Source organism: Bacillus halotolerans (assembly GCF_004006435.1).
GTDB classification, from domain to species: domain Bacteria; phylum Bacillota; class Bacilli; order Bacillales; family Bacillaceae; genus Bacillus; species Bacillus halotolerans.
The window spans coordinates 2,401,200-2,458,280 of record NZ_CP029364.1 but is presented as its reverse complement, the minus strand read 5'-3'; the positions used below and the strand labels follow the sequence as shown (position 1 = coordinate 2,458,280).

Below are 57,081 nucleotides of genomic sequence, written 5' to 3'. Positions count from 1 at the left end.
GGAATCTTCCTATTGAAGAATTTGAGAAGATGATCAGTGTTTATCTTATAGATTGTGTGATTGCCCATCACGAAGATGCCGAATGGATCGTAAAGCCTTATCCGTATACAGACGGGGCTTATACAATGGGCTTTAAAAAACACCGTAAATCATGGCATACCGTGAATTGCTGTGATCGTTTATACTTGCGTCAAAAAGAGAGTCAGCCGCTGCTGTCACTGTTTGATTCTCTTGTGCAGTCATAAAAAAATCCTTCTCATGAAGAGAAGGATTTTTTATTATTTCCCTGCTACATCCAATCTGTTCAAAGCCCGCTGTAATGCAAGCTCAGCCCGACGAATGTCAGTATCATCTGATTGAGAATTCAAACGCTCCTGCGCCCGCTGACGTGCAGCTTCTGCGCGCTCTTTATCGATGCCTTCCGCTGTCTCAGCAGTTTGGGCAAGGATGGTCACCTGATCAGGACGAACTTCTATAAATCCGCCGCTGACGGCAACCAATTCAGTCTGTCCGTCTTTTTTCAGACGAACAGCGCCGATTTTAAGAGGAGCCACGGTTGGAATATGACCTGGCAAAATACCGAGATCGCCGCTTTCGGCTCTCACACTCACCATTTCGATATTCGCATCGTATACTGGGCCGTCGGGAGTAACGATATTGACTTGAACGGTCTTCATGCTTTTACCCTCCTAGGACCAGTTTAAACTTCTACACCCATTTCTTTTGCTTTCTCAATAACTTCTTCGATACGGCCTACAAGACGGAACGCATCTTCAGGAAGATGGTCGTATTTGCCGGCTAAGATTTCTTTGAAACCTTGAACCGTTTCTTTTACAGGCACGTAAGAACCTTTTTGTCCAGTGAACTGTTCAGCCACGTGGAAGTTTTGAGAAAGGAAGAACTGAATGCGGCGTGCGCGTTGAACGACAAGTTTATCTTCGTCACTCAATTCATCCATACCGAGAATCGCAATGATATCTTGAAGCTCTTTGTATCGCTGAAGCGTTGATTGAACTTCACGGGCTACCGCATAATGCTCTTCTCCAACGATTTCTGGAGCAAGGGCGCGTGATGTAGAAGCCAACGGATCAACCGCAGGGTAGATACCCATCTCAGTTAACTTACGCTCAAGGTTTGTTGTCGCATCCAAGTGAGCGAACGTCGTTGCCGGCGCCGGGTCAGTGTAGTCATCGGCAGGCACGTAGATCGCCTGGATAGATGTAACGGATCCAACGTTTGTAGACGTGATACGCTCTTGAAGCTGACCCATTTCAGTTGCAAGCGTCGGCTGATAACCAACCGCAGAAGGCATACGGCCGAGAAGGGCAGAAACCTCTGAACCCGCTTGTGTGAAACGGAAGATGTTATCGATGAAGAACAGGACGTCCTGTCCTTGCTCATCACGGAAATGCTCAGCCATTGTAAGACCTGTCAGTGCAACACGCATACGTGCGCCCGGCGGCTCGTTCATTTGTCCGAATACCATGGCTGTTTTGTTGATTACGCCAGAGTCGCTCATCTCGTAGAAAAGGTCGTTCCCTTCACGAGTACGCTCTCCTACGCCGGCGAATACAGAGATACCGCCGTGCTCTTGCGCGATGTTGTTGATCAATTCCTGGATTAATACGGTTTTACCTACACCGGCACCGCCGAACAATCCAATCTTACCGCCCTTGATGTATGGAGCAAGCAAGTCAACAACTTTAATTCCTGTTTCAAGGATTTCAACTTCTGTTGAAAGCTGATCAAATGAAGGAGCCTGTCTGTGAATCGGGTCTTTCTTCGCATCCGCAGGAACCGGCTCATTTAAATCAATATTTTCTCCGAGTACGTTAAATACACGGCCGAGTGTCACATTACCAACCGGAACTGAAATCGGCGCTCCCATATCGACAGCTTCCATTCCGCGCTGAACGCCATCCGTAGATGCCATTGCGATTGTACGGACTGTGTCATCGCCTAAATGAAGAGCGACCTCAAGCGTCAAATCAATACCTACTTCGTTTTCACTTCCAGCCGGCTGTGAAATTTTAATCGCATTATATATTTCAGGTAAGTGACCGTCTTCAAAACGTACGTCGACAACTGGTCCTAATACCTGGCTAACGCGTCCTTTCTTCATCGCTATCCCTCCTGACAAAATCTTTCTATTCTAAAGCGGCTGCTCCGCCGACAATTTCCGTAATTTCTTGTGTGATCGCTGCTTGGCGAGCGCGGTTGTAAGAAAGCGAAAGTGAATCGATAAGATCCTTCGCATTGTCTGTCGCGTTTTTCATCGCCGTCATTCTTGCAGCATGTTCACTTGCTTTACTGTCAAGAAGCGCTCCGAAGATTAAGCTTTCTGCGTATTGAGGAAGCAAAACCTCCAGAACCTCCTCTTCAGACGGTTCAAATTCATAAGACGCCGTTCTTTTTCCGCCGCCGCCCAAATCAGATAGCGGCAGAAGTTTTTTCTCCGTCACTTCTTGAGAAATGGCGCTGACATAATGGTTATATACAAGGTGCAATTCATCAAATGCACCGTCTATAAACATTTGAATCGTTTGACGGGCAAGGTCCTTAATTTCTGAAAACGACACTTCGTCTCCAAGTCCTGTTAACTCAGAAATGATCGGAATGTCGCGTTTTTTAAAGAAATCACGGCCCACTCGTCCGATAACGATCACTGCATACTCATCCTTAGACTGATGACGTTCTTGAATGGCCTGATAAGCACTTCGTAAAACCGAACTGTTAAAAGCGCCAGCAAGACCGCGGTCAGATGTAATGACGAGGTATGCCGTCTTTTTCACTTCTCTGCTGAGAAGCATCGGATGTTTCGCGCTGCCGGATACTTTTCCGACATTTGATACAACCTCTTGGATCTTATCCATATATGGCACAAATGATTTTGCATTGTTTTCAGCACGATTCAGCTTAGCTGCAGATACCATCTGCATGGCTTTTGTAATCTGGCTCGTTTTTTTCGTTGACGTGATCCTTGACTTAATATCGCGTAATGAGGCCAAAGATTTCACCACCTTTTCTCTTCATTTGCGTAAAAAGAGAGAAAAAGAGAACCTTTTTCTCTCATCAGCATTCGAGTTAGTTGCTTGGTGCAAATGTGCGTTTGAAGCCTTCGATTGCAGCTGCGAAGTCTTCATCAGCAGGAAGGTTCCCTGTTTTCGCAATTCCGTCAAGCAGCTCTTTATGGTTTTGGTCAAGGTACATGTAGTACTCTTCTTCAAAACGTCTGATGTCCGCTACAGGAATATCATCAAGATATCCTTTTGTCAGCGCATAAAGAATGGCTACCTGTTTTTCAACCGGAAGCGGCTTGTTCAGATCCTGCTTCAGCACTTCAACTGTGCGCGCACCGCGGTTCAGTTTCGCCTGAGTCGCTTGGTCGAGGTCAGATCCGAATTGAGCGAATGCTTCCAGCTCACGGTATGATGCAAGATCAAGACGCAATGTTCCTGATACTTTTTTCATCGCTTTGATTTGCGCGGAACCGCCGACACGTGATACAGACAATCCGGCGTTGATCGCCGGGCGTACGCCTGAGAAGAACAAATCAGATTGCAGGAAGATCTGTCCGTCGGTGATGGAAATAACGTTTGTCGGGATATACGCTGAGATATCTCCGGCTTGAGTTTCTACGAACGGCAGAGCTGTAATTGATCCTGCGCCTTTCGCGTCGCTAAGCTTTGCTGCACGCTCAAGCAGACGGGAGTGAAGATAGAATACATCCCCCGGGAACGCTTCACGGCCTGGCGGACGGCGAAGAAGCAAGGACAGCTCACGGTAAGCAGCCGCTTGTTTAGAAAGATCATCGTATACAACAAGAACGTGCTTGCCATTGTACATAAATTCTTCTGCCATTGTAACCCCTGCATACGGAGCAAGGTACAGAAGCGGTGCCGGCTGTGACGCAGACGCCGTTACAACAATTGTATAATCAAGCGCGCCGTGCTTACGCAATGTTTCTACTACGCCGCGGACTGTAGATTCTTTTTGACCGATCGCTACATATACGCAGATCATGTCTTGGTCTTTTTGGTTTAAGATCGAATCGATCGCAACAGATGTTTTACCTGTTTGACGGTCACCGATGATCAGCTCACGCTGGCCGCGTCCGATCGGAATCAGTGCATCAATTGCTTTAATACCAGTTTGAAGCGGTTCATGAACGGATTTACGGTCCATGACACCAGGTGCCTGGCTTTCGATCGGACGTGTTTTGCTTGTGAGGATCGGGCCAAGTCCGTCCACCGGCTGACCTAACGGGTTCACAATACGGCCGATTAATTCTTCACCGACAGGAACCTCCATGATGCGGCCTGTTCTTTTTACTTCGTCCCCTTCACGGATCTCTGTGTAAGGTCCTAAGATAACGATACCTACGTTTGATTCTTCAAGGTTTTGAGCCATACCCAAAACGCCGTTTGAAAATTCAACAAGTTCACCGGCCATACAATTGTCAAGACCGTGTACACGAGCGATACCGTCACCGACTTGGATGACTGTACCTACGTCATGAACTTCAATTTCAGATTGATAATTTTGTATTTGCTGTTTTATCAGCGTGCTAATCTCTTCAGCTTTGATGCTCACTTAGGTTTCACCCCTTCTATCGATTTTCCCCGGCAAGTTGACGTTCAATGCGCTGAAGCTTTCCGCTTACGCTGCCGTCAAAAATCCGGTTTCCAATGCGGACTTTAATGCCGCCTATTAAATCCGTCTGCACTTCATTTCTGATTCTCAGAGAAGCGACTCCGGCTTTTTTTGCAAACACTTGTGATAATGATGAAATTTCCGCATCCGTCAGCGGTTTAACTGAATATACAATTGCGTCTTCTGTTTGACGGGCCTCGTTTGCGAGTTTCACAAACTCATCTGTGAGATCAGGCACAATTGATGCCCGATGACGGTCAATCAAAAGAAAAATCGTATGGAGCACGGACTGTGATAAAGATCCAAAAGCGTTTTGGATGAGTTCTTTTTTCTTTGCGCCCGGCACCTTCGGATGGTTTAACACATCATTTAGCGCTTTTTCATTTTGAAATACTTCTTTTACAACTTTTAGCTCTTCTTCTACCTGATTGAGCTGAGAGGACTCATTGGCAATATCGAAAAGAGCTGATGCATATCGTTTAGAGACAGCTGATCCACTCATCGGCTTTCTCCTACCTCTTTAAGATAGTCCTGGATCAATTTCTCTTGAGCCTGTTCATCCAGTTCTTTTTCGATCACTTTCGACGCAATCATGACAGAAAGAGACGCTACTTGCTCACGGAGAGCAGAAACCGCCTGTTCTTTTTCCTTCACGATTTCAGTTCTGGCTGCTTCTTTCAGACGTTCAGATTCTGCACGCGCAGCCTGAATAATCTCTTCTTTTTGGTTCTCTCCCAGTTTCTTCGCGTTTTCGATAAGCGTTTGGGATTCCTGTCTTGCTTCTTTTAACATAGCGCGCTGCTCATCAATAAGCTGCTGCGCTTCTTTATTTTTTTCTTCAGCAGACGTAATTTCTCCAGCGATATGATCTTCACGCTGTTTCATTATGTTTAATAGCGGCCCTAAAGCGTATTTCTTCAGAAGCGCTAATAAAATTAACATAGCTAACAGTTGGAACAGGATATCTCCGCCGTTAAACGACAGTCCTAGTTCAAGTGGTAATTGAGACATCTACTACGGCAACTCCCTTCTGCAGGTTTTTCTTTGCTGATCCAGCAGCCGCACTTGTCTCTTTTCAGCCGGCAAGGCGGGATGCTTATCAGACATAAAGCAATGGCGAAGGTTCTCTTGGAATGATCTTCGCCATTTTTAGTTCATATAAGGCTTTTATGCTTAGCCAAAGAACGCTAAGAATGCGATAACGACAGCGATAATAGGAAGGGCCTCAACTAATGCGATACCCATGAACATAAGAGTTCTAAGTTCTTTACCTGCCTCCGGCTGACGGGCAATCCCCTCTACCGTACGTGAAACAATCAAACCGTTACCAATACCTGCACCAAGTGCGCCTAAACCAATTGCAATCGCAGCTGCTATTAAATTCATGAAAAAGTTCCTCCTTTAAAATGTTATCCGTTTGGATATAATGTTTTAATGATCATTACTGATTTTATGAGACATGTACACCATCGTCAGCATCGTAAAGATAAACGCCTGGATGGCACCTATAAATAAACTGAATGCCTGCCATGCCAGCATTGGCAGAATGGCACCGATTGTACCGACAAGTCCGAGAACCACGCTTTGCGAATAGAAGCTTGTCGCTAATCCCGCAAGCAGGCCGAGAAGAATCTCACCGGCGAAGATGTTACCATAAAGCCGCAAACCGAGAGTCAGCGTATTCGCAAACTCTTCTATGATTTTCATCGGGAGCATGAACGGAACAGGTCTTAAATACTCCTTGGAATATTCCTTGAGCCCTTTCATCTTTACACCATAATAATGGGTTAAAGCGACGACCATTACGGCAAGCGTTAATGTAATGGCAGGATCGGCTGTCGGAGATTTCCACCAGAGCTCATGTCCGATTGTGACAGAGAACGGCAGCCCCAGCATATTCGACACAAATATGTACATCAGCAATGTGACACCAAGTGCCAAGAAGTTAGCCCCTGTTTTCAAATCCATTGTACTGCCGATAATATTGCGGACAAAATCAACAATCCATTCCATAAAGTTCTGGGCTTTTCCGGGACGGATCGAAAGCGTTCTTGTGGTAAGGATGGCAATCAATAACACGATCACACTCGCCACAGTAATCATCAGAATGTTTGTCAGATTAAAAGTAAGTCCTAGAAATTCAATAGTTCTGTATTCATGATTCAAAGGGTTTTCACCTCTCTTCCATTGATGAACGTTTAAGCTGGATAAAGGAATCTATCATAATGACAGGATAAATTGTCATTAATCCAATAACTGTACTTGCCATATGAAAATGCTCGGGATATTTATAGGCGACAGCCGCAGCAAGAATCGCATTGCACCACCGCGCTGCGCTCCCAAGGGATCGTATGGACTTGCCTTTCGCAACGGCCCTGTCAAAAGCATTCATTCTTCTGACGAGCAGTAAAAAATTAAACAAACTGAAAACAGTTCCCAGAATAAGGCCTAAAAAAACGGTTTTATACGCTGTTAAACCATAACCCAGTACATACGCTGCCAAAATGAACAATAGATATTTTCGTTGTCTGCTAAATTGTAGCTTGGGATCGTCCATCAACTATCTGTCTCCTGATGAAAAAATAATGTATTTCTTGGATACGGCAAAATCAGCGGTTAACCCTAGTAGAAGACCTTTTTTGTCCGGCAAAACGGGCCTGTTCGAAAAAATCATTCATCCGCAAGCCTTGCAGGGATGCTGTTTCATTCGCTTGAATAAATCCTCATAAAACGGGTTTTCTGGGAGGATTTACATTGGGGATGAGGACTATAATGAAAGCTATGAAAACCTTCTCATAATACCCTCGTTTAGCATACAATAGCCCCTAACATGTGTCAATCTGTTTAAAGTTAAAAAACTTTTTATACTGTAAGCCTCCACAGAATGTTCACATTTTCACCTATAATTGTATAGAGATTCACCGAATAGCAAATAACTGGATAATAAAAAAGAAAACCCGTTGGCGGGTTTTCTTTTTTTATTTTGTTCCGAACATACGGTCTCCTGCGTCTCCGAGACCCGGAACAATATAACCTTTTTCATTTAATTTTTCATCAAGTGCCGCTATGTAAATATCCACGTCAGAATGATGCTTCTGCAATTCTTCCACACCTTCAGGCGCAGCTACGAGACACATGAAACGGATGTTTTTCGCACCGCGTTTTTTCAGGCTGTTAATCGCTTCAACCGCGGAACCGCCTGTGGCCAGCATCGGGTCAACCACGATGAATTCACGCTCTTCCACATCAGAAGGAAGCTTCACATAGTATTCCACGGGTTTTAAGGTTTCAGGATCACGGTACAGACCGACATGTCCCACTTTTGCCGCAGGGATCAGTTTCAAGATGCCTTCAACCATTCCTAAACCTGCTCTGAGAATAGGAACAACCCCGAGTTTTTTCCCTGAGATGACTTTCGATTTCGCAGTCTGAACCGGTGTGTTGATATCCACTTCCTCTAGAGGGAGATCACGGGTAATTTCAAACGCCATAAGCGTGGCTACTTCGTCTACAAGCTCTCTAAAATCCTTCGTGCCTGTCTCTACATTCCGAATATATGTCAGCTTGTGCTGAATTAAAGGATGATCAAATACATAAACCTTTCCCATACTGTGTTTCAGCTCCTTTTTTATTGTCCCATCGACAATTTCACACTTCTATTGATTCTACAAAAAAAGACATTGAGTTTCAAGGACATCGTCAAAAAACCCGCCGGGCATAAGCCCGAGCGGGTTTTTCAAACTTAGTAATCTAATTCTTTATATAGAGGGAACTTGCCAGTCAGAGCAGCTACGCGCTGTCTTGCTTCTTCAAGTTTTCCTTCATCTTCGTGATTTTTCAATGCAAGCGCAATGATGGCACCGACTTCATCCAATGCCTCTCCGTCAAAACCGCGGCTTGTCACAGCAGCTGTTCCGAGACGGATACCGCTTGTTACGAACGGTTTTTCAGGATCGTATGGAATCGCGTTTTTGTTTGATGTAATCCCGATTTCATCAAGCACATGCTCTGCAACCTTACCTGTCAGTCCGAGAGAACGAAGATCAACCAGGATGAGGTGGTTGTCAGTTCCGCCGGAAACGAGCTGAATGCCCTCTTTTGTTAATGATTCTGCAAGACGCTTCGCGTTTGAAATCACGTTTTGTGCGTATGTTTTGAAATCATCGCGCAATACTTCGCCGAATGAAACAGCTTTTGCGGCAATTACGTGCATCAGCGGTCCGCCTTGAATGCCAGGGAAGATGGACTTATCAATTTTCTTGCCGAACTCTTCACGGCAAAGGATCATACCGCCGCGAGGTCCGCGAAGTGTTTTATGTGTCGTTGTTGTAACGAAATCAGCGTAAGGAACCGGGTTTGGATGAAGGCCTGCCGCAACAAGTCCTGCGATATGCGCCATATCCACCATAAAGTAAGCGCCGACTTCATCAGCAATTTCACGGAATTTCTTAAAGTCGATTGTACGAGGATACGCACTTGCTCCTGCCACGATTAGCTTAGGCTTGTGAGCGAGGGCTTTTTCACGCACGTCATCGTAATCAATATGTTGAGTTTCTTTATCTACGCCGTACTCAACAAAGTTATATTGAACACCGCTGAAGTTAACTGGACTTCCGTGTGTTAAATGACCGCCGTGGGAGAGGTTCATCCCAAGTACAGTATCGCCTTGTTCCAAAATCGTGAAATAGACAGCCATGTTTGCTTGTGCGCCTGAATGAGGCTGAACGTTTACATGCTCCGCTCCAAAGATTTCCTTCGCGCGGTCACGAGCGATATCTTCAACGACATCGACGTGCTCACATCCGCCATAATAGCGTTTGCCAGGATATCCTTCAGCGTATTTGTTTGTTAAAACAGAACCTTGTGCTTCCATAACCGCTTCACTTACAAAGTTTTCAGAAGCAATCAATTCGATCTTAGTCTGTTGGCGTTCACGCTCATTTTTAATGGCGTTAAACACCTGTTCGTCTTGCGCAGGTAAATGTTTCATCAGCGAGATCCTCTCCTATCCGTATCCTGTTCTTTGTTTTTACCACCACTATTGTACATGGTTTTTTAGGCCGATGTAAAAGATTATTTTCAAAAAAACGAAAATTTTATTGGCAAAAACGAATATTTATAACTTAAATTTAATTTAAAGTTCGGAATTTATTTCAGCAGCGAAAATTAAAGAAAAGACTGGCCCATGCAGTCCTTTCTCATTCACACTCATAAACTGCCCGCATTCCGCCGATCAGCTTTGGCCGTGTGCGCGCCAATGTCACATGGGCAGCACCGAGACTGTTCTGAGAAATGCGTACAGGAACAGCAACCGGCTTTAAGTGCATGCCGATAAACGTATCGCCTATATCTATTCCGGCATCTGCCTGAATGGTTTCTACCAGAACAGGAGACTTCATTTGCTTAAACGCATAAGAAGCCATCGCCCCGCCCGCTTTTGGAACAGGTACAGCGGAAACGGCCGGAAGCCTGAACAGCTCGGCCGTTTCTTCCTCCACTACAAGCGCTCTGTTTAGATGCTCGCAGCATTGAAACGCCAGATGGATTCCCGTTTTTTCCTTCAGCTCTGCAAGTCCGCTGTAGATGCTTTCCGCGATGTCTGTACTGCCCGATGTGCCGATATGGCTGCCAGCCACTTCGCTTGTGCTGCAACCAAGGACAAAGAGCTGATTTTCTTTCAATCCCGCTTTGTCCTGAAACTCTGACAGCATCGTCTTCCACGTTTGTGTGATTTCACTCATTGAGCAGCACCCCTACAGGTTTTTCTCTTCATAGTCCGAGATTTTTCCGATGCGGGTTTGATGTCTTCCGCCAGTAAATTCAGTGGTCAGCCAGATTTTCGCAATTTCACGTGCCAAACCGGGTCCAATCACCCGCTCGCCCATCGCGAGGATATTAGTATCGTTATGTTCTCTCGTCGCCTTTGCACTAAATGTATCATGTGCCAGCGCACAGCGGATGCCTTTGACTTTATTTGCGGAAATGCTCATGCCAATGCCTGTCCCGCAAATTAAAATGCCTCTGTCCACTTCACCGTTTACTACTTTCTCGGCCACCGGAAAAGCATAGTCCGGATAATCGACAGATCCGCTGCCGCAGTCACAGCCCATATCAACATATTCAATTTGCAATTCGTCCATTAGATCTTTGATTTCGTTTCGAATGTGAACGCCGCCATGATCCGATGCTATGGCTACTTTCATCAGCTTATCCTCCCAGCGTGTGTGATGCGGCCCGCCCGCTTTGTTGACCGCGCAGCCTGTCCGCTCATTGATTCACACCATATCGATGTGCTTTTCACTATATTCTACTCCTTCACGCAGGATTTGCAAATGACCTGTCTGCAGATTCTCTGACAAGTTATTTGCCGTCATTTTTCAATCGTTCTGCCAGCTGCTGAAGAAGCTCTTCAAGCTCATCTCTCGTTTTTTTGTAGATCTCAATAGAGCCGCCAAACGGGTCTATAATATCGCCCCGGCTGCCTGTCACATATTCTTTTAGCGTAAACACTTTATCACGATAACGTTCGAATTGGCTGACGATAACCTGTTTGTGCTGGTGGGTCATTGCCAGAACCAAATCTGCCGATTCCATATGTGCTTCAGTTAATGGCGAAGAAACATGATTAAGGGCAATGCGCTTTTCAAAAAGCGCTTCAACCGCGTGAGGCGACGCTTTCCCGTTAGGTGAGGCAAATACGCCTGCCGAGCGGACGCTGACATCCAGCCCTTCCGCTTCTGCAATTGATTTAAAAAGCGCCTCAGCCATTGGACTGCGGCACGTATTTCCAGTACAGACAAAAATGATGTTCATGTCAGTCACCCCTTATTTTTTCTATTATATATGAAGAAAAAAGAAACGGCGACATCGTTTCTTTTCTTGGTATATTAAATTGGCAAAAGCAGCTTAAGGCCAAATACGATTAATATGGTCCCCCCGAGCGCTTCACTGTATGAGCCGAGCCAGGACTGCACTTGCTTTCCGATCAGCAGGCCCAGCCAAGTCAAAATCATGCTGAAAAGCCCAAACAGGGTAATGGTGAGAAGCGGATGCGAGCCGTATATTCCAAGGCTCAGACCGACGGAGAAACTATCGAGGCTGACGCCGACTGCAAATAACAATAAGCCAGGCCCAGCCGGTGACATCAAACGTTCTTCTGACTGTTTAAAAGATGCGATCACCATTTGAACACCGAGAACAAACAGCAGCGAACCCCCGATATATACGGCTACCATGCCGAGGAGCCCTGACAGCATATTTCCCGCCGCCATCCCTCCGAGAGGCATGATGACGTGAAAGAGACCGATAATGAATCCAATATAGATTATCTGCTTTTTTCTGAGTTTGACCATGCCCATTCCGAGGCCGACAGAAAAAGCATCCATACCTAAAGCAAACGCCATGATGCTTAAGGTAATCAGTTCGCCTATAAACATATCCGACATCACATGCATAACCCCCTTGGACACGCCCGCTTTTTTAGCCTATGCGTGTCCAAAAGGGGTTAGAACTTCTGACTGTGTCAGCGGATCATTCTTCCTCCGGCTGCTTTCATCAGCCTGTTCATAATAGCAAGTCCGACGCCTGTGTCAGGAAACGATTCTGCAATAATAAAATCAACCTTTTCTTCATCAAAACTGCGCAATGCATCATAAAGGGCTGCCGCTACTGTTTCAAGCTGATCTCTTCTGCCGCAGCTCTTCACATAGTCAGCCGAATAAAAATCCGCATTTTCTTCTGTCGTCAGGACGCCGACCCGTTTTCCGCCCTGCTGATATTCTTGAATAAGCGTTTGAATGCGCTCAGGGCTTCCTTCAGAAATAACAAGCGGCGCTGACGGCGCGTAATGTGTATATTTCATTCCCGGAGAAATCGGCTTCTCTTTTGGATCAGCAAGCCCTTTATCCACAAGAATCGGGCCGATTTCGGCTTCTATTTGTTCTTTTGTAATGCCGCCCGGACGAAGGAGCACAGGGATTTCTCCTGCACATGAAAGTACGGTTGATTCGACACCGATCCCCGTAGATCCCCCATCCATCATTCCAGCTATGCGGCCATCCAAGTCGTGAGCCACGTGTTCAGCCTTTGTCGGACTTGGTTTGCCCGATAAATTAGCACTCGGCGCTGCAATCGGGAGACCCGCGGCACGGATGAGTGCCAGAGCCAGCGGATGATCAGGCATTCTGATGGCCACTGTATCCAGCCCAGCCGTTACACGGGGTGACAGCGCACCAGGTTTACAAGGTAAAATCAGTGTAAGCGCCCCTGGCCAAAAGCGCTTCATTAATATTTTCGCCTTGTCTGGCGCCGGGCCTGTTAAACCGTCAAGCTGGCTGATATCCGCAATGTGGACAATCAGTGGATTATCACTCGGCCGCCCTTTCGCCTCATATATTTTTTTGACAGCATCTGTGCTTTTCGCATTTGCGCCGAGACCATATACCGTTTCTGTCGGAAACGCCACAACCTCATTTTCCCGGAGCAAAGCGGCTGCTTGTGCAATTTGTGGATCATTTGTGGATAACTCGTCCATTACATCCACAAACCATCTTTTCGTTTTCATTTCTGACCAAACTCCTTATTCACAACAATAAAACGATCGTTTTACGCGTGTAATCCTTTTGAAAGTATAAAAGATGTCCTGTAATAAAACAAGCGTTATCCACAAATTGTGGACAACGCATATAAAGAAGTGGATAAGTTTGTGTATAAATCTCACTTATCCGGATGCTTTTTTCATTAAGACGGCCCCTTCCGCTTGCCTCGATTCACAGAAGTGATCCGAGGCAAACAGCTCTTCCGGCACACTCTCTGCCCGTTCAAAGCCCATGGCCCCCAGGAAATCAGCCGAAGAATGCTGATTGGCTACCAAGTATACCGTTTTAATCTCATGCTTTTCACAAAGCACCTCCATGCTTTGAAAGAGCGATACAATATGACCTTGGTGAAGCTTGTCCGATATCACAAGTGAGCGAAGCAGGGCTTGATCGCAGCTGATTTTTTCGATCCCCAGACAGCCGGCTATGTTTTTCTCGCTGTCCTCCAGCATCAGAAACTGGGTGAACCCTTCCTTTACGCCCTCATGATTCGTTTTGGCCTGTTTTAAAAATTCCTCAAGTATGTCTCCGTCCTTTTCCCTTGCCACCCGCAGTTGATAAAACATTCGTTCACCCCATTTACAGCGTTCTTTCTTCCAATCTATGAGGCAAATCTATTTTTAGACCTGGCGATTAAGAAAAAAGATCGGAAAACCATTCTACGACGAAGAATTTTACTTCTGTATTGTCTTCTTTCTCTTTCTCATCTTCTTTTTCAGCTTTTTCCGCTTTGGCTGTTAAGTCCTCAAGCGCTTTTTCCGTTTGTTTTTTTGATGCTTCTTGATCTTCTTGTTCTTTTACGGCTTCCCCATTCGAAAAATCAAGAAAGCAGAGCGGCGGGAATAACACGCACCACCAATTGGCGCCTTCACCGTTCCCAAGCGTAATCAGAATGGCTTCGTATTCTCCAGCAGGATATACCATGCTGCCATAAAGTTTTGTCGGAAATGAGATTTTGTCAAAATCAACAGATATTGATTGACTGGCGCCTTCTTTTTCCATGGTTTCTTTTGCAATTTCCTTGATCTCAGGCAGCTTTGAGCGGATCAAACGCCGCGCTTCTTCAATAGAAGTAATATCCTTGACCCATGTTGTGATTTCTTTATTGACGGCGTCTCTGATATGACGCTTTAATGCTTGGTCCTCGTCACGATCGCTGTTTGCCAATATTCTCAGGCGAATCGCCTCGTCCGGAATGACAACCGGCTCATTTTCAGATTGCTGTGCCGTCTCTTCTTTCGCCAATCCTACGAGTGCCCCAGATAATAAAAGAAACATATATATACAAATGATAACTGTTTTTTTCATCGGTCCCCACCGTTCCTCTCCGTGCTTTGTATCTAGCCCTATTATGGACAAGGAACGTATGGAGTAAACCTGCAGCGGCAAAAAAATCTAGCAAGCTTTTAATCTAATTTATGGTACGATAGTGTTTTAGGAGGTTTAAAATGAAATATAATTACACAGTGCTGCTGTCAGCGTTCACGATGTCAGTTCTTTATTCGATTATTTACATTCATTCCTTTATTATAGCTGCTCTCGTAACGATGGCCTTTTATTTCTTATTTCCTTATTTACTATTCGCGCTGCCGCTTCAGATCATGATGAATAAAAAGCCGAAACGGTTCAGCCCTTTGTACTTGCTGTATTATCTTGCCGCGGCGTTTATCGCCAACGCGATCATCTTTGGCGTGCTGCAGCCTTCCGGGCAATCTCTGCTTCAAAATACAGCTTTTTACATCTTCGCTGTATTAACAGCTGTTGTCTACTGGATATGGGATTCTGTTTTGCTGCAAAAAAAGGAAGCCTCTTAAGGGCTTCCTTTTTCATTAGATCAAAACGGTCAATAGATAACATAGAATAGAAGGTATGGCAGCAACAAAGAAAGCAGCTGATATTTTCAACCGGGCTGTCCGGCCTTCTTTGGTTTCTGAATGGTAATTCGCCCGCTGGTCGCTTCCGCTTACAGCTAAACCCGATGTCACAATGGCAAGCCCGATCAAAACAAGAGACGCAATGCCGAAAATGAATTCATAAGAAATGGCTTGCGCAAAAATAGAACCCACCATACTTTCAATGGCAATAAGTAAAATTCCTGCTGTCAGGGCCTTTTTCATCTTTTACATCCCCTTTGCTGGTGTTAAAACAGCTTGCTGGTCCCGTTCTTATCTCAACTCACCAGCAAGCTGCTTATTTATTCTTATGAATTACCGCGCATATGGTTCTGTCTTTTCCGTTAATATCCTTCAGGACTTCAACTTCCGCATCCTTAAACGCATGCTGAATCAGCTCTTTTACAGCTGCGCCCTGCTTCCACCCGATTTCAAAGACGACAAGCGCGGTATTCTTCATGACCAGCGGAATGGCTTCCATAAACCGCTTATAAAATTTCAGCCCGTCTCCGCCGTCAGTGAGGGCATGCAAAGGTTCATGGAAACGGACAATCTCAGATAAATCGGCCATTTCTTCTTCAGAAATATAAGGAGGGTTTGAGACGATAATATCTGCTTTTTTTCCAGCCTTAATAAAGGGCTCAAGCAGGTCGCCTTGAAGAAAATGCACCTCCGCTCCGAGCTTTTCCGCATTGGCTGAAGCAACGTCCAGCGCCTCTTTGGAGATATCAATCGCTGAAACAGAAAAGTTTTTGTTTTCCAGTGCAAGCGTGACGGCTATTGCGCCGCTGCCGGTGCCGACATCTACCACTTCGAGCTGTTCTCCTTCAGAAAAGACACTTCTATATTTCTCAAGAAGATGGCAGACAACCTCTTCCGTTTCCGGACGCGGGATCAGCACATCATCATTCACCATAAATTCCCGCCCGTAAAAAAACTCTATTCCGATAATGTACTGAACCGGTACGCCTTCTTTGTGCATATCGACGTGGCGTTTAAAGCGATACAGCTCATCTTCACCGATCGGTTCCTGCAGGCTGGCGAGCAGCTTGCTTCTATCCATTCCGGTATCATAAAGCAAAAGCAGCTCAGCCGCATTTTCTTCTCTTCCCGCTTCCGTTAAATAAGAAGAAGCCCATTTCAGGGCTTCAAATATCGTCTTCATCTTAACTATCCGCCTGCTGAAGCTTGCTTGACTGATCTTCTACAATCAGTGTTTCAACCACTTCGTCAAGTTTTCCTTCAAGAATCTGATCAAGCTTTTGAATGGTCAGGCCGATTCTGTGATCCGTCACACGGTTTTGCGGGAAGTTGTATGTGCGGATACGCTCAGAGCGGTCACCTGATCCGACAGCCGATTTCCGTGTTTGATCATATTCAGCCTGTGCTTCCTGCTGAAATTTATCGTAGATTCTGGCACGGAGAACCTTCATTGCTTTTTCTTTGTTTTTGATTTGAGATTTTTCATCCTGACATGATACGACAACGCCTGTCGGCAAATGCGTCAGACGAACGGCAGACATTGTCGTGTTCACGCTTTGTCCGCCCGGTCCGCTTGATGCAAACGTATCAACACGGATATCCTTCTCATGAATGTCAACCTCTACCTCTTCGGCCTCAGGAAGACATGCTACTGTTGCAGTAGAAGTATGGATACGGCCGCCTGATTCTGTTTCCGGAACACGCTGAACACGGTGAGCGCCGTTTTCATATTTGAGTTTAGAATATGCGCCGCTGCCCGTAATCATAAAGATGATCTCTTTGTAGCCGCCCGTTCCGGTTACACTTGCTTCCATGACCTCGGTTTTCCAGCCTTGAAGCTCGGCATAGCGGGAATACATTCTGTACAGGTTGCCTGCAAATAAAGCGGCTTCCTCTCCGCCTGCAGCTCCGCGGATCTCCATGATAACGTTTTTATCATCATTAGGATCTTTCGGGATCAGGAGCACCTTCAGACGTTCTGACAGTGTTTCCGTTTCCTTCTGGAGTTCAGAAATCTCTTCCTTCACCATGTCGCGCATCTCAGCATCAAGCTTATCCTCAAGCATCGCTTTTGCATCAGCCAGCTGTTCTGACGCATCTCTGTATTGTCTATATACGTCAACTGTTTCTTGTATATCAGATTGCTCTTTCGAATATTCTCTAAGCTTTTTCGGATCGTTGACAACTTCTGGATCGCTTAAAAGCTCATTTAATTTTTCATATCGTTCTTCGATTGACTTTAAACGGTCTAACACGGTCTTCACCTCTGTTTTCCTGTGCGTAACATTCTCATTATAGTATAGGGACTATCGCCAGTCAAAAGCATTTCAATCCCAGTTAAAAAAGCCTCCTCTGCTATACTGAAAAAGAGGAGGGATCGTATTGCTTACATCCATACATCATATTGCAATCATATGCTCAGATTATGAAAAGTCGAAAGCTTTCTACGTACATAAGCTCGGTTTTCAGGTGATACAAGAAACATACCGAGAAGAGCGCGATTCCTACAAGCTTGATTTGTCGCTTAACGGCTCGTACGTCATTGAGCTGTTTTCGTTCCCTGATCCGCCCGCACGTCAAACCCGTCCTGAAGGTGCAGGGCTCCGTCATCTTGCCTTTACGGTCAGCAGCTTAGAACAGGCTGTTCAGGAGCTTTACGAAAAAGGAATCGAGACAGAGCCGATCAGGACAGATCCGCTGACAGGCAAGCGGTTCACCTTCTTTTTTGATCCCGATCAGCTTCCGTTAGAGCTGTATGAGCAATAACGGTTTTTGAAGAAAAAAGGGAGATGCCCACTTTCTTTGCCGAATCTTTTCTTGTTTTGTCTAATAGGAAGGGAACCGCTCCCCATGGTCGAATACCTAGCTAAAAAGGAGGTATGGGATCATGAATACAAATATGGTAGCAAGTGAACTCGGCGTCTCCGCAAAAACAGTGCAGCGGTGGGTGAAGCAGCTGAACCTTCCGGCTGAACGTAACGAGCTCGGACACTATTCGTTTACGGCTGAAGATGTGCAAGTCCTGAAATCTGTTCAAAAACAAATTTCTGAAGGCACGGCGCTTCAGGATATCAATGTGCCGCAAAGCAATAAGAAGCGCACAGGCTTCCTTGTCCAAAAAACAAACAGTGACACAGAGAAAAGAATCGAACAGCTCGAACAAAAACTTGACACCTTATTACAGCAAAAACAGGACGAAAACGGGCTGCTGGCAAGAATTGAGGAACTGGAACGCCAGCTTAAACAAAAAGCCGATGAAGGCGTATCCTATCAGCTTCTGCAGCACAGAAGAGAAATTGATGACATTCTTGCTGATCTGCAATCACTGACCTCACAAATGAAAGAATTCACCGCTCAGCCGACCCCTGAGACTGCTGCTTCTTCCGAAAAAATAAAAACAAGAAAAAAACCGCTGCTGTCACTGTTTAAATTTCAAACGTAAAGTAAAAAAGCTCCCCTTAAAGGGAGCTTTTTTGATTACGCAGTAAGCGCAATAATAATTGGAAGTGAAATCAATGACAGAATCGCACTGATCACAAACGCAGTCGCAGTTTCTTCCTCTTGTTTCTCGAAACGAGTCGCAATCATGGCTGCAACGGCAGAACCAGGGAATGCAACAAGAAGGATCGCTTTTGTTGTTTGATCAGCTGGAAGTCCGACTGCAAGAGCAATCAGGAACATTAACGCAGGCTGAACTGCAACTTTTAGTAACGCAATACCGATAGCCGGCAGACTGAGTTTAATTTTACGAATACCAACGGTAACACCGACAGCAAAGAGAGCAACACCCGATGTTGTGCTTCCAAGCTGATCAAGCATTTTAACACCCAGCTCAGGAAGAGTGAAATTGAAAACCAGCACTAAGATCATACTGATTAACGGAGCAGCTGCAAGCGGCTCACAAAGACCATGCAGGATTGATTTCCCTGTCATCTTCCAGAAACTGTCGCCGCTCTCTTCGTTTTTCTTAGAAGACTCACCCACTGTAGCAACAATGATCGCAAGCGGATCAAGAATCGCATTAACAACGATACCTGTTACAGCGATCGGAATCGCAACCTCTTGCGCACCGAACAAGCTTCCCAATACAGGAATACCCATAAATGCGAATGTCGGCTGTGCAGAGTTCAAAGAAAATACGGATGAGTTCGTTAAATCATACTTAAAGACAAATCTGCAAACCAATAGAATGATGATATAGAAACCAACAATCCCGATAAGTAAAGAAACCATTAATGGAACTTGTGATAAAAATTCACTTCTGGAAGTTGTCAAAATACCAGCGATAAAGTGAGCTGGAAGTGCGTATTTCGTTACTAACGTACTTACCCCTTTTGCTGACTTGGCATCATAACTTCCGAAATGTCCTGCAAACCAACCCAGCACGATAACAAAGAAGATCGGTGCCAGGAGGATTAAGATATCTAAGATGCTCAAAATATTCTCCTCCAAATCCTATGTCCGTATACTTTAGCTTTATTCAAAGCTTTCCCTCGGACAGAAAAATTACACGCTCAATTATTTTGCGATGACTTTTTTGTATTCAGGTGTCCACATTGCATCAAGAACAGCTTGTTTTACATCTTCAGGCTGACGATTTGCTACGCCGTCTTTGATCGCTGCTTCAGCTACAGCAATGGCAACTTGAATAGATACTTCTTGAAGCTTGTCGATGCTTGGAAGCAATCCAGCTCCAGGTGTTTCAAAATCAACCATTTCAGCAATCGCATCAGCTGTTGCAGCAAACATAGCAGGCGTAATAACACGCGCTTCAGCTACGATTGAACCAAGGCCAAGACCAGGGAATGCGAATGCGTTGTTAGATTGTCCGATTTCATAAGAAACGCCATTGTACTCGACATTGTCAAATGGGCTTCCTGTTGCTACAAGCACTTTTCCGTCAGTCCATTTGAACAGATCTTCAGGAACAGCTTCTGCAAGGTGAGTCGGGTTAGACATCGGCATGATCACCGGACGGTCTACGTGAGATGCCATCTCTTTCACAATTTCCTCTGTGAACGCTCCTGAAACCCCTGAAGTACCGATTAAGATCGTTGGTTTTGCTTGGCGAACCACTTCATCGAATGAAATTTGGCCTTTTTCATCACGTTTCCAGTCTTTCACTTCTGCTGCACTGCGAAGGTAAGGTTTTTGGAAATCAAGGATGCCTTCCATATCGTCTGTTAACAGGCCTCTGTAATCAAGTGTGAAGAACGCTTTGTTTGCTTCTTCTTCAGATAATCCAGCAAGCACCATTGTGTCACGGATTTGGTCAGCAATACCGATACCAGCTGAACCTGCACCGAAGACAACTACACGCTGATCTTTAATAGATGCGCCTGTTTTCTTCATAGCAGCAAGCACACCAGCAAGTGTAATTGCGCCTGTACCTTGAATATCATCGTTGAATGTCAGGATTTCGTTGTTGTATTTTTTCATGATATTGCGCGCGTTTTTGTTACCAAAGTCTTCCCAGTGAAGAAGCGCTTTAGGGAAGAATTTAAGCGCAGCTTTTACATACGCATCAACGAATTCTTCGTAACGTTCATCAGAGATACGTTCATGGTGGTTACCAATGTATAAAGGATCATTTAAAAGTTTTTCGTTGTTTGTACCGACATCAAGCACTACAGGAATAACACGGCTAGGGTCAATACCAGCTGCAGCAGTGTAAACAGCCAATTTACCGATAGCGATGTTAATACCGCCTACACCCCAGTCACCGATACCAAGGATACTTTCAGAGTCAGTTGCAACGATAAGATCAATATCGCCTGCTGTCGCATGAAGGTTTTCAAAAGCCTTTTCAATACCGTCAATGTTGTCGATTGACAAGTAGATACCTTGAGGTCTTCTGTATTCATGGCTGTATTCTTGAATTGCTTCACCAACTGTTGGTGTGTACACAACAGGAAGCATTTCACGAAGGTGATTTTGCAGCAATTTATAGAAAAGAACTTCATTGCGGTTAGCAAGATCATTTAAGTAAACATTTTGACGAAGGCGGTCTGGCTGAGCTTTAAATTGCTCGTATGCGCGTTTTGCTTGTTGATCAAGAGAAAGTACAGTTGGCGGAAGAAGTCCTTCTAAGCCAAGTTCTTGTCTTTCTTCTAATGTAAAAGCAACACCTTTATTTAAAGTAGGAATAGATAAAACTTCTTTTCCTCTTAATGTTGTTTCTAAATGGCCTTCCTTAGTTTTTTTAATGTTATTCAAGCAAATCTCCTTCTTTCTTGAAATAGTTAACCAAGTTAAGTAATAACTCATCTAAAAATAACCGATCATGATCTTTATGCGACTTTGTGACAATTATTCGAACAATGTCTCAAAACTATTTACATTACGTTAGTTATTTTATGCCTGTCAAAATCAAAATTCAAGGGAAGAAAATTACTTAATTTTTTAATACACTTAATTAAATTTTTTAATTGATTGTTATCAGAATATATAAAAAACACCAGCTTTTCGGCCGGTGCTTTCTATCTTTTTACCCATGTTTTGTATTAGTTTTTAGATTTTCCCGGGACTTCGTGATGATGTCTGCATCTTGCTTCATAGGATTCGGACGCACCCACCAGAATGACCGGATCATCATAAGAAGCCGGCTTTCCGTCAATGAGCCGCTGTGTTCTGCTTGCCGGTGATCCGCAGACGGAACAGACGGCCTGCAGCTTCGTCACACTTTCAGCGATGGCCATAATATCCGGCACAACGCCGAACGGCTCTCCTCTGAAATCCATATCAAGGCCCGCCGCGATCACACGGTAGCCTTTATCGGCAAGAGACGATAAAACACCAATGATTGACCGATCGAAGAATTGAACCTCGTCCACTGCAATCACATCCGTGCTCTCACTGATATGATTCCAAATGTCCTCAGCCGAAGAAATGGCATAGCTCGTCATAGATGTTCCATTATGGGAAACAACAGCATCCTCGCTGTATCGATTGTCAATCACAGGTTTAAAGACCCTGACCTCCTGCTTGGCATAAGTTGCTCTCTTTACTCTTCTGATCAGCTCTTCAGATTTTCCCGAGAACATGCTGCCGCAAATCAGCTCCAGCCACCCGCTTTGCTTCATTATGTACATTGGCTCTGCTCCCCTCTCTCTGCCAGCTGTGTTTTTGACAATATAAAAAACAGGCAAGAAGTGCTTCTTGCCTGTTGAGAAATCTATTATTACTTAAGACCGTATTTTTTATTAAAGCGATCAACACGACCATCAGCAGAAGCGAATTTTTGACGGCCAGTGTAGAATGGGTGGCATTCAGAGCAAATCTCAACGCGTACCTCTTCTTTTACTGAGCCTGTTTCAAATTCATTTCCGCAAGCGCATTTAACTGTTGCTTTTTTGAAATTAGGATGAATTCCTGCTTTCATTGTATCCATCTCCTTCCGCCCTGAATCCCGTGTGGAAACAGAGTTATTATTTCGGAGCATTGTCCGAAACGCATATGAGAAAATTATATCAGTGATTTACTTCTTTTGCAAATAGATTTTATCGTCTGGCTGATGATAGATTTGCCTGTTTCCATTCTTGATTGAGAATATCGAAAAATTCCTGGTTTGTTTTGGTCTTTTTCATTTTTCTCATGAATTTTTCCGCGAAATCAGGCGAATCTGACATCGTTTTGCGGATAGACCATAAACGGTCAAGATGCTCTTTAGGCACAAGCAGCTCTTCCTTACGCGTTCCAGAACGGCGAATATCGATGGCAGGGAAGATGCGGCGTTCTGCCAGAGAGCGGTCAAGATGAAGCTCCATGTTGCCCGTTCCTTTGAATTCTTCATAGATTACATCATCCATACGGGATCCTGTATCAACAAGAGCAGTGGCGAGGATCGTTAAGCTTCCGCCCTCTTCGATATTTCTCGCCGCCCCGAAGAAACGCTTCGGACGGTGGAACGCTGCCGGGTCAATCCCTCCGGAAAGTGTTCTTCCGCTCGGCGGAATCACTAAGTTGTAGGCGCGGGCCAGACGTGTGATACTGTCCATCAGGATAATGACGTCTTTCTTATGTTCAACGAGGCGCATAGCGCGTTCAAGCACAAGCTCGGCTACTTTGATATGGTTTTCCGGCACTTCATCAAACGTTGAGCTGACGACATCCCCAGCAACAGAACGCTCAATGTCTGTAACCTCTTCCGGTCTTTCGTCGATCAACAGCACAATCAGCTCTGCTTCAGGCTGGTTCGCTGTAATGCTGTTGGCGATTTCCTTCAGCAGCATCGTTTTCCCGGCTTTCGGCGGCGCAACAATCAAACCGCGCTGGCCAAAGCCTACCGGCGCCATCATGTCCATAATTCTTGTAGACAAGAAATTCGGTTTTGTCTCGAGCACCATATGGCGGTCTGGATAAAGCGGAGTAAGGGCTGGGAAGTGAACACGCTCTTTTGCCGATTCCGGATCATCTCCATTTACCGCTTCAACGTGCAAAAGTCCATAATAGCGCTCGTTTTCTTTTGGCGGGCGAACCTTGCCTGATACTTTGTCTCCGTTCCGTAAATCGAAACGGCGGATTTGTGAAGCTGAGATGTAAATGTCTTCAGAGCTTGGAGAATAGTTGATCGGTCTCAGGAAGCCAAATCCCTCTGATTGGATGATCTCAAGAACACCTTCCATAAACAGAAGATCTTCCTGCTCTGCATTCGCTTTCAGAATGGCGAAAATCAGCTCTTTTTTTGTCAGTTTGCTGTAGTAGGAGATTTTATAATGTCTTGCAAGTTCATATAGCTCTTTCAATTTCATATTTTCCAAAGAGGAAATAGATACGTCTTTCATAAAAAACACCACGCTTTTCATAGTCAATATCTTACTTTACACATGTAATCTGCTGCTTTTGCACAACATCCGCCAAAGCACATTCTTTTTTTAACATAAAGGAACTTCTATCGGTAACACTTCCACCCATGATCGGCGCTTTTGTTAAAAGGATTGTCTTAATGAGTTTTGAAGGAAGCGAGGACAAAAACATGAGAAGATCAATACTTATATCGTCTGTATGCGGTAGAAATTGAAACTTTCCTAGTGCTTAAAAGAAGGAATTACGCAGTTAAAAATCGCAGCACTCTTTATTTTTACCTTATTTCAAACAATTATTCAACTGAAATAAGGTTTTGACACGCAATTGATAGGGTTGTCTCTTTTTTGCAAAAGAAAAGCGGGTCAACACCCGCTTTTTCTCTTTGTTATGGACGGATTACGAGATTTGGTTTTTTCTTCAGGCTGTGTCTGCCGTCAACGAAACGGACAGTTCCTGACTTCGCACGGATGACCAAGCTTTCAGTCGTGCCGACAGACCCTTTGAATTGAACGCCTTTTAACAGCTCGCCGTCAGTTACGCCGGTAGCCGCAAAAATCGCGTCATCGCCTCTCACAAGGTCTTCCATACGCAGCACTTTGCTTAAATCAAGGCCCATTTTGTTGCAGCGTATGATTTCTTCCTCGCTTTGCGGAAGAAGTTTACCGATAATTTCTCCGCCCAGCGCTTTTAACGCTACAGCAGATAGGACGCCTTCAGGAGCTCCGCCTGATCCGAACAGGATGTCTACGCCTGTGTGGTCGAAAGCCGTGTTGATGGCGCCTGCGACATCCCCGTCATTGATCAGTTTGATTCTGGCGCCGGCCTCGCGAAGCTCGGAAATGATTTTTTCGTGTCTATCACGGTTTAAAATGGTGGCAACGACGTCCTCGACGTCTTTGTTTTTCGCTTTTGCTACAGCTTTAAGGTTATCAATGACTGGAGCTTCAATATCAATGCAGCCCACCGCTTCCGGACCGACTGCGATTTTCTGCATATACATATCTGGAGCGTTTAAAAGCGTGCCGTGGTCCGCAACTGCAATAACCGTCAGCGCATTCCAGCCGCCGCTTGCCAAAATGTTTGTGCCTTCGAGAGGATCAACGGCGACATCGACACGCGGACCGTACCCGTTTCCGAGTTTTTCCCCGATATAAAGCATCGGCGCTTCGTCCATTTCACCTTCTCCGATCACAACAGTTCCTTTCATCGGAACTGTATCAAAAACGTCTCTCATTGCGCTTGTTGCTGCTTCATCAGCCTCGTCTTTTTTTCCCCGGCCCATCCATCTTGCAGATGCTAATGCCGCAGCTTCAGTCACACGAACCAATTCCATTGATAAACTTCTTTCCATCTCAACACGATCTCCTCTCGCAAATAACCAATTAAGAATTTTGCAGCTGTTCTATCTCTTCATCAGTCATTCTCTCGCGCCAGATTGTGGCTCCCAGACCCTCGAGTTTTTTCTCAAGGCTGCTGTATCCGCGATCAATATGCTCCAGACCTGTAATTTCCGTGACGCCGTCGGCCATCAGCCCGGCAACCACTAAACAGGCTCCGGCCCGCAGATCGCTCGCCTTGACCTTAGCGCCTTGAAGGTCGACAGGTCCCGTTATGATTGCAGATCTGCCCTCTACCTTCATATTAGCGCCCATTCGTCTCAGCTCATCAATATGCTTGAATCTCGCCGAATAGATGGTGTCAGTCACGACGCTTGTCCCTTTTGCTCTCGTCAAAAGCGCTGTCATCGGCTGCTGCAAATCAGTCGGAAAGCCCGGGTATACTAGGGTTTTTACATCAACCGGCTTTAGGTTTTTCTGCCCGCCGACAATAAGCAGCTGGTCGTCGCTCGTCTCAATGTGAAAGCCCATTTCTCTCAGCTTTGCTGTTAAGGACTCAAGGTGTGTCGGGATTACATTATCGATGATGACCTCTTTGCCCATCGCAGCACCGGCAATCATAAATGTTCCGGCCTCAATTCTGTCCGGGATGATCGTATGTTTGCAGCCGTGCAGTTCCTTTACGCCATCGATTCGGATTACGTTGGTTCCAGCGCCTTTGATTTTTGCGCCCATGCTTGTGAGCAGTGTCGCGACATCAATAATCTCCGGCTCTTTCGCAGCGTTTTCGATGATGGTTTTCCCTTCTGCCAAAACAGCCGCAAGCATAATGTTAATCGTTGCCCCGACGCTTACGACATCTAAATAAATACGTGCGCCTCTCAGCCTTTCAGCGCGCAAATAAATCGCGCCCTGTTCATTGGTCACTTCAGCTCCGAGCGCTTCGAAGCCCTTGATGTGCTGGTCAATCGGACGGGGGCCCAAGTGGCAGCCGCCAGGCAATCCGATGACGGCCTGTTTAAAGCGGCCGAGCATCGCCCCCATTAAATAATACGACGCGCGCAGTTTTTTCACTTTTCCGTTAGGAAGCGGCATGCTGATCATTGATGTGGGGTCTACAATCATATCCCCATTCTCAAAATGCACATTACCGCCGATTTCCTGTAACAGGTCACGCAGCGTTTCAATATCTGAAATCTCAGGAAGCCCTTCTATTGTCACCTCGGAATTTGCCAAAATGGTTGCTGGTATTAATGCAACAGCACTGTTTTTAGCGCCGCTGATGTGTACTGTACCGTTTAACGAGTCACCGCCGGCAATATTCAACTTTTCCATGATAGTCTCCTTCCATAAGAAGATAGCTGCGGAGCTAAATAAAATGGCATTTTATTCTGTCTCTGCAAATAAAGCTCATGTCCAAAATCTAGCCAATTCGAAGAGAAAGAATACAACACATTGTAAAATATCAGGAAGAAAATAGCGAAGCTTTGCGGGGGCATAGGTTTCAAAAAATCGACAGAGACCCGCCGGCTAAAGAGACATCTTCGTCATCCGGCAAAAGCAGCACGCAACCCTCATTCCGATATCAGCTTCTGCAGCCCAATGATTCCTTCTCTGTAAGCGGCGTGCATCTGAAGGTCCGCTGGATCAGGACGGTGAAAAGCAAAGGCCGCGGCAAACAGACACTACACTCTGTTTGCCGCCGCTTGAATTACTTGTTCCAGTCTGCCAGGAATTGTTCGATTCCTTTGTCTGTTAACGGGTGCTTTGTCAGCTGATAAATGACTTTAAGCGGCATTGTGCCGATATGAGCCCCTCTTAATGCAGCTTCAGTTACATGCTGAGGATGGCGGATTGACGCCGCAATGATTTGCGTATCAAGCCCGTGGATATCAAAAATCTGCTTGACTTCTGAAATCAGGTCAAGCCCGTTATGGCCGATATCATCTAAGCGGCCTAAGAATGGAGATACATATGTAGCGCCCGCTCTTGCAGCAAGAAGCGCTTGGTTTGCATTGAAGATCAATGTGACATTTGTTTTGATGTTTAAGTCAGTAAGTGCTTTTACGGCTTTTAAACCGTCAGCCGTCATCGGGATTTTCACCGTGATGTTCGGAGCGATTTTCGCCAGTTCTTTTCCTTCCTCGATCATTTCCTCAGCTTTCAGAGAAATAACCTCCGCGCTTACAGAGCCCGGAACGACTTCTGTGATTTCACGAAGGCGGTCATGGAATGATACGTTAGCTTCTTTTGCTACTAAACTAGGATTCGTTGTTACACCGGCAAGAACTCCTAATTCATACGCTTCTTTAATCTCATCGATATTGGCTGTATCAATAAAAAATAACATTTACAAAAGCCTCCCTGAGTAAGAATTTTCAGAACTGTGAATATGATTGCGCTTTCTAAAGATAGACGGAAAACCGCCTGTCAAGCTGTCAGGCGGCTATAAAAAGTTCCAATTGAATTAAGCTTGGTTTGAAGAACCAAATTCACGCATTTTACCGATAACAGTTTCTTTAATCGCTTCGCGAGCAGGTCCAAGGTATTTACGAGGATCGTACTCGTCAGGCTTAGCTGCCAACGTTTCGCGAACAGCTTTTGCAGAAGAAATTTGGTTTTCAGTATTTACGTTGATTTTAGCTGTACCAAGTGAGATTGATTTTTTGATGTCAGCAGTCGGAATTCCAGTACCGCCGTGAAGAACGAGCGGAAGACCAGTTGAATTTCCGATCTCTTCCATTTCTTTGAAGCCAAGGTTTGGCTCACCTTTGTAAGGGCCGTGAACAGAACCTAATGCAGGTGCAAGGCAGTCGATGCCAGTGCGCTCAACAAGCTCTTGGCACTCTTTAGGATCAGCGTAGATTACGCCTTCAGCGATAACGTCGTCCTCTTGTCCGCCGACTGTTCCTAGCTCAGCTTCTACAGATACACCGTGGAAATGAGCAAGCTCAACAACTTTAGAAGTTGTTGCTACGTTTTCTTCAAATGGATGGTGAGAAGCGTCGATCATTACAGATGTGAAACCTGCATGAATCGCTTTCGCACAAGATTCAAAGCTTGAACCGTGGTCTAAGTGGATCGCAACAGGAACTGTCACTTTGTACTCTTCCATTAGTGCTTTTACCATAGCTACGACTGTTTTGAAGCCGCCCATGTAGCGTCCCGCACCTTCGGAAACACCAAGGATCACTGGAGATTTTTCTTCTTCAGCTGCTTGTAAAATCGCTTGAGTAAACTCAAGGTTGTTTAAGTTAAATTGTCCTACAGCATAACCTTTTTCTTTAGCTGTATTCAACATTTCCGTCATTGAAACTAAAGGCATGTCGAATGTCCTCCTTATGTAGCCTGATTGTCTTCTAGCGAAAAAAGCTTTCCACCCTAGCATGACCCATAATTTGCTGTCATATGTAAATACTCAGATCGCTTTTTCTCCATAACTAGAATACCAACTTTTCGACAAATCGGCAACACAATGAGCTCATTCAATTGTTTCTTCTTTTTGTCAGTTAGACTTCAGGGGCAGATATTTTTTGACGGCGTCTCTGATTTCGTCGATGTCAAACGGCTTCGCAAAGTGTGTCAATGCGCCCAGTTCCTTTGATTCCTGGATCATATCGAGTTCTCCGTAAGCCGTCATGATGATCACGCGGATGTTTTCATCAATGACTTTCATCCGTTTTAAGATTTCGATTCCGTCCATGCCGGGAATTTTCATATCCAGAAGGACAAGGTCCGGACGTTCTTTTGTCACAATATCAAGCGCTTGAAGGCCGTTCGCAGCCTGAAATGTCTGATAGCCCTCTTTATTGAACACTTCGTTAAGCAAAATACGTATTCCGTATTGATCATCAACGATTAAAATTTTTTCATTCATCATTTTACACCCCAATATTATGATTTTCGTCAAAAGTAAGCAGTAGTTTATGTATTCTGTTTGATTTTCCTATTTCCTTTAATTATAATAGTCTACTTTACGACATTTTCTGAGCATTTTCTCTTTTGTTGTATACTGTTATTGTACGTTATAAAGGAGGATTCACTTATGTTGAAAATATTTACGACACAGTTAACAGGTATTTTTTCCCGCATTCAGGATAAGGAATCTGACGCGATTGAAGATGGGGCGCGATTGCTTGCTCAAGCGGTGGTCAGCGGGCATTCCATATATATATACGGGGCAAATGAGCTTCAGGGCGTCTTATATGAGGCTACCGAAAGCAAAGAGCCGCTTCCTTCCGTCAAAGCGTTTCCCGCCAACGCGGATGAAGTGACAGAAAGCGACAGGGTGCTGATGTTTTGCTCAGGGACAGGTACAGATGAAGAACAGGCGCTCGCGAAAGAGCTTTATGAAAAAGGCGCGGGAGTCGTTTGCGTATCGCCGGCAGCCAAAGACAGCGCCGGAATCGAACAATATTGCGATGTGCATATTGATTCGAAGCTGAAAATGCCGCTCGTTCCCGATGAAGACGGCACCCGTTACGGCTTCCCTTCATTAATGACAGCATTGTATGTCTACCATGCTCTATCATTTACATTAAAAGAAATTCTGCAAGAGTATGCATAATCACTTATTGTACATGCTGTATCTTGCCGGAAACAAATAAAAAAGACTTGTCCGCTTTTGACAAACGGCAAGTCTTTTTTTATTACTTCTGATTTGCAGCTTCAACAGACGCTCCGATAAAGCCTTTAAATAATGGCTGAGGTCTTGTCGGTCTTGACTTGAACTCTGGGTGGAACTGAGAAGCCACGAACCAAGGATGGTCTTTCAGCTCGATAATTTCAACAAGGCGTCCGTCCGGGCTGGTGCCTGAGAATACGAAGCCTTGGTCTTCCATTTGCTGTCTGAATTCGTTGTTGAATTCATAACGGTGGCGGTGACGCTCGTACACCACTTCATCCTGATACACTTCAAATGCTTTCGTGCCCTCTTCAAGCTTACAAGGGTAAAGGCCGAGACGAAGTGTTCCTCCAAGATCTTCAACATCCTTCTGTTCAGGAAGAAGGTCGATGATCGGGTATTGAGTTGACGGATCAATTTCCGCAGAGTGAGCGCCTTTTAAGCCTAATACGTTTCGGGCATACTCAATAGATGCAACCTGCATGCCTAAGCAAATGCCCAAGAACGGAATGTTGTTTTCGCGCGCATGTTTTGTCGCAATGATTTTACCTTCAACACCGCGGTCACCGAAGCCGCCCGGTACGATAATACCGTCTGTGCCGCTAGTAAGCTCTCCGATGTTGCTTTCTGTTACTTCCTCAGCGTTAATCCACTTCACTTTTACATCTGTGTCAAACGCGTAGCCCGCGTGGCGAAGTGATTCAACGACAGAGATGTAAGCGTCAGGAAGCTCAACATATTTTCCGACAAGTCCGATTGTGGTCGTTTGAGACAGGTTGCTGACCTTGTTCACAAGCTCTTTCCACTCGGACATTTCCGCTTCTTTGCATTCCAGCTGCATGTGCTGGCAAACAAGCTTATCAAGTCCTTGTTTTTGAAGCTCAAGCGGAATGGAATAGAGGTTGTCCGCATCTTCACATTCAATAACCGCTTTTGTATCGATGTCGCAGAATAATGCGATTTTGTCCTTCATATCTTGAGAAATCGGCATTTCTGTACGAACAACGATAATGTTTGGCTGAATGCCCAGGCTTCTTAATTCTTTTACGCTGTGCTGTGTCGGTTTTGTTTTCAGTTCGCCGGCAGCTTTAATGTAAGGCACAAGTGTACAGTGGATGTACATCACGTTTTCACGGCCGATGTCACTCTTCATTTGGCGGATCGCTTCAAGGAATGGCAGGGATTCGATGTCTCCGACAGTACCGCCGATTTCTGTAATCACGACATCCGCGTTTGTTTCTTTACCCGCGCGGTATACGCGGTCTTTCAATTCATTTGTGATGTGCGGAATAACCTGCACTGTTCCGCCGAGGTAATCGCCGCGTCGTTCTTTTTTAAGAACTGTTGAATAGATTTTACCTGTTGTTACGTTGCTGAATTTATTCAGGTTGATGTCGATAAAACGCTCATAGTGGCCCAGGTCTAAGTCTGTTTCAGCGCCGTCATCTGTTACGAATACTTCACCGTGCTGGTAAGGGCTCATTGTTCCCGGATCGACGTTGATGTATGGATCGAATTTTTGAATTGTGACGTTCAGTCCGCGGTTTTTCAGCAAACGCCCTAATGAAGCTGCTACAATACCCTTTCCAAGTGAGGATACGACTCCCCCGGTTACAAAAATATATTTCGTCATTTCGTTTGCTCCTCTCTTCGCTCTAAGCTACATTTCTTAAAATGTACCGTTTTATAGGAAATCATTTAGCCTTTTAAATGATTTATAAGAAAAATGAGGGGTGAAAATAAGAAAGCTCCCTTTCAATTTCTTGAAAGGGAGCATAACGTTCTATGTTCTCTCTTCGTTTTTGAAGAGCCCAAAATACATACTACATAGTTCGACTATGAAAGTCAAGATCGATTTGAGGATGAAATTCTTTTACTATTTTTTATCCTCATCGCCTTCATCATAGTCATCTTCGTCATCTTCATCTTCTTCTTCATCGTCATCAATGAGATCATCATCAATTTCGAGTTCGTCTTCGTCGTCATCTTCATCGATATCGTCAAACTCATCAGCATCGAGATCAAGCTCTTCCTCAACCTCAGCCAAATCGAGCTCGTCTTCGTCAACCTCTTCAAATTCATCAAGATCAAGATCTTCTTCAACAGCTTTTTTCGCTTTTTTCTTTTTCGCCTTAACTGTCGGCTGTGTTTCTTCATCAAGCTGATCGTACGGATACCAGCTGCGAAGGCCCCAAGTCTGGTCAGAGAGCGCCAAGAAACGGCCGTCAATATTTAAATCTGTATAAAATTGTGCGATGCGGTCTCCAAGCTCTTCTTTTTTCACGCCGAGCAATGATGCAATTTCATTTAAAAGCTCCTGAAAAGGAACTGGTTTTTTATGATCTTCAAATAATTCGTGAGCGATTTCAACTAAAGCCATTTCCTTTAGCTGTTCCTGTGAATATTGTTTGATACCCAAGGTCGGACACTCCCTTTCTATTACTTATATGTATCTGTTTTATCAATAATGAAAGCGATATTGTATCGTTCTTATACAAACCATACCTCTCATTATAAACAAAATAAAACAGAATATGCTACCCTTAACAGCGTTAATTTAAATAATTTTACAAGAGTGATCCGACTGATAGATGTTTTGCCTTATTCTGCGAGCATTCTGGAGATAACCAGCCTTTGAATTTCTTGGGTACCTTCGTAGATTTGCGTAATTTTCGCGTCGCGCATATAGCGTTCAACCGGATAATCCTTCGTATAGCCGTAGCCGCCGAAAATCTGCACAGCTTCGGTCGTCACCTTCATCGCCGTATCCCCTGCCAGCAGTTTGGACATAGCGGAGGCTTTTCCATACGGAAGGCCTGACGACTCCAGCCATGCCGCCTGGTAGGTCAGTAGCCTTGAAGCTTCTATCATTGTCGCCATATCTGCAAGTTTAAAAGCTATGCCCTGCTGCTCGGCAATCGATTTGCCGAACTGTTTTCTTTCTTTTGCGTATTGAAGCGCCGCATCAAGCGCTCCCTGAGCGATGCCAACAGCCTGTGCCGCAATGCCGTTTCTTCCTCCGTCAAGCGTCTTCATCGCGATTTTGAAGCCTTCTCCTTCTTCACCGAGACGATTTTCTGCGGGAACGACACAGTCTTCAAAGATGATCTCTGTTGTCGGAGAAGAACGGATGCCTAGTTTCTTTTCTTTCTTGCCTGTCAAAAATCCTTCGAAATCCTTTTCTACAATAAAAGCGGAAATGCCTTTTTTCTTTTTCTCAGCGTTAGTGACTGCAAACACAATATAAATATCAGCGGCGCCACCATTTGTGATAAACACTTTTGATCCGTTTAATACATAGTCATCACCGATTCGCTCAGCGGTTGTTTTCATCCCGCCGGCGTCTGAACCGGAGCCTGCTTCAGTCAAAGCGAAAGCCCCGATTTTCTGCCCAAGGGCCAGCTGTGTTAAGTACGCTGCCTTTTGTTCTTCTGTGCCAAATGCAAACAGCGGCCAGCCGCAAAGCGAGATATGCGCCGAAAGCGTCACGCCGGTGGAGGCGCAGACTTTTGACAGTTCCTCCACCGCTATGACATAAGCCAGGTAGTCACTTCCGATTCCGCCGTAAGCTTCAGGCCACGGAATCCCTGTTAATCCTAAATCCGCCATTTCCCGAAACAGGTCACGATCGAATCGTTCTTGTTCGTCACGTTCTGCCGCTGTCGGTGCAACCTCATGCTTGGCAAAATCACGAACCAATTTCCGAATCATTTCGTGTTCTTCTGTTAATGAAAAATTCATCGCTTTTCCCCCATTGTCATATCAGCGCCCAAGACAGATTGAGCCAGAAGCTCCGCGACGTCATACGTTTTGACACGATCTTCCGCTTCTTTTGCCTTTGTGCCGTCCCCAAGCATCGTGAGGCAGTACGGACAGCCGGAGCTGATTACCGACGGATTGACTGCCAGCGCTTGCTCTGTTCTGGCGACATTAATCCTGTTGCCTGACTCTTCCTCCATCCACATCAAGCCTCCGCCAGCTCCGCAGCACATGCCGGTTTCCCGGTTTCTCTCCATTTCAATAAGCCGCACACCCGGAATGGCTTTTAAAATCTCTCTCGGCGGATCATAGACTTCGTTGTACCGTCCCAAGTAGCACGAGTCGTGGAAGGTGATCGTTTCATGAACTGGGTGCTGCGGTTTTAATTTCCCGCTCTTCACAAGATCGGCCAGCACTTCCGTATGATGATACACTTCGCCTTCAAAGCCGAAATCAGGATATTCGTTTTTAAATAAATTGTATGCGTGCGGATCAATCGTAACGATTTTTTTCACATTATTTTTTTCAAATTCCGAAATATTCTTTTCGGCCAGTTCTTGAAATAAAAACTCATTTCCGAGGCGGCGCGGGGTGTCCCCTGAATTTTTTTCTTTGTTGCCGAGGATCCCAAAGGTCACACCTGCTTGGTTCAGCAGTCTTGCAAAGGAGATGGCGATCTTTTGGCTTCTGTTGTCGTATGAACCCATGGAACCGACCCAGAAAAGATATTCGAATTCTTTTTCCTCTTTTTTTAATTCTTTTACTGTCGGAATATCGGCATCTGGGGCTGCGTCGCGCCAATTTTCACGTTCCTTGCGGTTGAGGCCCCACGGATTTCCCTGCCGCTCAATACTCGTCATCGCCCGCTGTGCGTCACTGTCCATTTTTCCTTCAGTCAGCACGAGATAGCGGCGAAGGTCAATGATTTTATCAACATGCTCGTTCATGACGGGGCACTGATCTTCACAGTTCCGGCAAGTGGTGCAGGCCCAAATTTCTTCTTCGGTAATGACATCGCCGATTAAGCTCGGACTGTAATCTAGCGCGGCGGCGGCTTCCTGTGATCCGCTCCCTGAGGCTGCCGCAGCCAGCTGGTTCCCTTTCGTATGCCGGAAAGCTGCAGCCGGCACCCATGGCGAGCGAGAAGTGACGGCAGCGCCTTTTTCTGTGAGGTGGTCCCTTAGGCGTAAAATTAAATCCATCGGCGACAGCATTTTTCCGGTGCCTGTCGCAGGGCACATATTGGTGCAGCGGCCGCACTCGACACACGCATACAGATCAATCAACTGGGACTGCCTGAAATCCTCAATTTTTCCCGCTCCGTAGCTTTCTTTCGTTTCGTCTGTGAAATCAATTTTTTCGAGCTTTCCGGACGCTTCAAGCCTGTTGAAAAAGATATTGGCAGGACCGGCAATTAAATGAGCGTGCTTTGACTGCGGCACATACACTAAAAAGCTCAGTAAAAACAGCAGATGCACCCACCATGCGATATAGAAAATCACCGCGGCGCCCGTCTCCCCGACGCCGCCAAGCAAAAACGCGATGCCTGAAGCGATCGGCTCGCTCCAAGAAAGCCCGTGATCATGCCAGATCAGATTCATTGCGTTCCCCAGTAAAACCGTCAGCATTAAACCGCCGATAAAAATGAGAACAAGTCCAGATTTAAAGCCTCGTTTCAGCCTGACGAGCTTTTCGATATAGCGTCTGTAAAATGCCCAGCCAACCGCAATTAAGATCAGAAACGTAACGATTTCCTGAAAAAAAGTGAAGGCGGGATAGATCGGGCCAAGCGGCAGATTTCGATCCGGGACCAGCCCTTTGATGATAAAGTCAATCGCTCCAAACTGAACCAATATAAAGCCGTAGAAAAACATGACGTGAATGATGCCGCTTTTCTTATCCTTGAGCAGTTTTTTCTGCCCGAATACATTCACCCATATGGCCTGAAGCCGTTCCTTGATCCGTTTATCGAACTGTTCCTTTTGGCCGAGCCTGATGTAAGCAAGCCTTGTTTTGACCAAATAGACAAACAAATAAACAGCGTAAGCGGTTACAATCAGAAATAATAATGCATTGACAATGAGAAAGCCGCTCATTCCAATTCCCCCTTTTTACTGATGAAGACCGTGATCCCCTGCCCCAAAATCTGTATAAGATTATCTTTATGATAAATAATGAATGAGTGTTCAGTCAATAATTAAATTCCTGCTGTTCGGGCACACTACTTACAACTACGGAAAGGAGTGCCGGGATGAAGGTATTTTTCGTGATTCTCATCATTGTCATCATACTATTAGCTTTAATCCTGCTGGATATCTTTATGGGCCGCGCCGCATACAGAAAGAAAGCGTACGAGCCTGTTTTTTCAAAAAAGAAAAGTGATATCGAATTGATTCACTGCGGCGCTGATCTTGTTGAACGAATGCTGGAAGATATACGCGATGCCGTCTCTTCCGTTCACGTGATGTTTTTCATTATGAAAAACGATGAGGTCAGCCACAATATGTTCACACTGCTGAAAACAAAAGCCCAGGCCGGCGTATCGGTTTATTTGCTTCTGGATTGGTCGGGCAGCCAAAAAATTAAAAAACCGGCGCTGGAGACAATGAAAAACGCCGGCGTTCACGTTCATTTTCTGAATCGGCCCCGTTTCCCTTATTTCTTTTTTCATATACAAAAACGAAATCACCGGAAAATTGCTGTGATGGATGGAAAAGTCGGCTATGTCGGCGGGTTTAACATTGGTGAGGAATACCTTGGGAAGAAGGCGAAGTTCGGCAATTGGGAGGATTATCATCTGCGTATGACGGGAGAAGGTGTCCAAGATCTTCAAACACTTTTTACAGCCGACCTGAAACGAAATACCGGATCAGCCGAACTGGGTCCGGATGTTTGGCCTGAGCTTCCCCAAGGGAATATCCCTCATAAGATTTATGCGACTGACGGCTATTCTCTTGAAAAAACGTATTTGGCAAATATCTCACAGGCGAAAGAGCGCATTACGATTTGCACGCCATATTATATTCCGACTAAACCGCTTCAGCAGGCCTTGGTCAAAGCAAGAAAAAACGGTGTAGACGTTACATTGATTGTGCCGATGAAATCAGATCACCCGCTGGTCAGAGAAGCTGCTTTTACATATTATTCGGACCTGCTGGATGCCGGCTGTCTCATCTACCGTTTTTACCAAGGGTTTTATCATGTGAAAGCCTTGATCATTGACGATCACTTCAGCATCATCGGCACAGCCAATTTTGATCAGCGCAGCCTGTTTTTAAATGAAGAGGTAAACGTTGAAATTGATGATGTTGCATTTACAAAAAAAGTCTATGCCACGATTGAAGAGGATATTAAAAAGTCGGAGCTGCTGACAAAAGAAAATTTCAAAAAGCGCACGTTCAGGCAGCGACCAGCGGAATGGCTCGGTAAAGCATTATCTTATTTTTTATAAAGGAGAGTTCCTATGATTTTCAGATTCGGGTTCGTCTCAAATGCGATGAGCCTTTGGGATGCGTCTCCCGCCAAAACACTGACATTCGCCCGTTATTCAAAGCTGCCCGAGGATGAGAGAAAAGAAGCCCTTTTGGCTGTGACGAAAGCCAACTTGCTCAATACCATGAGAACCCTTCACTATATCATCGGCCACGATATTCCATTGTACCGTTTTTCCAGCTCAATTGTGCCGCTGGCCACTCATCCTGACGTGATGTGGGACTTTGTGACGCCGTTTCGCAAGGAGTTCCGTGAGATTGGAGAGCTCGTGAAAAAATACAATCTGCGCACAAGCTTTCATCCTAACCAGTTTACCCTGTTTACTAGCCCTAAAGAATCCATTACAGCAAATGCAGTAACCGATATGGCTTATCACTACCGCATGCTTGAAGCGATGGGGATTGCAGACCGCTCAGTTATCAACATCCATATCGGCGGCGTTTACGGAAACAAAGAAAACGCTCTGAAACAATTTCATCAAAACATGAAAATGCTTCCGAAAGAGATCAAACAGCGGATGACGCTGGAAAATGACGATAAAACGTACACCACGGAAGAGACGCTTCAGGTCTGTGAACAAGAGAATGTTCCGTTTGTCTTTGATTTTCATCATTTTTACGCAAACTCGGATGATCATGCAGACCTGAATGAAGCACTGCCCCGGATGATCAACACATGGCAGCGGATCGGATTGCAGCCGAAGGTCCATCTTTCCTCTCCAAAATCGGAGCAAGCGGTGCGCAGCCATGCGGAATATGTAGACGCCAACTTCTTGCTGCCGCTTTTGGAGCGCTTCAGGCAATGGGGAACCAATATTGATTTTATGATCGAGGCGAAACAGAAGGACAAGGCGCTTCTCCGGCTGATGGATGAATTGAGCTCAATCCGCGGCGTGAAACGGATTGGCGGCGGCACTCTGCAATGGAAATCATAAGTGTGCAAAAACAGGTTTACAGTTTGTACACATTGGGAACATACGCTATATAAGACAAGAATCAATGGAGGAGAAAGAACATGAAAAACATCAAGTCTCTAAAAGTAGCCGCACAGGCATTTACTTTAAGAAATTTGATTCACCTATATAAAATGTGCCATTCCGGAAGCCACGAGGTTTATATTTACTCAAAGAAAACGATGTGCAAAATCAAAAGCTTAATCGAGCTGGAAACGTTCCGTATGGCTCATAACGAAAAAGAATATCTGATTGTGGTTGAAGGAACAAAAGCGTCTCAGCTGGTTGAAAAGTTTCAGAATATGATTGAGCCCGCTGAGAGAGAAGCGCTCTAACTTACATAAAAAAGGATAGACAGTGATGTCTATCCTTTTTCTTATGCTCGTTTATAATGCAGCTGCGCCGCCTGTCCAAATCGTTTCATATCGGTTAAACGCAGCTTTGTTTCGGTATTTTGTTCATGAAACAGCGGAATGCCGCTCCCCAATACAACCGGGATGACAGTGATGATGTATTCGTCGATGGCGTCCTCTTTCATAAAAGTATTCACCAGCTCTGCCCCGCCCGCGATCCAGATATTTAAGCCTTTTTGCTGTTTTAAGCGGCCGGTGAACGCTTTGATGTCTTCATCGATAAACATCACGTGTTTATCATGATAGCTGTCGGGCGTTTCTGTAAACACGTAGCATGTTTTATCCTGATACGGAAAATCGGGTGTGAGAATTTTGATGTGTTCGTATGTGCTCCGCCCTAAAATGACGGTATCAACAGTCTGATAAAATTCACTGTACCCGTTATCACCCTCGCCTTCAAATTCATCCAGCCAGTCGACGCTCCCATCCTCTCTCGCGATCATCCCGTCTAACGAAACAGCTATGTACAGCACATTTTTTCTATCCATACTCTCCTCCTATTGCTGCACCATCTCTCCGAACTGTGCATGATGCAGTCTGCTGTAAATACCGCCGGCTTCGATCAGTTCCTGATGCCGCCCTTGTTCCTCGATACCGTTTTTTGTCACGACGACAATTCTGTCCGCGTGTTTGATCGTCGCCAGTCTGTGGGCGATCACCAGCGTCGTGCGCCCCTCCGACAATTCTTGAAGCGCCTTTTGGATCGCCGCTTCTGTTTCTGTATCAAGGGCAGAAGTTGCCTCGTCCAAAATCAGGATAGATGGATTTTTCAAGAACATCCTCGCAATTGAAAGGCGCTGCTTTTGCCCGCCGGAAAGTTTTACGCCGCGTTCTCCGATGACAGTGTCCAATCCATCCGGCATGTTATTGACGAGTTCTTCTAAGTGAGCCTGCTTCACAGCCTGCCAGATTTCCTCTTCTGATGCGTCCAAACGGCCATATGCAATATTCTCTCTCAGTGTGCCCGAGAATAAGAAAACGTCCTGCTGCACAACGCCAATCTGCCCGCGCAAGGAAGACAGCGTCATGTCTTTAGTGCTGATGCCGTCAATGGTAATGTCGCCTTCTGACGCTTCATAAAAGCGCGGAAGCAGACTGCAAAGTGTTGATTTCCCCGCTCCGGACGGACCGACAAACGCTACCGTTTCCCCCGCCCGAATGGTCAGGTTAATGTCATGAAGGACATGTTGATTCTCATCATAGCCAAACGAAACATGCTGATAGCGGATATCGCCTTTCAGTCCGGAAACGTCTCTCGCCTCAGGAGAATCCTGAATATCCGGCTCCGTCTCCATCAGTTCCATGTAGCTTTTAAAGCCGGCAATTCCCCGCGGATACATTTCAATAATGGCGTTAATTTTGTCAATCGGCCGAAACAGGACATTCGTTAATAGCACAAACGCCACAAATTCTCCGTATGACAAGGAGCCTCGGATGACAAACCACGTACCGCACAAGAGGACAAACAGCGTAACAAACCGTGTCAGCATATAGCTGATGGAGCCGTTTTTCGCCATGATTTTATATGATGACAGCTTAGTGATGCGGAATCGCTGATTGTTGACAGCAAAGCGCTCTTTTTCAAACGATTCATTGCCGAACGCCTGAACGAGCCGGATGCCGCCGATATTATTTTCTACCCGCGCACTGAAGTCTCCGATATCCTTGTTCAGCGTCGTAAACGCTTTGGTCATTTTTTTGTTGAAGTAAAGCGCAAGCCAAATGACAATCGGCATGATAATAAACGTCAGCAATGCCAGCTGCCAGTTGATAAACAGCATAACCCCGAACGCCCCGAGAATCGTCATAATGGCGATGAACAAATCTTCTGGACCGTGATGGGCGACTTCGCCGATGTACATTAAGTCGTTCGTCAGCTTCGACATTAACGTTCCCGTCTTGTTGTTGTCGTAAAATTTGAAGGACAGCTTTTGCAGATGGTCAAATAGCGACTTTCTCATATCGGTTTCAATATTGATTCCGAGCATATGCCCCCAATACGTGACGACATATTGAAGAGCCGAGCTGAGCGCGTAAACCGCGAACAATCCGATTGAGGTCGCGATGATCAGGCCCCAGTCTCTCCCCGGAAGCAAGGTATCAATAAAATAATTGACGATTAAAGGAAAACTCAGCTCCATTAAGCCTCCTGCGATCGCCGAGAAAAAGTCGAGAAAGAACAATGTTTTATATGGTTTATAATACGCAAAAAATTGCCGCAGCACCCTATCTTCCCCCAATGCATTAATAACTGATAAGATTTCTCAATTATACTATACACTGGCTGTTTTGAAAGACAGTATTTCTTTTTTCTTACAGAACACTTGAAAAGAGACGGGCAACTGATTCCTTTGTCCGGTCGGCCATTCCTCTTTTATAAAAGCCGACAGGGCTAAGCTTCTCACTTTCCAGCATATCCTCTTCGAAATGGTCTTCCAAGGTGCGGATCGCTTCGGCATCCGTGAAAAAAACGTTCACTTCAAAATTGAGCTGAAAGCTGCGCATATCCATGTTTGCGGTTCCGACTGAGGCGAGATCGCCGTCAATGATTATCACTTTTTGGTGCATGAAGCCTTTTTGATAGGAATACACCTCAATCCCTTCTAGAAGCAGCTCAGGGAAATACGATCTCGACGCGTATTGCGTTAAAAAGCTGTCATTCGTCTCCGGCACCATAATCCGCACCTGAACCCCTTTTGTCGCGGCGGCTTTCAAAGCCGTGCGGATGGATTCATTCGGGACAAAATAAGGCGTGGCGATCCACACAGATTTCTGCGCTGTAGAAATCATTTCATAGTAGAGGTCACTCATGCTTTCCTTCATGTCAGGCCCTGTCGCGACAATTTGATAAATGCCTCCTCCCTCCACGGGGACTGGCGTATTGTATTCTTTTTGATCAATTAACACTTCATTAGAGACATATTCCCAATCCAGCATAAAGATGGCGTGAAGCGTTTGCACAATTTCTCCTTCCAGCCGCAGATGAGTGTCTCTCCAAAAACCGATAATCGGGTCTCGGCTGATATATTCCTTCCCGACATTCAATCCGCCGACAAAACCGACTTTCCCGTCTATGATCACGATTTTACGGTGATTTCGAAAATTCAATTTCTGATTGAAGAACCCGTATTTCAGCGGAGAAAAAGGAACGATGTCCACGCCCGCTTTTTTCATTTTCATAATATCTCTTCCTGCCAATTTGATGCTGCCCGCAGCGTCATATAAAAACCGCACCTCGACACCCTGACGCGCCTTTTCCATCATAATCTCCATCATGCCGCGCCCAAGCATGTCCGATTTGAACATGTAGTATTCGATATGCAGATAAGATTCCGCTTTCCGCATTGCTTTGAAAATATCAGGAAAGGTTTCTTCCCCGTTTTTCAAAACCTTCACCCTGCTTTTCGTGTTGATATTCATATGTGAAGCCCTGATGGAATAGGTAAAAAACCTTTCTTGATTGTCCTTCAATCCGGTCACTTCAGGCGTTTCCTCCATGTCAAACTGCTTTCGAAGCTTCTCCCTGTTGTACATTCGTTTTGTTTTAAACAGCTTTCCTTTTACATACAGCTGTCCGGAAAACAGATAAAACATGTAGCCCGCGATCGGAAAAAAGACTAGAATATGTATCCATAACAGCGTGTGCTGTGACGTTCGATTTTCAAGGATTAACGAATAAATGCTGAACAAAATAATGCCGGCATAGCAAAGCAATCCTCCGTAAAACTCAAGCCTGGAAACCGGAAAAACCCATATGACGTATGCCCCGATGAGCATGATATATAAAAAGAAAAACTCCAGTCTCCTTTTCAGCATTTGTCTCCTCTCCAATCCGATCCGATTACCTTCGTATTTCCTCTTATTTCTAACCTTTAAACCTTTCTATGAAAAAAGCCTCTCCGCGCACGGGGCGGAAAGGCTTACGAGGAGGCTTCCTGTGATTGGCCGGAAGTAAAGTTCTTGAGCAAATCTGGCTTCAGCGAGTAGCTGCTTTTGATTTTATGCTTAAAGAAGCCGACAGCCAATCCCGTGATGGCAATGGACAGGATGGAGCAGAGGCCTTTTTGCAAACCGACGGAAAAAATGCCGGCCAGCACAACGGCGAAATCGAAGGCGAAATTAACCGTTCCCGGATTCCACCCGTATCGCTTTTGCATAAATAAAGCGAGAATATTGGCGCCGCCAAGGGATGCCTGATGATAAAACATGAGCGACAGGCCGAACCCGATCAATGCTCCGCCGCAAATCGCGCCGGCAAACGGGGAAAAAGAGACGGGCGGAAGCCAGTGATCAGCGCTTGTAAAAAGAGTCAGTGCTGTTACTGCAAATAACGTGGATAAAGTGAAGCTGGCACCCATTCTGATAAAAGAAAAGACATAAAACGGGATATTAATCAGAAAGAAGATAATAGCAAACGAGGAATGAAACACGTACGTCAGGCTTAGAGAAAGGCCGGCTGTGCCGCCGGTTAATACATGAGAATGTCTGAGAGTCAGAACCCCGGCGCTAGTGATGAGGCAGGCAGTTAAAATGAGGAACATCCGTTTCATTCTTCACTCTCCTTTTTCGAACATATTGTTATTTCCAAATACAAAAATATCAGTATTCCTTGCCGCCAAGCAATTGTCTTGTAAGAAAATATCTTAGGTTTTTATTTTTTCCTATAATGTGAAGAGAAGATGAGAAATCCCCCTTTTTGGCAAAGGGGGATGTTTTTACGGATGCTGTATGTGTCGTTTCGAACGCTTGCGATATACGACATAGCTGCGGGTCAGGTATTTGAGCGGCAGGCTGAACACGTGAACCAATCTCGTAAATGGCCACATGATAAAAATGACGTATCCCATGAGAATATGAAGCTTAAACCATAGCGGAACACTCTCCATTAAAGAAGCGTCCGGCCTCAACAAAAAGATCTGCCTGAACCACGGCCCGACTGTTGTCCGGTAATCGAATCCTTTCGAATCAACGTTGAGAAATGTGGCTGCAACGCCCGAGACCATCACAAACAGCAGCAAAAACAGCGTGAGAAAATCGGAGGGCGAGCTGGTTTTGCGGATCCTTTTGTCAAACAGCCTTCTGTATGTCAGGATGAAAAGTCCAATTACTGCAGCAATTCCCGCCGGCAAGCCGACGCCAATCGCCATTTTGTGATAAACGTGTTCTGTGATGCCGATTGCACGATACACACCTTCGGGGATGAGAATGCCCATAACGTGTCCGCCGATAACAAACAGCATCCCCCAATGAAAGAGCGTGCTGCCCGCCGCAAGCTTTTTCTTTTCTAACAGTTCGCTTGATTTGGCGGTCCAGCCAAACTGGTCGTGCTGATAGCGGTAAATATGCCCGCCGATAAATATCGTCCATACCATATACGGCATGATGACCCACAGGATCTGCCCGCTCATGTCCGAACAGCTCCTTCGCTGCTTTCACACAAGCCGATTTCCTCAAGCGCGGTAAGCAGTGCATCCAGCAGTACGGCATATAAACTTTGGTTTTGATCTAAACGGGATGTCAGCTCCCGCAAATTAGACAGATACTTCTCAAATATGCTCTTGGCTTCCTTCATCTCCGCAATGGCGGCGAATTCCAGCATAAGCGGCAGGTAATCGGGAAGCTCTTTGTCTGTCGGGAGGAAGCCGGATTGCTCATATGTGTTCTTTAACTGCAGCAATTCAATGCCGCGTTCCCTTTGCTCGCCTGAGTTAAAGTAGGTGACATACATATTCGTTTTTTTCCCGAAGTCAAAAGTGTATACATAATGTTCAATCAGGGCCTGCTGGGAAAAACATGCTGATGACTTTACAAAGTGAAGCAGTTTCTCCCGGATATGCTGATTTTCGATTTCATTGATCAGATCTTCCCATTCGGGATGTTCCGCTCTCCACTCTTCATCCGGATACGAAAGAAGATAAGAAAGAGCCGAGAATGTGATTTGCCGGTCTGTGGTGTTCATCGTGTTACACCTCATTTTTCTTTGGTTATATACAAGAGCCGGGACCGCCTGAAAATGATAAGCCGCAGCTCCCTTGTTCAGCGTATAAATCAGAAATGTCTTCACGGTGGCTGCTCGGAATCACAAATCGGTCATCGTATTTGGCGATCGCAAGCAGCCGATACATGTCTTCAATTTGCTGTTCTGTTAAGCCGACACTGGAGATCAGTGCCGGGTCGATGGATTTATTCGTCTGGACCGCCCTCATATACTGGCGCATGACAGACATTTTCTTTAATGTGGACCGAATATGATCTGTATCACCGGCCGTTAATAGCTGCGCCAAATAGTCAATCGGAATCCTCATTTGGTCGATAGCCGGAAAAATGTCTTCCGCTGTTTGCCGGCTTCCCTCTCCTTCAAAGAGATTCATGATCGGACTCAAAGGAGGAATGTACCAAACCATCGGCAATGTCCGATACTCCGGATGAAGCGGCAGGGCAATTTTCCAGTCGATGATCATCTTATAAATGGGCGATTGCTGTGCAGCCTCTATCCATTCTGTCGGGATGCCCTGTTCTTTTGCTTGTTTAGCAACCTCGGGATCATTCGGATCAAGAAACACTTCTAATTGAGAATGATAGAGATCCTTTTCATTTTCTGCAGATGCCGCTTCCTCCACCTTATCCGCGTCATACAGCATGACGCCCAAATAACGGATTCTCCCTACACATGTTTCAGAGCAAATGGTCGGCAGTCCCGCCTCCAAACGCGGAAAGCAGAGTGTGCATTTTTCCGCTTTGTTCGTTTGCCAGTTAAAATAGACTTTTTTATAAGGACAGGATGAAACACAGTATCTCCATGAACGGCAGGCATTTTGATCCACGAGCACAATGCCGTCTTCCTCGCGTTTATACATGGCGCCGGACGGGCAGGACGAGACACATGCCGGGTTGATGCAGTGTTCACAGATGCGCGGAAGATACATCATAAAAACTTCATCGAATTCTGTTTTGATAGACTCCTCCATCTTTTGAACATTCGGATCTTCAAGTCCCGTAATATGTCCGCCCGCCAGATCATCCTCCCAGTTTGGCCCCCACTCAATATTCATAAAATCTCCTGTCAGCGACGATTTTGGCCGCGCTACGGGCTGATGTTTTTTCTGCGGACTGTTAGTCAGCGTTTCATAATCATAGTTCCAAGGCTCGTAGTAATCATCAATGGTTGGCTGATTCGGATTATAGAAAAGATTTGCAAGACGGTTGGTTTTCGGGCCTGATTTCAGCTCGAGCTTTCCTTTTTTTAAGGTCCAGCCGCCTTTATATTTGTCCTGATCCTCCCATTGCTTCGGATAGCCGATACCTGGCTTTGTTTCTACATTATTGAAATACATATATTCGGCACCGGAACGGTTTGTCCATGTGTTTTTGCAGGTCACGCTGCACGTGTGGCAGCCGATGCATTTATCTAAGTTCATGACCATTCCGATTTGCGCTTTAATCTTCAAGCCAATCGACCTCCTTCAGCTTGCGGATGACCACATTCAGATCGCGCTGATTCCCCGTAGGGCCATAGTAGTTAAAGCCGTAGCTGAGCTGGGCATAGCCGCCGATCATCTGTGTCGGCTTAACGTGAATCCTTGTCGGACTGTTATGGGTGCCTCCGCGGTTATTGGTCAGTTTTGTGCCGGGCACGTTGATGTGGCGGTCTTGGGCATGGTGCATAAACGCCATTCCTTTTGGTATCCGGTGAGACAGAACCGCTCTGGCTACGACAACACCATTTCGGTTAAAGCATTCAATCCAATCGTTGTCTTTGATATCCGTATCTGCCGCATCATCTTTATTCATCCATACTGTCGGCCCGCCGCGGAATAGCGTAAGCATCGGCAGGGAATCAAAATACATGCTGTGCACGGACCATTTATTATGCGGCGTTAAATAATTGAGAACGATTTCTTTGCCCTCTTGATCTGGCCGTTTGCTTAAGAAAGGGCGATGCTGGAGGATCGGTTTAAAGGTCGCCATCGTTTCCCCGAACTCCATCATCAGCTCATGATCGACATAATAGGATTGTCTGCCTGTCAGCGTACGCCAAGGGATTAATTTTTCCACATTTGTCGTAAACGGCGAATACCTGCGCCCGCCTTTTTCCGAGCCTGTAAATGCCGGAGATGTGATCACCGTTTTGGGCTGAGCCGTGATTTGTTCGAACGTAAAGCATTCTTCCTCCCGCTCTTCAGCCAGATCTTTCAGCTTCAGATTCGTGATGTCTTCAAGCGATTCCCATGCTTTTACGGCAACTTTTCCATTCGACGTGGACGAAAGGGTTAAAACGGCTTCTGCCGCCTGCTTGGCCTCGCTTATATTCGGACATCCCTTTGCGACACTGTCTGTGGTGACTTCTCCCAGCCTTTTTTTGAGTGATTCGTATTCATCGGCAATCGACCAGCTCATGCCTTTTGTTCCGCTTGGTTTTAAGGCGGCGTTTGGGCCGAGCGCGGTCATTTTATGAAAGATTTGTTTGTAGTCCCTTTCAACGACTTGAATGTTCGGCATTGTTTTCCCCGGGACGGCTTCGCATTCGCCTTTGCTCCAGTCCTTGATTTTTCCGAGAGGCTGCGCCATTTCCTGCATCGTGTCATGGAGGAGCGGTGCGGCGACAGCTTCTTTTACCGGCTTCATATCAACTTCTTCCGCGAGATTGGAGACGGCTTTTGATAAAGCCTTGAAAATATCCCAGTCCGACTTCGATTCCCAAGGAGCCGAAATAGCCGGGGCAAAGGGGTGGATAAACGGATGCATATCAGTGCTGCTGAGATCGTGTTTTTCATACCATGTCGCCGCCGGAAGCACGATATCGGAATACAAGGCGGTACCGGCCATTCGGAAATCGAGATTGATTAACAAATCGAGCTTTCCTTCCGGTGCCTGCTCGCGCCACTTGATTTCTTCAGGACGGATACTGTCGCTGTCGTCATTCATCAAGCCGTTCGTCGTTCCCAAGAGATGCTTGAGAAAATATTCATGCCCTTTTCCCGAACTGGAGATCAGATTCGCCCTCCACACGAACAGGTTTCTCGGAAAATTCGCTTCATTGTCAGGATCTTCAATGGCAAATTTCAGTTTTTTCTCTTGAAGCTGGCGGGCCACATAGTCAGCAACGTCTTTTGTTGTCTTCGCTCCCGCTTTTTCAGCTTCTTTGTACAGGTCAATTCCGTTTTTATCAAATGTCGGATAAGACGGAAGCCACCCGAGTCTTGCCGCCAGCACATTGTAGTCGGCGTGATGCTTGTAGCGGGAGGATGCCGCGATCGGAGATGCTAAGTCACTGACCGGCTGATCCTCGTAGCGCCACTGGTCAGTCGCAAAATAGAAAAAGGAAGTGCCGTTTTGCAGCTTTGGCGCCCCCTCCCAATCCTTAGCGTTGGCGATCGTCTGCCAGCCTTCAGCAGGACGGAGTTTTTCCTGTCCCACATAATGAGCCCAGCCTCCGCCGTTTACGCCTTGGGCGCCTACCAGTAAAACAAGATTTAACACCGCCCGGTAGATCGTGTCTGAGTTGAACCAGTGGTTGATCCCCGCTCCTACGATAATCATGGACCGGCCCTCTGTATCGATCGCATTTTGAGCAAATTCCCTGGCAATGTTAATGACCATCTCTTTTTTGATCCCTGTCACCTGCTCCTGCCAGGCTGGCGTAAACGGCTCAGGATCGTCATACGAGCAGGCTGATTTTGCCCCGATCCCCCGATTCACGCCGTAGTTAGCCAAAATCAAGTCAAATACGGTTGTGACATACACATCCTCATTGTCCAGCGCCAGTTTTTTTATAGGCAGATCTCGCTCAAGCACTCTGTTCCCCTCATTTGAGAAATAAGGGATTCGAACCGTGCCGATTTCGTCCTCTATGCCGAGCACCGAAAGCCGGGGTTCAATCGATTCGCCTGTTTCTTCATCTATCATGTGCAGGTTCCATTTCTTTTGGCCGTCCCAGCGGGAGCCTATTGTTCCTTGCGGGATCGCGAATGCGCTTGTACGTTCATTCCACACCGCAGGCTTCCACTGATCATGCTCCGTCTGCCGCCCGATGTCCTTTGCATGAAGAAAACGCCCGGCCGTATACACGCCATCCTCTTTAGTTAGAGTGACAAAGAACGGGAAATCCGTATATTGCTTTGCATACTCTATGAAACGCTCTGTCTTCTGATTAACGTAAAACTCCTGCAGGATCACATGACCCATCGCCATCGCAAGCGCGCCGTCTGTTCCTTGGCGGATGCTCAGCCAGTCATCTGCAAATTTAGAGGATTCCGCGAAATCCGGGCTGATTGAGATGACCTTAGCGCCTTTATAGCGGGCTTCTGCCAAAAAATGCGCATCCGGCGTCCTCGTTAACGGCACATTGGAGCCCCATGTGATGATATAGCCTGAGTTGTACCAATCACTGCTTTCCGGGACGTCTGTCTGGTCGCCCCAGATTTGCGGGGATGCCGGGGGAAGATCCGCATACCAATCATAGAAACTGAGCATAGGGCCGCCAATCAAAGACATAAACCGCGAGCCTGACGCATGGCTGATCATAGACATAGCCGGAATCGGAGAAAACCCGATATTCCGGTCAGGGCCGTATGTTATAACCGTATACAGCAAAGAAGCAGAAATCAGCTTCAGCACCTCCGGCCATTCAGCGCGCACAAAGCCGCCCTTTCCCCGCGCCTGTTTATAGGACTTCGCTTTATCCGGATTTTCAACGATCGATTTCCATGCTTCCAAAGGGTTTTGATGAGCCTGCAATGCTTCCCGCCACAAATTGATCAGCACACTGCGCACGTACGGATATTTCACACGGAGCGGGCTGTAAATATACCATGAAAAACTGGCCCCCCGCGGACAGCCTCTCGGTTCGAAATCAGGCATATCCGGGCCGGTTGACGGATAATTCAAGTTTTGACCCTCCCACGTGACGATGCCGTTTTTCACGTATATATTCCAGCTGCAGGACCCTGTGCAGTTGACACCGTGGGTAGAGCGGACGACCTTATCGTACTGCCATCTGTTTCTGTATACATTCTCCCAATCACGATCTTCATAGGTTGTTTGGCTATGTTTATTTGATTGATGCTCAATAGGAGAGAAATAGTTTAATCTCCTAAACAACGGACTCATTTTCTTTTTTTTCATGAATATTTCACTCCTTCCGAGTCAGGTATTCTAAATTCACTATATACAGAGGCAGGATGTTTCCTTGTGAACTATGTCACACACTCCCCTTTTTTCACAGAAAGTTCACATGAGGAAGAAGGAATGGAAATACCGAACAAAAAACCCGGTTCCTTTTAGGAATCGGGCTCAGCGTTTTCGTCCTGAGATCTATGCATGTATCGCAAAAACAGCTCATAAGAGAAAAAGACATTTTGCTGGAGCATCACCAGAAAATTCATCTGCAGCTGCGGATAATAGGACATGATTTTCTTTAATATGTAAAAAGGGATATTGAGCATAAGAATGTCATCGGATGTTCGGACTGAAATGAATGGAGATAAAAACATCCCGCCTTTTTGATCGATGGGAAACACATCGCCTTTTTCCCACAGCGCAACGGTTTGCGACCCTTCAGGCAGCCTGCTGTCAATAAAACGAATACTGCCTTTTAATACAATATAAATGGATTGAGAATGGAGAAAAGATGGATCCTGATCACATGAACCGCGGATAAACGTCCCGTTATTCAGCAATGTTTCGACAATGGATAGAGGCACTTCATTAAACATAGGAAGTTGTTTCAAAAAAAATAAATAGTCACACTGATTCATAGGGAAGCCTCCTGTGCTAAGGATAGCTTTAGTGTAGCCCGGCCGATCCATGACAGCAGTGATGTATTTCACAGATGATATGATGAATGTCACTTATTGGCGGTATTTTTGCTTTTATAATGAAACAAGAAAGGAGTGTTTCGATGAAGGCGCTTATTCCGAAGCAGCACGGCGCTTGGGCCATGCTGCTGATTCCGTTTTGCCTCGGTATGGTGAAGGGAGGAGCGGTTCTTTGGCATATACCCCTATTTTTAGGCTGGCTTTTTCTTTATTTGGCTGTTTATCCTGTTACGCTGGCATTAAAAAAGAAACAAATCAAACCCTATCAAAAGTGGATAATTTCTTACAGTTTTCCAGCCTGCAGCTTTTTGCTTGCCGCTGTCATCCATAAGCCGTCTTTTATCTGGCTTGCCTTTTCTTTGCTGCCGCTGTTTCTCATTCATGTGTATTATGCCCGGCTAAAAAATGAACGAGCGCTGCTGAATGATTTTGCGGGCGTCTTATTCTTTTGTACAGGCGGACTCGCCAGCTGCTGGCTGGGGACGGAGACTCTTGACGGCTGGGCATGGTTTATTTTCGCACAATCTGCTTTGTTTTTTATCGGAAGTTCATTTTATGTGAAGTCGGTGATCCGGGAGAAGAATAATAGAGTATTTGCTTACTGGTCGTGGGGCTATCACCTGATCCTCCCCTTACTTTCCGCAGCTCTCGGAGGTGGATGGGCCGTTCTCGCCTTTATCCCCAGCAGTTTGCGTGCATGGTTTTTTCACGGAAAGAAGTGGCCTGTTCAAACGATCGGCATACTTGAAATCGTCAATGCGTGCTTCTTTTTCGCCATCATGTGTATTTGGCTAACAAGATAAAAACAAGGACATATTGCTGTCCTTGTTTCCTCTTAATCAATATTACAAATCTCTAACGGGCAATTTTCGCACTCAATCTCACACCGTAAATAGTCCCGCTGATGCAGTACAATCTTTCCGGAATCCTCTATTGAAATAACCCCTTGTTTGCGGAGATCCCCCAGCATGCGGTTGACGCTCTCTCTTGCAGCCGCGCAAAATTTTGCCAAATCCTGGTTTGTCAGGGCAATGTTAATGAGAATACCGTCACTCCGGTTCACCCCATAGCTGTTTGACAAGCGGATGAGGGTGGAGTAGAGCGCCCCTTTTTTGCCATGAAGAAGAAGGTCTCTGATTTTGGATTGAATTTTGCGCAAATGGGTGCTCATCCATTTCATAAATTCAAATGTCAAAGCACCGTTGTGGATAAGTTCCTTTTCAAGTCTGCTCTTATTGATGACGAGCACTTCGCCATCCTCCAGTACTTTTGCACTGAGCATATATCTCGGTTCTTCTGTGAAAAGTGTTAATTCACCGACAATATCATTTTTTTGGCAGATTCTAAGCGTCAGGTCTTTGCCGTCAGCCGTAAGCTTCCCGATTTCAATGAGTCCTGACTGAATCAGATAAAGCTCTTCTGCATCCATTCCTTCTCGAAACAGGTATGTGTGTTTTTCGATTTTTCTTTTTGTGCTGATGGATTCCAGCAATTGATGAAGATCACTGGAAATAAGATCCTTATCAGATGTTCGAACAGAGAGAAAGTTCATGAGCTCACCTCGAAGAAAAGTCACGTTGTGTATCTATTGTAACGTGAAATCATTTGCGCTTTTCAGAAAAAACTTACAATCTCGTGAATTCCCCAATCGCCGGCGGCCCGTCAGTTTACGCTGTGCCCGCTTCTCTCTGTGTGTGTTTTCATTCTTTCCTGCCAATACATCCATATGACAATGACAAAGCTTGCTAACGCGACTTCCGAAAGCGCCATAAATCCGATGGCGTATTGTCCCGTCGCCTGAAATACACTCGCCAGGATCAGCGGAGGGAAAAAGCCGCCTAATCCGCCCATGGCAGACACAACTCCGTTGGCGATTCCCGCCTGCTTAGAAAAATAGAAAGGAACCAGTTTAAAAACCGTCCCGTTTCCAATCCCGGAGCACACCGCAACCGTTAACGCCCCAAAGGCATAAATGCCGATCGTCGGCGAAAACGACAGGATGACGCCCGATAATGTCAGGCCGGCAAAGACAAACATCAGGATGCGGAGCGGACTCACTTTATCAGCCAGCCACCCGCCCGCCGGCCTGAGCAGCGTGGATACAGCAATAAAACCTGCCGTCCGCAGCCCGGCATCCGCAGGACTCAGATCAAACTGCTCAACAAGAAAGTTTGGCAGATAGATTGTAAAAGCGACAAAGGCGCCAAACGTAATAAAATAAAAGAGACTCAGAAACCACAGCACATGATTTCGGTAAACGGCTTTGATTTGAGTCTTTACGGACACCTTCACTTTCTTCTCATGCCGGTCACCGAAGAAAAAGTGCAGCAAAGCAAATAAAGCCAACAGAGCCATATACATTTGCACCGTACTTTTCCACCCCGCCGCTTGAGCAATCACGGGAGCTGCAAATGTAGTGATCGCGGTTCCGATATTCCCGGCACCGTAAATACCGTTTACAACGCCATGTTTTTCTTTAGGATAGTACTTCGGAAGAGATGTAACCCCAATGGAAAAAACGGCTCCCCCAATCCCTAAGAAAAAACCGCCCGCGATTAAATCAAACAGGGAATCTGCAATACTGATCCAAAATACAGGGAATAAAAGCAATATAAAGCTGATCATAAAAATGATCCGCGCGCCAAACCTGTTGGTCAAATACCCCAGCGGAATGCGGAGAAGCGATCCTAATATAACGGGTATGGCCGTTACCAAGGAAATTTCGCCTTTGCTCAAATGAATATCTAATGTGATTTGGGAAATAAGTGACGAAATCAGCACCCAAACCATAAACCCTGCCACCAAGCTTAATGACTGCAGCGATAATTGAAAGTGTTGACGGTTAATCATTCGGCTTGCCCCTTTCACTGATTCAATAATCAGCCTTATCATACAAAAACTCGGCGAAGAAGATTGTGAACTATATCACACGATTTTTTAACAAAAAAAGGACAAAGCCCTCTGGCTTTGTCCTTTCAGCTTGGTTACATTTTTTCAGGAGCCGATACGCCGATCAATTGAAGCGCGTTGTTCAGCGTGATTTGCGTTGCTTTCATTAAAGCTAAGCGCGCGCGGCTTTTCTCTTCGTTTTCAGGGTCGATGACTTTCTCCGCATTGTAGAAGCTGTGCAGAGCTGAAGCCAAGTCATAAATATAATTCGTCACACGGTGCGGAATTCGTTTTTCCGCCGCTTCCGCCACTGCCTCTGGGAAACCGCCGATTGTTTTCAGCAGATCATATTCTTTTTCTGATTGAATAGGGCTGAAATCAAGGTCTGCCGCCGGCTTAAGTCCTTGCTCTTCCCCTTGGCGAAGCATGCTGCAAATGCGGGCATGTGCGTATTGCGCATAATACACAGGGTTTTCGTTAGATGTTGATACAGCAAGATCCAAGTCAAAATCCATATGCGTGTCAGCGCTGCGCATCGCGAAGAAATAACGCACGGCATCCAGGCCAACTTCGTCAATCAGGTCGCGCATCGTTACCGCTTTCCCCGTCCGTTTGCTCATTTTCATTTTCTCGCCGTTTTTGTAAAGGTGCACGAGCTGAATGATTTCTACTTCCAACGTTCCTTTTTCATAGCCAAGCGCTTCGATTGCCGCTTTCATACGCGGGATGTAGCCGTGGTGGTCGGCGCCCCATACGTTGACCAGCTTATCAAAGCCGCGGTCAAGCTTGTCCTTATGGTAGGCGATATCAGGAAGCAGGTATGTGTATGTGCCGTCCTTTTTGATCAGTACGCGGTCTTTGTCATCTCCGAACGTTGTGGAACGGAACCAAGTCGCACCGTCTTCCTCATAGACATGGCCTTTCTCACGCAGCGCGTCCAGCGCCTTATCGATTTTTCCGTTTTGGTACAGTGATGTTTCAGAATACCACACGTCAAACGGCACGCGGAAGTTTTCCAAGTCTACGCGAAGCTTCTCCAGCTCGTATTTCAAACCGTACTCACGGAAAAATGCGAGGCGTTCGCTTTCTTCTTCGTTGACGAAACGGTCGCCGTATTCCTCAGCGAGACGCTTTCCGATTGAAATGATATCCTCACCTCGGTAGCCGTCCTCCGGCATCGGTTTTTCCAGTCCAAGCGCTTCAAAGTAACGGACTTCTACAGAAAGCGCCAGGTTGTTAATCTGGTTTCCGGCATCGTTAATGTAGTATTCGCGGCTCACATCGTAACCCGCTTTTGCAAGCACATTGCACAAGGAATCGCCGACAGCCGCACCGCGCGCGTGGCCTAAGTGAAGGTCCCCCGTCGGATTTGCAGATACGAATTCCACTTGAACGCGTTCGCCGTTTCCGATGTTTGTTTCTCCATACGCGTCTCCCGCTTCCAATACAGACGGGATCAGCTTCGTTAAATATTGATTGTTCATATAGAAATTGATAAAACCAGGACCGGCGATATCAAGCTTTTCAATAGAAGCCTTTCCTTTATCAAAAGAAGCGACAATTTCCTCAGCGATTTGGCGCGGCGCTTTTTTCGCGATTCTCGCGAGCTGCATCGCCATATTTGTTGAATAATCGCCGTGTGTTTTATCCTTCGGTGTTTCTAAAATGACATTTGGAATCTGGCTTTCTTCAGCCAGTCCCGCTTTCAGAACGGCTGCTCTGATTTCTTCTTTCAGCACGTCCTTCATTTGTTCCGCAATGTTCATGCGTGAGTTCCTCCCTCATACGTGATCGTCATATTATGTAAATGCTGCTGCTCGTCTCCGACATGCATATCATATGCGATACTGATACGGCCTTGTTCTTCGCCGAGATCAGATTGAATCGATTTTGTGCTCGTTTTCAGCTCAAGCTCACCAAATGACATTTTATATTTGGCGATTGTGGAAGCTCCAGTTACGAAACGCTGGTTCATTTTGACAGCGCCTGATCTCATGACAAGCACTTCGCCTTCGCTTACTTTTACAATCGTTTTCACTTTGCCTAAGTCGTGTTCTTCATAATAAGATAGATACACTTTATTCTGTTTCACATAGTAAAATCCGGTAGTGCGGAATTCGATCACTTCTTCGTTTCCGTCATCCTCGATCACAGATTTCACATGGATTGTTATCGGTGTCTCTTGCTTCATTCTGACACGTCCTTTTCATCTTTCCACTTTGACTTGAATAGTATAATCATTCGGTTTGTAAACTTCAACTGCTTCTATCTTACCATCATTGCTCATCAGATTTGAAGATAAACCTCAGAAAAAGCAATTCCTTTATAGAAGAGAAAATCATACCACTGATTACCTTTAGGAAATATTACATTTTTCCGAATTCTACCGTTTACAATTCACATTTTCTTCAAAATATATGTATTGAAATGGTAATTTGATAGTTTTAATATAAAAGTACATCAAAGATCTGCTAGAAAAACAAAAAAAGGGAGGATTCAATTATGAAAAAAGCTGTCATTGTAGAAAACAAAGGTTGCGCGACATGTTCAATCGGAGCCGCTTGTTTAGTGGACGGACCTATCCCTGATTTTGAAATTGCCGGTGCAACAGGTCTATTCGGTCTCTGGGGATAAGGTTCTCCGGAAAAGGGCATAGTAAATTACTATGCCCTTTTTAACTAAAATACAAATTTTAACTAAAATCTACATCTTGGTTATACATACACAGTGATTTTTATATTTGAATCATATGTATAGGGGATGGTATTTTGTTTATAGAGCAGATGTTTCCATTTATTAATGAAAGTGTAAGAGTCCACCAGTTGCCCGAGGGCGGTGTGCTGGAAATTGACTACATGCGTGATAACGTCTCGATCTCTGATTTTGAATACTTAGATCTCAACAAAACGGCTTACGAGCTTTGTATGCTGATGGACGGTCAAAGAACGGCTGAACAGATTTTAGAAGAGCAATGCGCAAAGTATGATGAGTCGCCGGAAGACCATAAGGACTGGTACTATGACATGCTCAGCATGCTTTTGAACAAGCAGGTCATTCAGCTTGAAAACCGGGCCCGCTTTCACAAAATCGCCACCAGCGGAAGCAATGAATTTCCGATGCCGCTGCATGCCACCTTTGAGCTGACGCACCGCTGCAATTTAAAGTGCGCCCACTGCTATTTAGAAAGCTCGCCGGAAGCGCTCGGCACCGTATCCATTGATCAATTTAAGAAAACGGCTGATATGCTGTATGATAACGGCGTTTTAACGTGTGAAATCACAGGCGGCGAAATTTTCGTCCATCCAAACGCCAATGAGATTCTTGAATATGTGTTAAAGAAATTCAAAAAAGTCGCCGTCTTAACCAACGGAACGCTGATGCGAAAAGAAAGCCTGGAGATGTTAAAAGCCTATAAGCAAAAAATCATCGTCGGCATATCACTGGATAGCGTACAGTCCGAAGTGCATGATTCATTTAGAGGGAGAAAAGGCTCTTTTGCCCAAACCTGTAAAACGATAAAATTGTTGAGTGATCATGGTATTTTTGTCAGAGTCGCCATGTCGGTTTTCGAAAAAAATATGTGGGAAATCCACGACATGGCCCAAAAGGTGCGCGATCTCGGGGCGAAAGCGTTCTCTTACAATTGGGTTGATGATTTCGGAAGAGGCAGAGATATTGTCCATCCGACGAAAGATGCCGAACAGCACCGCAAATTTATGGAGTACGAGCAAAATGTCATTGATGAATTTAAAGATTTGATCCCGATCATTCCGTATGAAAGAAAACGTGCGGCGAACTGCGGCGCCGGCTGGAAATCAATTGTGATCAGCCCGTTCGGAGAAGTACGACCGTGCGCACTCTTCCCGAAGG

Annotated in this window: 60 protein-coding genes and 1 pseudogene (2 of these 61 running past the window's edge); 12 read left to right on the top strand and 49 right to left on the bottom strand. The window is 45.6% G+C overall.

Features of this window, described 5'->3' with window-relative positions; all coding sequences use genetic code 11:
• Positions 1-245 carry the 3' portion of a hypothetical protein gene (locus DIC78_RS12565; RefSeq protein ID WP_127696391.1) on the top strand. The gene continues 229 nt to the left of window position 1, outside the view, so 245 of the gene's 474 nt are visible here — the last part of the coding sequence; its start codon lies off the left edge, out of view; it ends in the stop codon at positions 243-245.
• Between the two features lie 33 nt (positions 246-278).
• On the opposite strand, the gene DIC78_RS12560 is transcribed toward DIC78_RS12565, so the two are convergent.
• From DIC78_RS12560 to spoIIR, 18 genes are all read right to left on the bottom strand, one after another.
• A complete protein-coding gene (locus tag DIC78_RS12560; protein ID WP_010332228.1) occupies positions 279-677 on the bottom strand; it encodes a F0F1 ATP synthase subunit epsilon in 399 nt (132 codons plus the stop codon).
• Positions 678-700: 23 nt separating this feature from the next.
• Complete coding sequence (gene atpD / locus DIC78_RS12555) at positions 701-2,122, bottom strand: F0F1 ATP synthase subunit beta (protein ID WP_024123162.1); 1,422 nt, start codon at positions 2,120-2,122, stop codon at positions 701-703.
• A 25-nt stretch (positions 2,123-2,147) separates the two neighbouring features.
• On the bottom strand, positions 2,148-3,008 hold the full coding sequence (gene atpG / locus DIC78_RS12550; RefSeq protein ID WP_010332230.1) for an ATP synthase F1 subunit gamma: 861 nt from the start codon (positions 3,006-3,008) through the stop codon (positions 2,148-2,150).
• Positions 3,009-3,084: 76 nt separating this feature from the next.
• Positions 3,085-4,593 carry a F0F1 ATP synthase subunit alpha gene (gene atpA, locus DIC78_RS12545; RefSeq protein ID WP_044159727.1) on the bottom strand — a complete coding sequence of 503 codons (1,509 nt, stop codon included), beginning with the start codon at positions 4,591-4,593 and terminating at the stop codon, positions 3,085-3,087.
• A gap of 16 nt (positions 4,594-4,609) precedes the next feature.
• Entirely contained in the window at positions 4,610-5,155 is a 546-nt protein-coding gene (locus DIC78_RS12540) for a F0F1 ATP synthase subunit delta (RefSeq protein WP_024123165.1), read from the bottom strand.
• Entirely contained in the window at positions 5,152-5,664 is a 513-nt protein-coding gene (gene atpF, locus DIC78_RS12535) for a F0F1 ATP synthase subunit B (protein WP_024123166.1), read from the bottom strand. The genes DIC78_RS12540 and atpF overlap by 4 nt, the downstream gene beginning before the upstream one ends.
• A gap of 162 nt (positions 5,665-5,826) precedes the next feature.
• The gene (gene atpE / locus DIC78_RS12530; protein WP_003151167.1) at positions 5,827-6,039 is read right to left on the bottom strand and encodes a F0F1 ATP synthase subunit C; all 213 of its coding nucleotides are present in this window, start codon (positions 6,037-6,039) and stop codon (positions 5,827-5,829) included.
• A 45-nt stretch (positions 6,040-6,084) separates the two neighbouring features.
• Positions 6,085-6,819 carry a F0F1 ATP synthase subunit A gene (gene atpB, locus DIC78_RS12525; RefSeq protein WP_024123167.1) on the bottom strand — a complete coding sequence of 245 codons (735 nt, stop codon included), beginning with the start codon at positions 6,817-6,819 and terminating at the stop codon, positions 6,085-6,087.
• A gap of 7 nt (positions 6,820-6,826) precedes the next feature.
• Entirely contained in the window at positions 6,827-7,210 is a 384-nt protein-coding gene (atpI, locus tag DIC78_RS12520) for an ATP synthase subunit I (RefSeq protein WP_010332235.1), read from the bottom strand.
• Between the two features lie 421 nt (positions 7,211-7,631).
• Complete coding sequence (upp, locus tag DIC78_RS12515) at positions 7,632-8,261, bottom strand: uracil phosphoribosyltransferase (protein ID WP_003235778.1); 630 nt, start codon at positions 8,259-8,261, stop codon at positions 7,632-7,634.
• Between the two features lie 134 nt (positions 8,262-8,395).
• Entirely contained in the window at positions 8,396-9,643 is a 1,248-nt protein-coding gene (gene glyA / locus DIC78_RS12510; protein WP_044159736.1) for a serine hydroxymethyltransferase, read from the bottom strand.
• A gap of 208 nt (positions 9,644-9,851) precedes the next feature.
• On the bottom strand, positions 9,852-10,394 hold the full coding sequence (locus DIC78_RS12505; RefSeq protein ID WP_024123168.1) for a TIGR01440 family protein: 543 nt from the start codon (positions 10,392-10,394) through the stop codon (positions 9,852-9,854).
• A gap of 12 nt (positions 10,395-10,406) precedes the next feature.
• The gene (rpiB, locus tag DIC78_RS12500; RefSeq protein ID WP_024123169.1) at positions 10,407-10,856 is read right to left on the bottom strand and encodes a ribose 5-phosphate isomerase B; all 450 of its coding nucleotides are present in this window, start codon (positions 10,854-10,856) and stop codon (positions 10,407-10,409) included.
• A 157-nt stretch (positions 10,857-11,013) separates the two neighbouring features.
• Positions 11,014-11,466 carry a low molecular weight protein arginine phosphatase gene (locus DIC78_RS12495; RefSeq protein ID WP_024123170.1) on the bottom strand — a complete coding sequence of 151 codons (453 nt, stop codon included), beginning with the start codon at positions 11,464-11,466 and terminating at the stop codon, positions 11,014-11,016.
• Between the two features lie 74 nt (positions 11,467-11,540).
• On the bottom strand, positions 11,541-12,098 hold the full coding sequence (locus tag DIC78_RS12490; protein ID WP_101864878.1) for a manganese efflux pump MntP: 558 nt from the start codon (positions 12,096-12,098) through the stop codon (positions 11,541-11,543).
• A gap of 77 nt (positions 12,099-12,175) precedes the next feature.
• Positions 12,176-13,216 carry an L-threonylcarbamoyladenylate synthase gene (locus DIC78_RS12485; protein WP_127696390.1) on the bottom strand — a complete coding sequence of 347 codons (1,041 nt, stop codon included), beginning with the start codon at positions 13,214-13,216 and terminating at the stop codon, positions 12,176-12,178.
• A 156-nt stretch (positions 13,217-13,372) separates the two neighbouring features.
• Entirely contained in the window at positions 13,373-13,816 is a 444-nt protein-coding gene (locus tag DIC78_RS12480) for a GNAT family N-acetyltransferase (RefSeq protein ID WP_024123174.1), read from the bottom strand.
• A 67-nt stretch (positions 13,817-13,883) separates the two neighbouring features.
• Positions 13,884-14,558 carry a stage II sporulation protein R gene (gene spoIIR, locus DIC78_RS12475; RefSeq protein WP_024123175.1) on the bottom strand — a complete coding sequence of 225 codons (675 nt, stop codon included), beginning with the start codon at positions 14,556-14,558 and terminating at the stop codon, positions 13,884-13,886.
• Positions 14,559-14,698: 140 nt separating this feature from the next.
• Here spoIIR and DIC78_RS12470 point away from each other — a divergent pair, with 140 nt between their 5' ends.
• Positions 14,699-15,064, top strand: a complete 366-nt coding sequence (locus tag DIC78_RS12470) for a UPF0715 family protein (RefSeq protein WP_044159746.1) — start codon at positions 14,699-14,701, stop codon at positions 15,062-15,064.
• 15 nt (positions 15,065-15,079) lie between these two features.
• Here DIC78_RS12470 and DIC78_RS12465 read toward each other — a convergent pair whose 3' ends face one another.
• The 3 genes from DIC78_RS12465 to prfA all read right to left on the bottom strand — a co-directional run bounded on the left by DIC78_RS12465 (position 15,080) and on the right by prfA (position 17,379).
• On the bottom strand, positions 15,080-15,367 hold the full coding sequence (locus DIC78_RS12465) for a DUF5316 family protein (RefSeq protein ID WP_024123177.1): 288 nt from the start codon (positions 15,365-15,367) through the stop codon (positions 15,080-15,082).
• A gap of 73 nt (positions 15,368-15,440) precedes the next feature.
• Complete coding sequence (gene prmC / locus DIC78_RS12460) at positions 15,441-16,307, bottom strand: peptide chain release factor N(5)-glutamine methyltransferase (protein ID WP_127696389.1); 867 nt, start codon at positions 16,305-16,307, stop codon at positions 15,441-15,443.
• A gap of 1 nt (position 16,308) precedes the next feature.
• Complete coding sequence (prfA, locus tag DIC78_RS12455) at positions 16,309-17,379, bottom strand: peptide chain release factor 1 (RefSeq protein ID WP_127696930.1); 1,071 nt, start codon at positions 17,377-17,379, stop codon at positions 16,309-16,311.
• Positions 17,380-17,500: 121 nt separating this feature from the next.
• Here prfA and gloA2 point away from each other — a divergent pair, with 121 nt between their 5' ends.
• Both gloA2 and racA read left to right on the top strand, forming a co-directional pair.
• Positions 17,501-17,890 (top strand): SMU1112c/YaeR family gloxylase I-like metalloprotein, encoded by a 390-nt coding sequence (gene gloA2 / locus DIC78_RS12450; protein ID WP_206197106.1) that lies wholly within the window; start codon positions 17,501-17,503, stop codon positions 17,888-17,890.
• 121 nt (positions 17,891-18,011) lie between these two features.
• Positions 18,012-18,566 carry a chromosome-anchoring protein RacA gene (racA, locus tag DIC78_RS12445; protein WP_024123181.1) on the top strand — a complete coding sequence of 185 codons (555 nt, stop codon included), beginning with the start codon at positions 18,012-18,014 and terminating at the stop codon, positions 18,564-18,566.
• Between the two features lie 35 nt (positions 18,567-18,601).
• Here racA and DIC78_RS12440 read toward each other — a convergent pair whose 3' ends face one another.
• The 11 genes from DIC78_RS12440 to spo0F form a co-directional block, all read right to left on the bottom strand.
• Positions 18,602-19,561 carry an AEC family transporter gene (locus tag DIC78_RS12440; protein ID WP_024123182.1) on the bottom strand — a complete coding sequence of 320 codons (960 nt, stop codon included), beginning with the start codon at positions 19,559-19,561 and terminating at the stop codon, positions 18,602-18,604.
• A gap of 81 nt (positions 19,562-19,642) precedes the next feature.
• A complete protein-coding gene (gene malS, locus DIC78_RS12435) occupies positions 19,643-21,340 on the bottom strand; it encodes an oxaloacetate-decarboxylating malate dehydrogenase (protein WP_024123183.1) in 1,698 nt (565 codons plus the stop codon).
• A gap of 287 nt (positions 21,341-21,627) precedes the next feature.
• A complete protein-coding gene (locus tag DIC78_RS12430) occupies positions 21,628-22,215 on the bottom strand; it encodes a thymidine kinase (protein WP_024123184.1) in 588 nt (195 codons plus the stop codon).
• Between the two features lie 89 nt (positions 22,216-22,304).
• Positions 22,305-22,505, bottom strand: coding sequence for a 50S ribosomal protein L31 (gene rpmE, locus DIC78_RS12425; RefSeq protein ID WP_003151132.1), 201 nt, complete (start codon positions 22,503-22,505; stop codon positions 22,305-22,307).
• A 118-nt stretch (positions 22,506-22,623) separates the two neighbouring features.
• Positions 22,624-23,907 carry a transcription termination factor Rho gene (gene rho, locus DIC78_RS12420; protein ID WP_010332253.1) on the bottom strand — a complete coding sequence of 428 codons (1,284 nt, stop codon included), beginning with the start codon at positions 23,905-23,907 and terminating at the stop codon, positions 22,624-22,626.
• A 31-nt stretch (positions 23,908-23,938) separates the two neighbouring features.
• The gene (locus DIC78_RS12415; RefSeq protein WP_032731180.1) at positions 23,939-24,100 is read right to left on the bottom strand and encodes a hypothetical protein; all 162 of its coding nucleotides are present in this window, start codon (positions 24,098-24,100) and stop codon (positions 23,939-23,941) included.
• A 214-nt stretch (positions 24,101-24,314) separates the two neighbouring features.
• A complete protein-coding gene (glpX, locus tag DIC78_RS12410) occupies positions 24,315-25,280 on the bottom strand; it encodes a class II fructose-bisphosphatase (protein ID WP_044159762.1) in 966 nt (321 codons plus the stop codon).
• A 31-nt stretch (positions 25,281-25,311) separates the two neighbouring features.
• Complete coding sequence (locus DIC78_RS12405) at positions 25,312-26,601, bottom strand: UDP-N-acetylglucosamine 1-carboxyvinyltransferase (RefSeq protein WP_024123187.1); 1,290 nt, start codon at positions 26,599-26,601, stop codon at positions 25,312-25,314.
• 376 nt (positions 26,602-26,977) lie between these two features.
• Positions 26,978-27,616: a fructose-6-phosphate aldolase gene (gene fsa, locus DIC78_RS12400; protein WP_024123188.1), complete on the bottom strand. Its 639-nt coding sequence runs from the start codon at positions 27,614-27,616 to the stop codon at positions 26,978-26,980.
• A 117-nt stretch (positions 27,617-27,733) separates the two neighbouring features.
• A complete protein-coding gene (locus DIC78_RS12395) occupies positions 27,734-28,591 on the bottom strand; it encodes a class II fructose-bisphosphate aldolase (RefSeq protein ID WP_024123189.1) in 858 nt (285 codons plus the stop codon).
• 180 nt (positions 28,592-28,771) lie between these two features.
• Positions 28,772-29,146, bottom strand: coding sequence for a sporulation initiation phosphotransferase Spo0F (gene spo0F, locus DIC78_RS12390; RefSeq protein ID WP_003227621.1), 375 nt, complete (start codon positions 29,144-29,146; stop codon positions 28,772-28,774).
• Between the two features lie 165 nt (positions 29,147-29,311).
• Here spo0F and DIC78_RS12385 point away from each other — a divergent pair, with 165 nt between their 5' ends.
• Positions 29,312-29,833 carry a DUF2529 domain-containing protein gene (locus tag DIC78_RS12385; RefSeq protein WP_024123190.1) on the top strand — a complete coding sequence of 174 codons (522 nt, stop codon included), beginning with the start codon at positions 29,312-29,314 and terminating at the stop codon, positions 29,831-29,833.
• An 82-nt stretch (positions 29,834-29,915) separates the two neighbouring features.
• Here the strand turns inward: DIC78_RS12385 and pyrG are convergent, their stop codons facing one another.
• The 4 genes from pyrG to DIC78_RS12365 all read right to left on the bottom strand — a co-directional run bounded on the left by pyrG (position 29,916) and on the right by DIC78_RS12365 (position 35,745).
• A complete protein-coding gene (pyrG, locus tag DIC78_RS12380; RefSeq protein WP_024123191.1) occupies positions 29,916-31,523 on the bottom strand; it encodes a glutamine hydrolyzing CTP synthase in 1,608 nt (535 codons plus the stop codon).
• Positions 31,524-31,766: 243 nt separating this feature from the next.
• Positions 31,767-32,309: a DNA-directed RNA polymerase subunit delta gene (gene rpoE, locus DIC78_RS12375; protein ID WP_106019720.1), complete on the bottom strand. Its 543-nt coding sequence runs from the start codon at positions 32,307-32,309 to the stop codon at positions 31,767-31,769.
• A gap of 182 nt (positions 32,310-32,491) precedes the next feature.
• Positions 32,492-33,631: an acyl-CoA dehydrogenase AcdA gene (gene acdA, locus DIC78_RS12370; RefSeq protein ID WP_106019721.1), complete on the bottom strand. Its 1,140-nt coding sequence runs from the start codon at positions 33,629-33,631 to the stop codon at positions 32,492-32,494.
• Complete coding sequence (locus DIC78_RS12365) at positions 33,628-35,745, bottom strand: heterodisulfide reductase-related iron-sulfur binding cluster (protein WP_127696387.1); 2,118 nt, start codon at positions 35,743-35,745, stop codon at positions 33,628-33,630. The genes acdA and DIC78_RS12365 overlap by 4 nt, the downstream gene beginning before the upstream one ends.
• Before the next feature lie 155 nt (positions 35,746-35,900).
• On the opposite strand from DIC78_RS12365, the gene cls (DIC78_RS12360) reads away from it, so the two are divergent.
• From cls (DIC78_RS12360) to DIC78_RS12350, 3 genes are all read left to right on the top strand, one after another.
• Complete coding sequence (cls, locus tag DIC78_RS12360) at positions 35,901-37,100, top strand: cardiolipin synthase (RefSeq protein ID WP_127696386.1); 1,200 nt, start codon at positions 35,901-35,903, stop codon at positions 37,098-37,100.
• Positions 37,101-37,112: 12 nt separating this feature from the next.
• Entirely contained in the window at positions 37,113-38,075 is a 963-nt protein-coding gene (uvsE, locus tag DIC78_RS12355) for a UV DNA damage repair endonuclease UvsE (protein ID WP_127696385.1), read from the top strand.
• An 80-nt stretch (positions 38,076-38,155) separates the two neighbouring features.
• Entirely contained in the window at positions 38,156-38,428 is a 273-nt protein-coding gene (locus tag DIC78_RS12350) for a hypothetical protein (RefSeq protein WP_010332264.1), read from the top strand.
• Positions 38,429-38,469: 41 nt separating this feature from the next.
• On the opposite strand, the gene DIC78_RS12345 is transcribed toward DIC78_RS12350, so the two are convergent.
• The 9 genes from DIC78_RS12345 to DIC78_RS12305 all read right to left on the bottom strand — a co-directional run bounded on the left by DIC78_RS12345 (position 38,470) and on the right by DIC78_RS12305 (position 50,262).
• Positions 38,470-38,994 (bottom strand): dihydrofolate reductase family protein, encoded by a 525-nt coding sequence (locus DIC78_RS12345; RefSeq protein ID WP_106019724.1) that lies wholly within the window; start codon positions 38,992-38,994, stop codon positions 38,470-38,472.
• A 9-nt stretch (positions 38,995-39,003) separates the two neighbouring features.
• Positions 39,004-40,731, bottom strand: coding sequence for an ABC transporter ATP-binding protein (locus DIC78_RS12340; RefSeq protein ID WP_095712801.1), 1,728 nt, complete (start codon positions 40,729-40,731; stop codon positions 39,004-39,006).
• 88 nt (positions 40,732-40,819) lie between these two features.
• Positions 40,820-42,322, bottom strand: coding sequence for a cardiolipin synthase (cls, locus tag DIC78_RS12335; protein WP_101859811.1), 1,503 nt, complete (start codon positions 42,320-42,322; stop codon positions 40,820-40,822).
• A gap of 104 nt (positions 42,323-42,426) precedes the next feature.
• Entirely contained in the window at positions 42,427-43,056 is a 630-nt protein-coding gene (locus tag DIC78_RS12330) for a YitT family protein (RefSeq protein ID WP_101864896.1), read from the bottom strand.
• A gap of 165 nt (positions 43,057-43,221) precedes the next feature.
• Entirely contained in the window at positions 43,222-43,914 is a 693-nt protein-coding gene (gene narI / locus DIC78_RS12325) for a respiratory nitrate reductase subunit gamma (protein ID WP_106021908.1), read from the bottom strand.
• Positions 43,911-44,465 carry a nitrate reductase molybdenum cofactor assembly chaperone gene (narJ, locus tag DIC78_RS12320; RefSeq protein WP_127696384.1) on the bottom strand — a complete coding sequence of 185 codons (555 nt, stop codon included), beginning with the start codon at positions 44,463-44,465 and terminating at the stop codon, positions 43,911-43,913. The genes narI and narJ overlap by 4 nt, the downstream gene beginning before the upstream one ends.
• Positions 44,466-44,490: 25 nt before the next feature.
• Entirely contained in the window at positions 44,491-45,954 is a 1,464-nt protein-coding gene (gene narH / locus DIC78_RS12315) for a nitrate reductase subunit beta (protein ID WP_127696383.1), read from the bottom strand.
• Positions 45,944-49,630 (bottom strand): nitrate reductase subunit alpha, encoded by a 3,687-nt coding sequence (locus DIC78_RS12310; RefSeq protein WP_127696382.1) that lies wholly within the window; start codon positions 49,628-49,630, stop codon positions 45,944-45,946. Before DIC78_RS12310 ends, narH begins: the two co-directional genes overlap by 11 nt.
• Before the next feature lie 155 nt (positions 49,631-49,785).
• The gene (locus tag DIC78_RS12305) at positions 49,786-50,262 is read right to left on the bottom strand and encodes a cyclic nucleotide-binding domain-containing protein (RefSeq protein ID WP_101864899.1); all 477 of its coding nucleotides are present in this window, start codon (positions 50,260-50,262) and stop codon (positions 49,786-49,788) included.
• A 143-nt stretch (positions 50,263-50,405) separates the two neighbouring features.
• Here DIC78_RS12305 and DIC78_RS12300 point away from each other — a divergent pair, with 143 nt between their 5' ends.
• A complete protein-coding gene (locus DIC78_RS12300) occupies positions 50,406-51,125 on the top strand; it encodes a YwiC-like family protein (RefSeq protein ID WP_106019729.1) in 720 nt (239 codons plus the stop codon).
• A gap of 32 nt (positions 51,126-51,157) precedes the next feature.
• Here DIC78_RS12300 and DIC78_RS12295 read toward each other — a convergent pair whose 3' ends face one another.
• The 4 genes from DIC78_RS12295 to DIC78_RS12280 form a co-directional block, all read right to left on the bottom strand.
• On the bottom strand, positions 51,158-51,874 hold the full coding sequence (locus DIC78_RS12295) for a fumarate/nitrate reduction transcriptional regulator Fnr (RefSeq protein ID WP_101864901.1): 717 nt from the start codon (positions 51,872-51,874) through the stop codon (positions 51,158-51,160).
• 110 nt (positions 51,875-51,984) lie between these two features.
• Complete coding sequence (locus DIC78_RS12290) at positions 51,985-53,172, bottom strand: nitrate/nitrite transporter (RefSeq protein ID WP_024123209.1); 1,188 nt, start codon at positions 53,170-53,172, stop codon at positions 51,985-51,987.
• A 134-nt stretch (positions 53,173-53,306) separates the two neighbouring features.
• Positions 53,307-54,977, bottom strand: a complete 1,671-nt coding sequence (gene argS / locus DIC78_RS12285; protein WP_024123210.1) for an arginine--tRNA ligase — start codon at positions 54,975-54,977, stop codon at positions 53,307-53,309.
• Positions 54,974-55,402, bottom strand: a complete 429-nt coding sequence (locus DIC78_RS12280; protein ID WP_024123211.1) for a YwiB family protein — start codon at positions 55,400-55,402, stop codon at positions 54,974-54,976. Before DIC78_RS12280 ends, argS begins: the two co-directional genes overlap by 4 nt.
• Before the next feature lie 311 nt (positions 55,403-55,713).
• On the opposite strand from DIC78_RS12280, the gene sboA reads away from it, so the two are divergent.
• The 3 genes and pseudogenes from sboA to albA form a co-directional block, all read left to right on the top strand.
• Positions 55,714-55,845 carry a subtilosin A gene (gene sboA, locus DIC78_RS12275; protein WP_003222002.1) on the top strand — a complete coding sequence of 44 codons (132 nt, stop codon included), beginning with the start codon at positions 55,714-55,716 and terminating at the stop codon, positions 55,843-55,845.
• A pseudogene (locus tag DIC78_RS22180) lies at positions 55,802-55,942 on the top strand (bacteriocin-like protein SboX). Before sboA ends, DIC78_RS22180 begins: the two are co-directional and overlap by 44 nt.
• Positions 55,943-55,979: 37 nt before the next feature.
• Positions 55,980-57,081 carry the 5' portion of a subtilosin maturase AlbA gene (gene albA / locus DIC78_RS12265; protein WP_044159802.1) on the top strand. Its footprint extends 245 nt past the window's final position, so 1,102 of the gene's 1,347 nt are visible here — the first part of the coding sequence; it begins with the start codon at positions 55,980-55,982; its stop codon lies off the right edge, out of view.

Excerpts from the sequence above, each read along its gene's own strand:
- DIC78_RS12560 (WP_010332228.1), bottom strand. The coding sequence starts at position 677 with ATGAAGACCGTTCAAGTCAATATCGTTACTCCCGACGGCCCAGTATAC.
- atpD (WP_024123162.1), bottom strand. The coding sequence starts at position 2,122 with ATGAAGAAAGGACGCGTTAGCCAGGTATTAGGACCAGTTGTCGACGTA.
- DIC78_RS12540 (WP_024123165.1), bottom strand. The coding sequence starts at position 5,155 with ATGAGTGGATCAGCTGTCTCTAAACGATATGCATCAGCTCTTTTCGAT.
- atpF (WP_024123166.1), bottom strand. The coding sequence starts at position 5,664 with ATGTCTCAATTACCACTTGAACTAGGACTGTCGTTTAACGGCGGAGAT.
- atpE (WP_003151167.1), bottom strand. The coding sequence starts at position 6,039 with ATGAATTTAATAGCAGCTGCGATTGCAATTGGTTTAGGCGCACTTGGT.
- atpI (WP_010332235.1), bottom strand. The coding sequence starts at position 7,210 with ATGGACGATCCCAAGCTACAATTTAGCAGACAACGAAAATATCTATTG.
- upp (WP_003235778.1), bottom strand. The coding sequence starts at position 8,261 with ATGGGAAAGGTTTATGTATTTGATCATCCTTTAATTCAGCACAAGCTG.
- glyA (WP_044159736.1), bottom strand. The coding sequence starts at position 9,643 with ATGAAACATTTACCTGCGCAAGACGAACAGGTGTTTAACGCCATTAAA.
- DIC78_RS12505 (WP_024123168.1), bottom strand. The coding sequence starts at position 10,394 with ATGAGTGAAATCACACAAACGTGGAAGACGATGCTGTCAGAGTTTCAG.
- rpiB (WP_024123169.1), bottom strand. The coding sequence starts at position 10,856 with ATGAAAGTAGCCATAGCATCGGATCATGGCGGCGTTCACATTCGAAAC.
- DIC78_RS12495 (WP_024123170.1), bottom strand. The coding sequence starts at position 11,466 with ATGAACATCATTTTTGTCTGTACTGGAAATACGTGCCGCAGTCCAATG.
- DIC78_RS12490 (WP_101864878.1), bottom strand. The coding sequence starts at position 12,098 with ATGTCGGATATGTTTATAGGCGAACTGATTACCTTAAGCATCATGGCG.
- DIC78_RS12485 (WP_127696390.1), bottom strand. The coding sequence starts at position 13,216 with ATGAAAACGAAAAGATGGTTTGTGGATGTAATGGACGAGTTATCCACA.
- DIC78_RS12480 (WP_024123174.1), bottom strand. The coding sequence starts at position 13,816 with ATGTTTTATCAACTGCGGGTGGCAAGGGAAAAGGACGGAGACATACTT.
- spoIIR (WP_024123175.1), bottom strand. The coding sequence starts at position 14,558 with ATGAAAAAAACAGTTATCATTTGTATATATATGTTTCTTTTATTATCT.
- DIC78_RS12470 (WP_044159746.1), top strand. The coding sequence starts at position 14,699 with ATGAAATATAATTACACAGTGCTGCTGTCAGCGTTCACGATGTCAGTT.
- DIC78_RS12465 (WP_024123177.1), bottom strand. The coding sequence starts at position 15,367 with ATGAAAAAGGCCCTGACAGCAGGAATTTTACTTATTGCCATTGAAAGT.
- prmC (WP_127696389.1), bottom strand. The coding sequence starts at position 16,307 with ATGAAGACGATATTTGAAGCCCTGAAATGGGCTTCTTCTTATTTAACG.
- racA (WP_024123181.1), top strand. The coding sequence starts at position 18,012 with ATGAATACAAATATGGTAGCAAGTGAACTCGGCGTCTCCGCAAAAACA.
- DIC78_RS12430 (WP_024123184.1), bottom strand. The coding sequence starts at position 22,215 with ATGTACATAATGAAGCAAAGCGGGTGGCTGGAGCTGATTTGCGGCAGC.
- rpmE (WP_003151132.1), bottom strand. The coding sequence starts at position 22,505 with ATGAAAGCAGGAATTCATCCTAATTTCAAAAAAGCAACAGTTAAATGC.
- rho (WP_010332253.1), bottom strand. The coding sequence starts at position 23,907 with ATGAAAGACGTATCTATTTCCTCTTTGGAAAATATGAAATTGAAAGAG.
- DIC78_RS12415 (WP_032731180.1), bottom strand. The coding sequence starts at position 24,100 with ATGTTTTTGTCCTCGCTTCCTTCAAAACTCATTAAGACAATCCTTTTA.
- glpX (WP_044159762.1), bottom strand. The coding sequence starts at position 25,280 with ATGGAAAGAAGTTTATCAATGGAATTGGTTCGTGTGACTGAAGCTGCG.
- DIC78_RS12405 (WP_024123187.1), bottom strand. The coding sequence starts at position 26,601 with ATGGAAAAGTTGAATATTGCCGGCGGTGACTCGTTAAACGGTACAGTA.
- fsa (WP_024123188.1), bottom strand. The coding sequence starts at position 27,616 with ATGTTATTTTTTATTGATACAGCCAATATCGATGAGATTAAAGAAGCG.
- DIC78_RS12395 (WP_024123189.1), bottom strand. The coding sequence starts at position 28,591 with ATGCCTTTAGTTTCAATGACGGAAATGTTGAATACAGCTAAAGAAAAA.
- spo0F (WP_003227621.1), bottom strand. The coding sequence starts at position 29,146 with ATGATGAATGAAAAAATTTTAATCGTTGATGATCAATACGGAATACGT.
- DIC78_RS12385 (WP_024123190.1), top strand. The coding sequence starts at position 29,312 with ATGTTGAAAATATTTACGACACAGTTAACAGGTATTTTTTCCCGCATT.
- pyrG (WP_024123191.1), bottom strand. The coding sequence starts at position 31,523 with ATGACGAAATATATTTTTGTAACCGGGGGAGTCGTATCCTCACTTGGA.
- acdA (WP_106019721.1), bottom strand. The coding sequence starts at position 33,631 with ATGAATTTTTCATTAACAGAAGAACACGAAATGATTCGGAAATTGGTT.
- DIC78_RS12365 (WP_127696387.1), bottom strand. The coding sequence starts at position 35,745 with ATGAGCGGCTTTCTCATTGTCAATGCATTATTATTTCTGATTGTAACC.
- cls (WP_127696386.1), top strand. The coding sequence starts at position 35,901 with ATGAAGGTATTTTTCGTGATTCTCATCATTGTCATCATACTATTAGCT.
- uvsE (WP_127696385.1), top strand. The coding sequence starts at position 37,113 with ATGATTTTCAGATTCGGGTTCGTCTCAAATGCGATGAGCCTTTGGGAT.
- DIC78_RS12350 (WP_010332264.1), top strand. The coding sequence starts at position 38,156 with ATGAAAAACATCAAGTCTCTAAAAGTAGCCGCACAGGCATTTACTTTA.
- DIC78_RS12345 (WP_106019724.1), bottom strand. The coding sequence starts at position 38,994 with ATGGATAGAAAAAATGTGCTGTACATAGCTGTTTCGTTAGACGGGATG.
- cls (WP_101859811.1), bottom strand. The coding sequence starts at position 42,322 with ATGCTGAAAAGGAGACTGGAGTTTTTCTTTTTATATATCATGCTCATC.
- DIC78_RS12330 (WP_101864896.1), bottom strand. The coding sequence starts at position 43,056 with ATGAAACGGATGTTCCTCATTTTAACTGCCTGCCTCATCACTAGCGCC.
- narI (WP_106021908.1), bottom strand. The coding sequence starts at position 43,914 with ATGAGCGGGCAGATCCTGTGGGTCATCATGCCGTATATGGTATGGACG.
- narJ (WP_127696384.1), bottom strand. The coding sequence starts at position 44,465 with ATGAACACCACAGACCGGCAAATCACATTCTCGGCTCTTTCTTATCTT.
- DIC78_RS12310 (WP_127696382.1), bottom strand. The coding sequence starts at position 49,630 with ATGAAAAAAAAGAAAATGAGTCCGTTGTTTAGGAGATTAAACTATTTC.
- DIC78_RS12305 (WP_101864899.1), bottom strand. The coding sequence starts at position 50,262 with ATGAATCAGTGTGACTATTTATTTTTTTTGAAACAACTTCCTATGTTT.
- DIC78_RS12300 (WP_106019729.1), top strand. The coding sequence starts at position 50,406 with ATGAAGGCGCTTATTCCGAAGCAGCACGGCGCTTGGGCCATGCTGCTG.
- DIC78_RS12295 (WP_101864901.1), bottom strand. The coding sequence starts at position 51,874 with ATGAACTTTCTCTCTGTTCGAACATCTGATAAGGATCTTATTTCCAGT.
- DIC78_RS12290 (WP_024123209.1), bottom strand. The coding sequence starts at position 53,172 with ATGATTAACCGTCAACACTTTCAATTATCGCTGCAGTCATTAAGCTTG.
- argS (WP_024123210.1), bottom strand. The coding sequence starts at position 54,977 with ATGAACATTGCGGAACAAATGAAGGACGTGCTGAAAGAAGAAATCAGA.
- DIC78_RS12280 (WP_024123211.1), bottom strand. The coding sequence starts at position 55,402 with ATGAAGCAAGAGACACCGATAACAATCCATGTGAAATCTGTGATCGAG.
- sboA (WP_003222002.1), top strand. The coding sequence starts at position 55,714 with ATGAAAAAAGCTGTCATTGTAGAAAACAAAGGTTGCGCGACATGTTCA.